Genomic DNA, 55900 nt, shown 5'->3' on the forward strand with positions numbered 1-55900 from the left:
CGCGACACGGCCATGGATGGCCGATCGCGGCGGGCCTACGGAGCAAGGCCTGTGGTGAGGGCATGCCGAGCCAAAGCGAGGCACCGAGGGGTAGGGGCAAAAGCGTTTTGGTTACTTTGCCGCTTTTGCAAAGTGACGCGGCGTAAGGCCGGAACCCTAAGTGGCCGTTGCCGCAGCAACGGATATGTACTCAAGTCAAGAGCCCCCTCACCCTAGCCCTCTCCCGAAGGAGAGGGAACCGATTGGGGGATGCTGAAGATACTCGGCGGCCTGTTTGCTGAGCGACAGCGCGGCGTCGAAGACGGGGCGGCCCCTCCTACAGGATGAACTGCCCCCAAAAAGTTGGACACCCATTCAATTTTGGGGGGCAGATCAGGAGCGGGGTTGGCTTTTAGGGCTGTTTCTCCAGCACCCATTCCTGTTTGCCTGGGTAGAGCTGGGGCATTTCGTCAGGCTTGGCGGAGTCCAGCGCCTGGAAGATTTCAAGCCGGTTGCCGTTTCGCACAAAGATATGCGCGGCGCCGATTTCGTCCTGTTGCAGCCACAGGCTGTCGTATTCGCCACTCATCGACGCGCAGTCGCCCGCCATGCACAGGGCGTAGGCGTTGTTGTTGGGGAGGCCTTTGACTTGACCGTCCGGCATAAAGGTCACGGTATTGCCCTGCCCCAGGCCGCTGATCACACGCCATTGACCGCCCAGATAGGCCGCCTTGAGCGCGTACTCGAAATTCGTGCCCAAAGGGGCATCACTGCTCAGCTTTAGGGGCGTACGCACAAAGGACTGCTGAGGGTCGGCGTCTGAAGCGGCCTGGACCAGCTCTGCACCCTGTACATCAAGCTCAATGGCCGAACTGCCATACACCGCCACTTGCCAGGCGCCCTTGTGGCCAGGCGTCAATTTGCCTTCGACCCACTCAAAGCCGTTGGTGTAGTTGGCTTTGGCGTTTTTGGCGTCGATGTCCCATTCAAGGTTCGGCCCGTTAGCCAGCAAGGCTTCACGCAGGTTGCCGCCCTTGGCAGCTTCATCGATTGCGCCCTGGTTAATCCAGACGCCACTGATATCGCGGGGTGCAGGTTCGCTGGCACAGCCGCCCAGTAATACGGCGAGCAGTGACAAGGCTAGCGCTTTGCGCATAGTGGAATCCTTTTAAAGCGGGGGGAGAAGCGAGGGGGTTGGCGCAGCATGAATGTGCTGCGCCGAGGGTATTACTCGAGTACCAGAATGGCGTCCATCTCGACTTGCGAACCCTTTGGCAGAGCGGCAACGCCGATGGCTGCGCGTGCCGGGTACGGCTGTTCGAAGTACTTGCCCATGATCTCGTTGACCTTGGCGAAGTGGCTCAGGTCGGTCAGGAAGATGTTCAGCTTGACGATGTCTTTGAACGAGCCACCCGCTGCTTCAGCTACCGACTTCAGGTTTTCGAACACCTGAACGGTCTGGGCTTCAAAGCCTTCAACCAGTTCCATGGTTTTTGGGTCCAGCGGGATTTGACCGGACATGTAGACGGTATTGCCAGCTTGGATCGCCTGAGAGTAAGTACCGATCGCTGCAGGTGCCTTATCGCTGGTGATTACAGTCTTGGACATGGGTGACTCCTTGTAATTAGGTGGCTACGCACGCATACGAGTGATGCGGATGACCCCGGTAAGGGCGCGCAGTTTTTTGATCACGCGCGCCAGGTGCACACGGTCGTGCACGCTGACTACCAGTTGGACCACGCTGATTCGACCATCGCGTTCGTCCATGCTGATTTTTTCGATGTTGCCGTCGGCGGCATTGACGCTGCTGGCCAGCAAGGCGATCAGGCCGCGCTGGTGTTCCAGCTCGACGCGCAATTCGACGTTGAATTCGCCGGTAACGTCCTTGGCCCATGATAGCTGGACGCATTTTTCAGGGTTATGACGGATTTCACTGATATTGCGGCAGTTGTCCAGGTGCACGACCATGCCTTTGCCCGCCGACAGGTGGCCGACAATCGGGTCGCCCGGGATCGGCGTACAGCATTTGGCGTAGCTGAGCACCAGGCCTTCTGTGCCGCGAATGGCCAGCGGACCTTCGGGGCTCGGCAGTTGCTCGCCCTCGCCCAGCAGGCGTCGGGCCACGACATACGCCATGCGGTTGCCCAGGCCGATGTCTTCAAGCAGGTCTTCGATGTGTTCCAGGCGATATTCCTGGAGCATGGCCTGAACGCGTTCGGCGGGGATCTTGTCCAGCGCGCTGTTAAAGCCGTTAAGCACTTTGTTCAGCAAACGCTCGCCGAGGCTGATGGACTCGGAACGGCGTTGCAATTTAAGCGCGTGGCGAATGTGCGTGCGCGCCTTGCCGGTGACCACAAAGTTGAGCCAGGCCGGGTTCGGGCGTGCGCCCGGTGCACTGACGATCTCGACCGTGGAGCCGCTTTGCAGTGGCTCGGACAGCGGCGCAAGACGACGGTTGATCCGGCAGGCAATGCAGCTGTTGCCGACGTCGGTGTGTACCGCGTAGGCAAAGTCGACCGCCGTGGAGCCTTTGGGCAGCTCCATGATCCGGCCTTTGGGCGTAAAGACGTAGACCTCGTCCGGGAACAGGTCGATTTTTACGCTTTCGATAAATTCGAGGGAGTTACCGGCGCGCTGCTGCATCTCGAGCACGCCCTTGACCCATTGCCGCGCCCGGGCGTGAGTCCCGGTGTGCTGCTCGTCGCCACTGGATTTGTACAGCCAGTGCGCGGCGATGCCGTTGTTGGCCATTTCTTCCATTTCACGGGTACGGATCTGAATTTCGATCGGTACGCCATGCATGCCAAACAGCGTGGTATGCAGCGATTGATAGCCGTTGGCTTTAGGGATTGCGATGTAGTCCTTGAAGCGGCCCGGCAGCGGTTTGTACAAATTATGTACAGCGCCCAGCACGCGGTAGCAGGTGTCCACTTTGTCGACGATGATGCGGAACGCGTACACGTCCATGATCTCGTTGAACGCCCGACGCTTGCCACGCATCTTTTTATAGATGCCGTAGATGTGCTTTTGCCGCCCGCTCACTTCGCCCTGAATGCCGTCGACGGCCAGACAGTGGCTGAGGGACTCTTCAATCTTGTTGACGATCTCTTTGCGATTACCCCGGGCGCGCTTGACCGCCTGATAAATGCGCGCCGAGCGCATCGGGTACATCGCCTTGAAACCGAGGTCTTCGAATTCGATACGAATGTTGTGCATGCCCAGCCGGTTGGCGATGGGCGCGTAGATTTCCAGGGTTTCCTTGGCAATCCGCCGGCGTTTTTCGCCGGACAACACTTCGAGGGTACGCATGTTGTGCAAGCGGTCCGCCAGCTTGACCAGAATCACGCGAATGTCGCGGGCCATGGCCATGGCCATTTTCTGGAAGTTTTCAGCTTGGGCTTCGGCTTTGGTTTCGAAGTTCATCTGAGTCAGCTTGCTGACGCCATCGACCAGTTCGGCCACGGTTTCACCGAACTGCGCAACCAGCGCTTCTTTGGCAATACCGGTGTCTTCGATCACGTCATGCAGCATGGCCGCCATCAGGCTTTGATGGTCCATATGCATGTCGGCAAGGATGTTTGCCACTGCCAGCGGGTGCGTGACATAAGGCTCGCCGCTACGTCGGCGTTGGCCGTCGTGGGCTTGTTCTGCGTAGAAATACGCTCGTCGGACCAGATTGACCTGGTCCGCACTGAGGTAGGTCGACAAGCTGTCGGCGAGGGCGTCTATGCTCGGCATGAGGGAGCCTCCTGCCAAAACTGTGAACCCTTCGCCGTACTACGTCGACCGGGCATAGGCTTAGTTCGCCTCGTTGGACTCGTCCTCGAACGCTGCAAACAGCGGTTCGTCTTCGACGATTTCAGCGTTGGCGATAAACTCGTAGCTCATCAGGCCTTCTGCGATTTCGCGCAGGGCAACAACGGTAGGCTTGTCGTTTTCCCACTGAACCAGAGGCTCTTTACCACCGGTGGCCAGTTGACGGGCACGCTTGGTAGACAGCATGACCAGCTCAAAGCGGTTATCCACGTGTTCTAGGCAGTCTTCAACGGTTACGCGGGCCATGGTCTTCCTCGTAGCAAATACAATGTGCGCGCTGCCCGGATGGGCGAGCGGACTCGACAGTTTAAAAAATCACCAGCCATTAGGGAAGCGCTGATTTTTCACTCACCCTGCCCAATGTCTCTGTAAGTGCCAATGTAAAGCCCTTGCAGGGGTTTTGGGAAGCGCTGATTAACCGAGCAATTCGGCCAGCAATTTACCGTAGCGCTGCTGTTGGCGCTTTTGCTGGAGACGACTGGCATGAAAAATGGCCTTCAAGTCATCCAGTGCCACGGCAAAGTCGTCGTTGATGATCAGGTAGTCGTAGTCGACGTAGTGGCTCATTTCACTCACGGCTTCGCGCATACGGCCGTCAATAATCTCGGCACTGTCCTGCCCGCGATTGTCCAGGCGATCACGCAGGGCTTGCTGGCTCGGCGGCAGGATAAAGATCGAACGTGCCTGAGGCATCAGTTTGCGAACCTGCTCGGCACCTTGCCAGTCGATTTCCAGAATCAGGTCGTGACCCTCATCCAGCGTCTGCTGCAAGTAGCTTTGCGAGGTGCCATACAGGTTGCCAAACACTTCAGCACGCTCAAGAAAATCACCGTGCTCGATCATTTTCACGAACTCTTCGCGCTCGACGAAGTGATAGTGCACACCGTTCTCTTCGCCGGGGCGCATGGCCCGGGTGGTGTGTGACACCGAGACGCGGATCTGCGGCTCAATGTCGATCAGGGCCTTGACCAGGCTGCTTTTCCCGGCCCCTGAAGGCGCAGAAATAATGTAGAGAGTGCCAGTGCTGTGGGTCATGTCGGGGGAAGCCTTACTCAATATTCTGTACTTGTTCGCGCATCTGCTCGATCAACACTTTGAGGTTGACCGCAGCCTGGGTGCTGCGCGGATCGAATGCCTTGGAACCGAGGGTGTTGGCCTCCCGGTTGAGTTCTTGCATCAGGAAGTCGAGCCGACGGCCGGCAGCACCGCCCGACTTGAGCACGCGCCGCACTTCCAGAATGTGGGTGCTCAGACGGTCCAGCTCTTCTGCGACGTCACTCTTTTGCGCGAGCAAGACCATTTCTTGCTCAAGGCGCTGGGGGTCCAGCTCGGCTTTCATGTCGGCAAAGCGATCAAGCACCTTCTGCCGCTGGGTGGCGAGCATTTGCGGGACCAGCTCACGCAGGGTCTCTACGTCGCTTTCAATGGCGCTCAAACGGTCACTGATCAAGCGCGCCAGCTCGGCGCCTTCGCGCTCACGGCCGTTTTTGAGTTCTTGCAGACCTTGCTTGAACAGCGCCAGCGCCTGATTGTTGAGGGCCTGCGGATCGGCGGCATCGGCCACCAGCACGCCGGGCCAGGCCAGCACTTCGAGAGGATTGAGGGCCGCGGGCTGCTTGATCAGGCTGGCAATGGTCTCGGCAGCGGCCACCAGTTGCGCGGCGCGCTCGCGGTTAACCTGCAGCGGTTTGCCGGTGCTTTCTTCGGTGAAGCGCAAGGTGCACTCCAGCTTGCCCCGGGAAATACCTTGGCGCAGCGCTTCACGCACCGCCCCTTCAAGTTCGCGGAAAGACTCTGGCAAGCGCAGGTGCGGCTCCAGGTAGCGGCTGTTGACCGAACGCAGCTCCCAGCTCAGGGTTCCCTGAGTGCCGGCGCTTTCGACGCGGGCAAAGGCGGTCATGCTGTGCACCATGGAGGTACCTCGCGATCTGATGAGTGAAGCCGGGCGGCTATTAAGGGGGCGGATTGTAGCGCAGTGCAGCGGATGGCCCCAAATGGCGTCTGTCGTAAAGGCGCTACAACACTGGATTGCGTTTTAAATGTGCCCGGATCGGTCACGGCCTTTATAATGCTCGGCAGTTTTCCGTCCCGTACAGGTATCCCACATGAAACGTCCAAGTGGTCGCGCTGCCGATCAGCTCCGCCCGATCCGCATCACCCGCAACTACACCAAACACGCAGAGGGTTCTGTACTGGTCGAGTTCGGTGACACCAAAGTCATCTGCACCGTAAGCGTCGAGAACGGCGTACCGCGCTTCCTTAAAGGTCAGGGCCAAGGCTGGTTGACCGCTGAATACGGCATGTTGCCGCGCGCCACCGGCGAGCGTAACCAGCGTGAAGCCAGCCGTGGCAAGCAAGGCGGTCGCACCCTCGAAATCCAGCGCCTGATCGGCCGTTCGCTGCGCGCCGCGCTGGACATGTCCAAACTGGGCGACATCACCCTGTACGTCGATTGCGACGTGATCCAGGCCGACGGCGGCACCCGCACCGCGTCGATCACCGGCGCCATGGTGGCTCTGGTTGACGCCCTCAAAGTGATCAAAAAGCGTGGCGGCCTCAAAGGCGGCGACCCGATCAAGCAAATGATCGCCGCTGTATCGGTGGGCATGTATCAGGGCGAGCCGGTGCTGGATCTGGACTACCCTGAAGACTCGGCAGCCGAAACCGACTTGAACGTCGTGATGACCAGCACCGGTGGTTTTATTGAGGTTCAGGGCACAGCCGAAGGCGCGCCGTTCCAGCCTGCCGAACTGAACGCCATGCTGGCATTGGCTCAACAAGGCATGACCGAGATCTTCGCACTGCAACAAGCGGCGCTGGCTGACTGATCGCCAAGCCCTTGATGACCGACAGGAGAACGCCATGACAGAGCTCGACCTTTCAAACCCCAAACCGAGCCGCGAAGCTCGCCAATGGGCAATGTTTTGTCACTTTGCGGCGTTTCTGGGGATGTGGTTTCCGTTTGGCAACCTGATTGGGCCGCTGATCATTTGGCAGCTCAAGCGCGAAAGCGATCCCTTTATTGACGAGCAGGGCAAAGAATCGCTGAACTTTCAGATCACCGTGGCGATTGCTTCGGCCATTTGCTACGTGCTGATGTTCGTACTGATTGGCTTCGTCTTGCTCGGCCTGCTGTTCATCGGCGCCGTGGTGCTGGTGGTGATTGCCGGGGTCAAAGCCAATGACGGGGTGGCCTACCGCTACCCTTTCACCTGGCGGCCGATCAAGTAAGCCACAGACTTGCCTCGCGACCTTTTTAGATCAAAAGATCGCGAGGCAAGCTCGCTCCTACGGGTTATCAGGCGCTTGTTACGCCGTAGCGGGCGGCGGGTTCGCTGCGTGAGAGGTTAGGCAACAGCGCATGGCGCGCCGCCTCAAAGGCCGCCCAATCTGCGCTGTCCGGCAAAGACGGTACCGTCACAGCCTCACCTTGGGCCAAGCCCGCCAACGCCGCATCGACCAGCTTCTCGGTGGTCATGACCATCGTCTTCGGCAAAGCATCTACCGACATACCAGCCGCTGCAAAAAACTCGGTCGCCGTCGCACCCGGCAGCACGACGTGCACGTTTACCCCTTTATCACTGAGTTCGTGGCGCAGCGATTCGCTGAAGGCCAGCACGTAGGCTTTGGTTGCGCCATATACGCCATTGAGCAATGTCGGCGCCACGGCGACGACTGAAGCAATGTTGATGATCGTGCCACGGCCCTGTTCGACGAAGTTACCGGCAGCGGCTTTTGCCAGACGCGTCAGCGCCAGCACGTTGAGCAAAATCATCGCGTCCATTGCTTCAGCAGAAGACTCCAGCAATGTGCCCCCCGCCCCCACGCCCGCGTTATTGACCAACAGGCTGATGCGCTTGTCGTCTTGCAAAAGGGCGGCGACACGCGCCAAATCGTCAGGCTGGTTGAGGTCAGCGACCACCACCTGAACATCGCGCCGGGTTTGCGCGGTCAACCGGGCCGCCAGACCTTCCAGCCGCTGCTGGTTGCGGGCCACCAGAATCAGGTCGTAGCCCTGCTGCGCCAAACGATCGGCATACACCGCACCAATCCCCGAGGAAGCGCCCGTAACCAGGGCATAGCCTTTGTGTTCACTCATCACGCTTGCTCCAAAATGGCCGGGTAAGGAGTCGGCCTTGTTGGGGTTCAGGTTATGAGCGTATGGTGATGTCAGCAATGTCATATATCCCACCTTTCAGGACATGCTTATGGTCACCATCGGTATTCTTCTGTCGCCCGGCTTTCAGATGCTTTGCCTGTCCACCAGCACCATCTTTGAGTTTGCCAACCTGCTCAGCGGGCAATCGTTCTATCGCGTGGATTTGATCTCTGAGCAGGGCGGCCTGGTGCCCAGCTCCATGGGTTTTAGCGTCGAGACGCAGGCATTCAAGCAACGCAGTTATGACACGGTGCTGGTGCTGGGCGACAACCAATTGATAGAACCCACACCGGCGCTGATCCCTTTTTTGCAGGACACCCTGATTACATCGCGTCGCCTGGCTTCCGCCTGTACCGGCTCATTTCTGCTGGCAGCCGCAGGTTTGCTGGATGGCCGCAAAGCCACCACGCACTGGTTTCACGCCCACACCTTTCGCGAGGCGTTTCCCAAGGTAAAGCTGGAAGAGGACCGCATTTTCACGGTCGACGGCAAGCTATGGACCAGCGCGGGCATGACCGCCTGCATTGATCTGGCCCTGGCCTTGGTGGAGCAGGATTTGGGCGCAGAAGTAGCGCGCGACGTGGCCAGAAAGCTGGTGGTTTACCATCGCCGCGCTGGCGGGCAGTCGCAGTTTTCCGCGTTATTGGAACTCGAGCCAAAGTCCGACCGCGTGCAAACCGCGCTGACCTACGCCAAGGAGCACCTGCGCGAAGAGCTGTCGGTCGAGCAATTGGCCGAGGTCGCCCACTTGAGCCCTCGCCAGTTCAGTCGCCTGTTTCGCAGTGAAACGGGCCAGTCCCCGGCCAAGGCCATCGAGAACCTGCGCCTTGAGGCGGCCCGTTTGATGCTTGAGTCCGGCGCCCACAGTATCGACAGCGTGGCGCGTGAGAGCGGTTTTGGCGACCCGGAGCGCATGCGTCGAGCCTTTATCCGCGCCTTTGGCCAGCCACCTCAAATGCTCCGTCGGGCGCTGCACTTGCAGGCTTAGCCGCCAAAAAAAATGCCCGTATCGTGGGATACGGGCATTTTTATGACAGCGAAAGAACACTTAGATAGTGAGTGTCCAGTCGTAGTCCACGATCAACGGCGCGTGTTGCGAGAAGCGTGGTTGACGCGGCAAGCGAGCGCTGCGAACAAAGCGGCGCAAACCCGGGGTCAACAACTGGTAGTCGAAACGCCAGCCCAGATTCAGCATCTCGGCCTGTTCGTTGTCCGGCCACCAGCTGTACTGATCGCCTTCACGACTGACTTCACGCAGGGCATCGACATAGCCCATGTTGCCGACAATCTCATCCATCCAGGCCCGTTCAGGCGCCAGGAAACCAGGAGACTGCTGGCTGTCACGCCAGTTTTTAATGTCGAGCTTCTGCTGCGCCACGTACAACGAGCCGCAGTAAATGTACTCACGACGCTTGCGACGCTGCTTATCCAGATAGCGTGCAAAATCGTCCATTAGCTTGAACTTCTGGTTCAAGTCTTCATCGCCATTCTGCCCCGAAGGAAGCAGCAAGGTCGCGATGCTGACCTTATCGAAATCGGCTTGCAGGTAGCGCCCGTAGCGATCGGCCGTCTCGAAGCCAAGCCCAGTGATGACTGCTTTCGGCTGCAACCGCGAGTACAAAGCCACACCGCCTTGGGCAGGGACTTCAGCTTCGCACGCGTACAGAAAGTAGCCATCCAGCTGGTAGGCTGGATCGTCCAGTTCAAAGGCGGAGGCGCGGGTGTCCTGCAGGCAGATAACGTCGGCATTCTGAGCCTGCAGCCAACTGAGCAAACCGCGCTCGACTGCCGCCTGAATGCCATTGACGTTCACACTGATGATCCGCATAAATGGCCCCAAAAATCACGTGCGTGTATGATACACGCCGTCTTACTAATTAGCTAAATCCGTGGTATCTGGGGCCATTTTCATGCAAGCGTATCAGCGCGACTTTATCCGTTTTGCCATTGATCGCGGCGTTTTGCGCTTCGGTGAGTTCACCCTGAAGTCCGGGCGTACCAGCCCCTACTTCTTCAATGCCGGCCTGTTCAACACCGGCTCCGCGCTGGCTCAACTGGGGCGCTTCTATGCCGCCGCCATCGTTGACAGCGGCATTGCTTTCGACGTGCTGTTTGGCCCGGCTTACAAAGGCATCCCTTTGGCCGCGACCACCGCCGTCGCCTTGGCCGAGCACCATGATCGCGACATGCCATGGTGCTTTAACCGCAAAGAAGCCAAGGCCCACGGCGAAGGCGGCAGCCTGGTCGGTTCGCCGCTTGAAGGCAACATCCTGATCATCGACGACGTGATCACGGCCGGCACCGCCATCCGTGAAGTCATGCAAATCATTGACGCCCAAGGCGCCAAAGCGGCGGGCGTACTGATTGCCCTCAACCGCCAGGAGCGCGGCAATGGCGAACTGTCGGCCATTCAGGAAGTCGAGCGCGACTTCGGCATCCCGGTCGTCAGCATCGTGTCGTTGACCCAGGTGCTGCAATTCCTGGCCGAAGACGAAACCTTGAAGCAATACCTGCCAGCCGTTGAAGCCTACCGGGCGCAGTACGGGATCTAAACAGCCCCGCTGTTCCCCACGGGGGAGGCATGACACCTGTCGCGCCTCCCCCGTTTTGTTTGTGCAGATCAACCAGCTTGCGCAGCCAATTCAGCTTCGCGCCGGGCGATGGCGAGTTCCAGCTCCGGGGAGCGCTTGGCCCATTGCTCGGGGGGGAGGGGTTTGGACCATTCGATGATGTCGGGGTGGTCAAAGGTTGGTGGCGGGGAGAGCTTCCAGGTTTGCAGCATGAAGACGATGGGGCCGCCGAAAATGAAGATGCCGATAAATAACCACGCGGCCTTAAAAAACTCACCCTCGCGCAAATGGAGCCAAATACCTTTTGCGTATTCACAGCAAGTGCCCCAGATAATTCCTCGCCCTTTCAAACTGCCACGACTGCCTTCAAAGTCATTCGTTTGCGGTAATGCATGAGGACCAATCTCCATAAAACTCCGCATGCACTCCCACATTGACATTGCCGCTTCATTACCCCCGCAATTAAAACCCCAGTAAAAGTGCTTGTTATCTTCTTCAGCATGAGGGTCTGGATTATCAAAGCCTATAAACAGCATTCCTGAGGTATTTCGACCTGCTTGACTGACTGAAGAACTCTGCGCCGAAGCGGCGGTTACCGTTTCCCAGGGCACAATCCAATACTCGCTATCCTTACGTGGTACGCAGACTTCACGGCGTTGGCGATTAAAGCGAATGGGTAAGGGGGTTGGGCGGTAAAGCATATAAATCAGCATAAGTATTGGAACACCTGTCATATACGCCCCCAACATAAAGTCGTATATATCGCCCGTAAAATAAGCCACAGACAGACACATAACAATCATCGGCCATAAAACCATAACGCCAGATCCAATATTGAAATTTCCAACATCTATAAAAATATCATTTTTACGCCAAACAGCATTCATAACATCCATTGGTTTCTCTCCCGTTGGTATAGGTAAGGGAGCGAAGTAATCCTGTTGCGAAAAAAACCCTTTTTTTCTCGTACCAGCGGCTGGAGCATTCATCGTTTCACTCCAGGCTGCAAGAAAACTGAATATTGCTGGTCGCCCAGTCGATAGCGCTCCGCCTTGTCCAACTCAGGGGTTGGGTCGTCACGCAAGGCAACAACTCCATTCGCAGCACTCAATGTGAATGCGACCCCTCGATCTCCGCCCACAAAATTGAGAGCACCGAGTATTGAGGTCAAGGGTGTTTGGTATCGCAAGCGCAGAGACACTGTGGTAGGGAGCGAGCCAAACAGGTTAGGTACCGTGTTGAAGAGGCTGCTCAAACGTAAACCCTGCCCTTGAGTATGCGGTATCCACTCACAGTGACTGCCCTGAATCCAACTATTGCCTATATCTTGCAACGGCTCCTCATGAGAATACTTACCCTCACCATTTTTTATCCGCTCACGCATCGCTAAGATATCTAATGGATTTCCAATCATTGAGATATCCAGATAAACATTACTCGGCTCGGCCCCAGGCAGATCAATGGTTAGCGTTTTAATCGATCTGCTTACAACACCTGACTGCAAAGAACTCATTACACTGCCTTGCTCTACGGATTCAAAGCTGACACGAGGAATATAAAGAATATTGTATAAGCGGTTTAGCTCATCTCGCTGATCTTTAGATGATATTGGGCTCAAGTCACCAGCTCTAAACTTAGACCAGCAGCAATTATATATAAAGTTTTGCATCGGAGTTTGCTGAAAATACCAAGCAATTAGGTACAACACGCCAAGCACTGCAACCAACAAGTTAAGTGGCCCCATCAATATCAAATACCCTCCAACTGCGGCACTTACTGTGAGCCCTCCAGAAACAGCTTTAAAGGTATAAATCAAACCTAATAGCGCCTGAGTTCCAAAGGCTAGAGCTTGCCCACCAACTACGTATAGACGCATTTCCAGCCAAGGATCTATAGCACCGTGGGAGCTTTCTAATTGTTTCTGTAGAGACTTGAACTCATTAATTGCTGCAAATGCAGAAAGCCCACCAATAAGTCCACCAAAAAGAGTCAATACAGGAACGTTAGACCAAGTATTATTGGCAAGCTTGATTGCAAAAGCTTTTTCCTTAACCCCTCCCCTCACCTGATTATCAATCACCGCAATCAAGGCAGCCCCGGCATATAAATTCGCAGACCACGTATCGTTTACTCGCTGCTGATCCATCCCCTCCAGTACTCCGGCCTGCCCCAGATAATTACTGGCATTCCAGCTATTGAGCAGCAACGCCGTCAGAGCGATCAGGCCTCCGCTGTTTTTAACGGCGGGCGAGTCGACAATTTTTGCAATGTGGCCACGGCCGATGGCTTTACCGGTGGTATTAACCCATTGGGCAAGATCTTCTGCCGCCTTGCCAAACTGCACCAACATTTGGTGCTTACCTTGGGTTATTAACCGCAAACCAATTTGATGCCCCGCTCGGGTGGCACTCATTATCGCCAGCCAAGGCCCTTGTAATGGCTCGCCCGCTTTGCTGCCAAGCAGCAGCAACGACGCGCCCAAGCGCTTTAAAAGGGTGTTCCACAAGCTATTGACGTTACCCGACCTAACACCAAGGTCAGACAGAATATTGATACCTTGTGGCCCCAACGCCTTGCTCAACGCCGCCATCGCATTGGCCTGATTTTCAACTTCTAGCGCAGCCATCAACTCCGTTGCGCGGCTGTTGGTATTGACCGCGCCTTCGAGTGTGGGGCTCCACCCATAAAACAACTGCCTTAACGCCCCGTCATCCGCACTGCGTACATAGTCCGCATATTGCTCAGCGCCAACTGTGCGCAAGCACTGCGCGCTCAGGCAGGCCAATGCCAGTTCATCCAGCCATTGGCGGTGGTCGCTAGCTTGATAATCCACAAACCACGTACCGCTATGGTGACGCGGCAGGTAAGTGCCACGATCGGCATAAAGGGCTTTGTGTCGCTCTTTCAGGTGATCAAAGTGTTTCGGGGCCGTTTCGTCGAGCCATTGGTTCATGGCGGGCAGGTCGATGTATTGTTCGACTTTGTCGCTGGCGTGAGTGTTGTGCGTGTTACTGAGTTTATTAACCTGGTACTCAAGCACCATTTCCATAATTTCGTCATGAAACTTCAGCGGTATAAACCCGCGGATCGGCGCAACCGCAGCCTGTTCGCGAAGATGTATCTCGTGTAGTCGAATATCGGCTTGCTGCTTGGTGAATGGAGATCCATCAGGCACATTGGCGGCATAACGCTCTCTGGCCAGTTGTTCTAACCGAGTACGAGTGTCCAGCAACATCTGCGCCTGCTTACGCGTCAGTTCAATATCCTGTTCCCGATAGCGGTAAACCAACATACCGATCACTTCGTCGGGATCCTCTGTAATCAAACTTCGCACAAACCCGCCAATACTCAGCCGCAGGTTGTTATCGGCCTGCCACTGTTCATGCCGCGACTCGATCAGTTCTTGCTCATGATTGATGTCACGTAAAACACCCAGGTCATCGTCAAGGCAGGCCAATACCGTGAACAACCCGCGTGACTGCGCATGAGCCTGTTCCATCAGGTCTTGCGTGCGGGTGGCAGCCCATTGTTCAGCGCTCCATTCACCCGGTGGCGTGACGTCGTCCGACACAGCCGGGTAGCTCGCCGACACTTTTTCCCGCTCATGCAGCCAATGCATGGCATCGGTGTAGGCCTTGATGTTGTCGGGTGTCGGGTCTGCCATGACCTTCTTGCCCAGTTCGTCCGCACTCTCGCGCAAGGCCGGTTGATGACGTCGGTAATCAATCGCCATCGCCAAGTCATAGGTGCTCGGAATCAACTCGGCCATGACGCTTTTCGATTCACTCAACGGTGCACAATGCGGCGCTTGCAGCGTATTGGCCACTTGTCGCAGGTCGAGTAGACGCATGCGTTTGGCGCGCCGTTGAGGGTCGTGTAGTTCGGCGCAGGCGGCCGGGTTGAGGGGGATTTCGCTGTAGAGCAGCCAGGCGTCTTGTTGCTTGGCCAGCGCCAAGCCACTCAAGGTGCCGGACTGGACGACGGTGTCATCCTCATCCAGACCCTGGCTGAGCAGCAGGTTGTTTTCAGCCACTGCATATCGCTGCAATGGGCCGCGGCCTTGCCACACATAGACAAACCCTGCGCGCAACAGGCGCGCAGCCATCGGGTGGCTTTGGGTCTGTGTGCCGGGCTGGCACGCCGGATGGCTGGCGGGTTCTTCGCTGAGGGCGTAACGCACCGGAACGACAAATAAATGCGGCTGGCTAGCCGGGCACTGTTGAACGGTGCTGTTGATGTCAACGTGTTCGCAGGCACTGGCGGCGCGCCGGGCCTCAGACAGGTTGACCATTGAGGCCAGACGTTTATTAAGGTTCATAGCGCACGCTCTGCAGGCTTCATTTGCGTCATCAATGCGTCCAGTAACTGCTCCAGACGCTGTTCGGGGGCGACTGCTCGCTGGCTCAACACCTGGCGATAGACCGCATGCTCCGGGCCTTCGGGAAACTCATCACCGAAGGCGGCATACAGGCTTGCCCAGGCCATGACTTCGTCATCGGCGCTGTAGCCCTGGCGCGCTGCATTGCGCTGACAACCCAGCGCCCATGCCTGTTGCCCCGGCTCGTCCAACCCCTGCAAACACGGCGCAAAGTAGCGCTGGCCATGCTCAACAAGGCGCTGTGTAAAGTGCTCGCGCCGGGCTTGGCACAGATGCTCCAGCGTCTGTGCACTTAACGTCAGCCACGGCGTCGTCGCGTAGCGGGCGCAGGGTTGATGCGGGTTGTTCTGCTGGATAACCACACCCTCCGGCAGCCTGATGACGCGAACCGGGCCCATCAGTTGATCCCGCTCAGCCTCTGCCAGATCTGCCAGCCACAGGCGGGTAATGCACGGGTCGTAGAAACGGAAAAAAGCCGTGACATTGCCCGCAAGCCGGACATGGATCAGGCTACGCAGGTGCTCTAAAACAAGGGTTTCGTCTGCGTCAGACTCCAGCCAGATACCCGCTCGACCCTGCCAATGCTCAATAAAGGTGTTGGCCAGCGCACTGCCCGGTTCGACGCTAACCAGCACCGGGCCAAAAGAAGCCATCTCGGCATAGCGGGTAGTCAGGTACAGCGAATGCGCAACCGTGATGTTCGCCAACTCAAACAGGCGCGCAAAAATGTTCGGGATCAGATGGCTGTCGAGCAGCAGGTATGCGCGGGTCATGCCTGCCCCTCCTGCAAGGCTTCGCAGGCCAGGCACACGGGCGCCCGTTTCGCACTGGCACTGGCGAAGGCGCGTTTTTGCGACTCAAGCGCCAGCGCCGTCATGGCCTCGACCCCCTCCGTACTGGCCGGCACTGCCGGCATGCCCGGTATCGGCACCCCGCCCGGCAAGATCGGTGAACTGCTGTAAATCCCCACCGGCGTGAGTTGCAGGTGTTGACCACCCGCCATCAGGGTCAGCAGCGGGCCGCCATCGACCACCAGCGTGGCCCCGGCCTTGAAATGCGCGTGCACCCCGGCTTCAACAGCCATAACCATGACCACCCGTGTGTGGCTGGTCATGGCGACGGCCTGGAAGTCATTCCCTTGCACTTGCACTTTGCGATCGCCGCTGACGGTTTGCTGGTCTTCGCCCTTGAGCACTACCACGCTGGCGCCGCTGATGGTTTCTTCGCGCTGGCCATCGATCTGCAAGCGGCTGTCGTTTTCAATGTGTTGCTGCATGTCGCGCTGGGCATGCAGGTAGATTTTTTCGTGGCCCTGGCGGTCTTCAAGGCGCAATTCGTTGTAGCCGCCACCGCCCGGTGTGCTGCGACTGCGCAAGGTGCTTTGGGTTTTATCGGCAGGCAGTTTGAGCGGCGTCGGGGTCATGCTCGACACCAGGCAGCCTGAAATCACCGGCTGATCGACATCGCCCTCCAGGTAGCTGACCAGCACTTCCATGCCGACCCGAGGGATTGTCACCGCGCCATAGCTGTCGCCCGCCCAACTGGAGGCCACGCGCAGCCAGCAACTGCTGGTGTCGTCGCTCGCCCCACTGCGGTCCCAATGGAAGCTGACCTTGACCCTGCCGAACGCGTCGCAGTGGATCTCTTGCCCCGCCGGGCCGGTAACGCGGGCGGTCTGGCTGCCATGGATGCGCGGCTTGGCAAACACCACGGGCGAGCGGTACGTCACGCCCTCAGGGATCGCCACAAAGTGGTTGCGATAGCCTTGGCTAAAGCCCGGCGAATGCAAGAGCGTTGAGCGCCCACCTTGCTCTTCAAGCACCTGCGGCTGCTTGCCTTCATGGTGAACGTGGGTCAGTAGCCACGGCACATTCCAGTCGCTAACAGGGTGCTCGCTGAGGGTTAAAAAGTGACCACTGCTCAAGGTCGGCTGATCACTGTGACCGCTGGCCTGGCGATAATCGCTCTGATGCTGCTCCAGCGCTCGCTGGCTTTGTCGCTCGCCTTGAGCATCGCTAGTAAAGCGACCGGGGTAGGTGTAATGCTCAAGCGGGCGGTGTTTGAGGTCGCTATGGCTGTTGGCCTCCAGCGTGCGGCTGGCAGCTTTAAAGTCGTAATCACGCCGCGCGGTGCTGTTGGTTCGGGTTTGCAAACGCAGATCGAACCCCTGGATCGCCGCCGAGTCGGCCGCCATCCCGCCGCTGGGTATGTAAGACGTTGCCGGTTGCAACGTAGTAAAGGCCGCCTGTCCATCACCGAACTGTAAGTAGTGGGCATCAGACGAATGCTTGAAGTGGTAATGCATGCCCTCTTCAAAACACAGCCTCTGAATGAAATGCAGGTCGGACTCGGCGTATTGCACACAGTACTCGCGAGGTTCGTAGGTCGATTGCAGCGTGAAACCGTACGCATTGCCGAGAATGCCGTGCTCTTCGAGCAAGGTTTCGATGATCTGCTGCACGGTCTGGTTCTGGAAAATGCGCTGATTGGTGCGGTGTTTCAGGTAGGCCAAACGTGGCACCAGCGTCAGGCGATAGTGCGTGAAGCGCTTGCCAGGGCTGCATCGGACGATCTGATAAATCTGCCCGTGGATACCGCGCCCAAGGTCATCAAAGGCCAAAAAAGCCGGGGTGTGCAGCAGCGCTTCAAGGTCCAGATCGGCGCGATCACACACCAGCTCAACGTCAAAGGCAAAGGGCGTGTTGAGCGCTTCGTCACCGCTGAAGGCCAGCACCTCAACAGGATGAGGGCAACGGTTGATGTTCAGCCTGAACGAGTTGTCGCGAGCAAATGCGGGCATCCATGACTCCTCTGACGTGAGGTCAGCGCAAAGGAGTGAACGCTAAAGGATGGGCACAGCGCAGGATGTAGGAGGAGTCTCTACTTACGAGGGAATACGGCCTTCGTTGTCGGAGATCCGTAAATTTGTGTGGGAGCAGGCTTGCTCGCGATCTTTTAAACGGTCAAAAGATCGCGAGGCAAGCTCGCGCCTACAGCGGGAGGGTTGAGGCTTAAGCAGCAGGCTTGCTGTTGCTGATCAACGTGCCCACACCGGTGTCGGTGAAGATTTCCAGCAGTACGGCATTCGGTACACGGCCATCGACAATGTGCGCGGTGGTCACGCCACCTTGCACAGCCTCCAGCGCGCAACGGATCTTCGGCAACATGCCGCCGTAGATGGTGCCGTCTTCGATCAAGCCGTCGACCTGCGCGGTGGTCAGGCCGGTCAGCACATGACCTTCCTTGTCCATCAAGCCGGCAATGTTGGTGAGCAGCATCAGCTTTTCAGCTTTCAGCGCCTCAGCCACTTTGCCTGCCACAAAGTCAGCGTTGATGTTGTACGACTCGCCGTCCGCGCCCACACCAATCGGCGCGATGACCGGGATGAAGTCGCCCTTGGTCAGCATGTTGAGCAAGTCGGTGTTGATCCCGGTGACTTCGCCCACATGACCGAAGTCGATGATTTCAGGCGTGGTCATTTCAGGGGTCTGGCGCTTCACTACCATCTTTTTGGCCTGGATCAGACCGGCATCTTTGCCGGTCAGACCGATAGCGCTGCCGCCATGACGGTTGATCAGGTTGACGATTTCCTTGTTCACATGACCGCCCAGGACCATTTCAACAACGTCCATGGTTTGCGAGTCGGTCACGCGCATGCCGTCGATAAAATGACTCTCGATGGACAAACGCTTGAGCAGATCACCGATTTGCGGGCCGCCACCGTGGACCACGACCGGGTGGATACCCACCGCTTTCATCAGCACGATGTCGCGCGCAAAACCGGTTTTCAGGTCATCGTTTTCCATCGCGTTGCCGCCGTACTTGATGACCAGCGTCTTGCCGACATAGCGGCGAATGTAAGGCAGCGCTTCGGACAAAACCTTGGCGACGTTAGAGGCGGCATCACGTTCGAGGGTCATTCAGGGCTCCGGTAAAACTCAGTCGATCAAAACGGTAGTTGAAGATCAGGTGCCACACGCTTGAGTTGGGCGTGGAAGACATCCTTGATGCGTTGCAGTTCGGCCTCAGTATCAGCCTCAAATCGCAGCACCAGCACCGGCGTGGTGTTGGACGCGCGAACCAGGCCCCAGCCTTGTGGATAGTCGACGCGCACGCCGTCAATCGACGTCAGCTCGGCGGCCTCACCCCATTGGGCGTCATGCAGGGCTTCAATGATGCTGAATTTGCTCTCATCCGTCACATCGATATTGATTTCTGGCGTAGAAATATCGTTCGGGAAGGTCTCAAACAGCTCTTCAGCGGTTTGCTGTTGTTTGCTGAGGATCTCCAGCAGGCGTGCAGCGCTGTAAATGCCGTCATCAAAGCCGAACCAGCGCTCTTTGAAAAAGATATGCCCGCTCATTTCACCGGCCAGCAAGGCGCCGGTCGCTTTCATCTTCTTCTTGATTAACGAATGACCGGTCTTCCACATCAGTGGGCGGCCACCGTATTCCTTGATCAGCGGCGTCAGGCGGCGCGTGCACTTCACATCAAAGATGATCTCGGCGTCCGGGTTGCGCTCCAGAACGTCCTGGGCAAACAGCATCAGCAAGCGGTCCGGGAACACCATGGTGCCGGTGTTGGTCACCACGCCCACGCGGTCGCCGTCGCCGTCGAAAGCCAGGCCCAAGTCGGCGTTGGTTTCTTTAACCTTGGCGATCAGGTCTACCAGGTTTTCAGGCTTGCCCGGGTCCGGGTGGTGGTTCGGGAAGTTGCCGTCCACCTCGCAGAACAACGGGATCACCTCACAGCCCAGCGCCTCCAGCAGTTGCGGCGCGATCACGCCGGCAGCGCCATTGCCGCAATCGACCACGACCTTGAGCTTCTTGGCCAGCTTGATGTCTTTGACAATTTCATCGGCGTAGCGCGACAAAATATCAACGCGCTCGATGCTGCCCTCACCCCACGTCAGGTCGTTGGTTTTCAGGCGCGTGTGCAGCGCCTGAATCTGCTCGTTGGCCAAGGTGTCACCGGCGATCACGATCTTGAAACCGTTGTAGTTCGACGGGTTATGGCTACCGGTGAGCATCACGCCCGACTTGCCCGCCAACACGTTGGCCGCGTAGTACAGCGCAGGTGTGGGCACCAGGCCCACATCGCTGACGTGGCAACCGCTGTCAGCAACGCCCTGGATCAAACGCTCGACCAGCGCCGGGCCAGACAAACGACCGTCACGGCCGATCGACACATGGGGTTCACCTTCGGCCAGGCTCTGGGAGCCAATGGCGCGACCAATCCAGTAGGCGGTTTCAGCGGTCAATGTTTGCGGCACCACACCGCGAATGTCATAGGCGCGGAAAATGGTGTCAGGGAACTTGGGGGCGACCGAAGCAGGGCTGCTCATTACAGGGAAGACTCCATTCTTGAAGAGTGTGGGGAACGCGAATAAGGATTAGAGAGTGCCGGAATGCCCGAAACCGCCAGCGCCACGCTGGCTTTCGTCGAACTCCTCGACCAACTCAAAGTGCGCCTGCACCACCGGCACCAGCACCAGTTGAGCGATACGCTCGCCGATGGTGATGTTGAAGGCGGTTTGACCACGGTTCCAGCACGACACCATCAGCTCGCCCTGATAATCGGAGTCGATCAGACCCACCAGATTGCCCAGCACGATGCCATGTTTGTGGCCCAGGCCCGAGCGCGGCAGGATCAACGCAGCCAGGCCCGCATCGCCGATGTACACCGACAGGCCGGTCGGGATCAGCAGGGTTTGGCCCGGCTCCAGCACGGTGTCTTCTTTGAGCATGGCGCGCAGATCAAGGCCTGCGGAGCCAGGGGTGGCGTATTGCGGCAGCGGGAATTCGGTACCAATGCGTGGATCAAGGATTTTGGCTTGCAAAGCGTGCATTCGAGTTAAACCTGGTTCAGACGTTCGGCGATAAAAGTGATCAGCTGGCGGGCAATCTTGCCCTTGCTGGTCTGGGCAAATACGGTGGCGTGCAGATCGCGGTCAATCACGCTGCAGGCGTTCTCTTCGCTGTTGAAGCCGATGCTGGGGTTAGCCACATCGTTGGCCACAATCAGGTCGAGATTTTTGTCTTTCAGCTTGCGCGCGGCGTAATCGAGCAAGTGCTCGGTCTCTGCGGCAAAGCCGACACTAAAAGGGCGGTCCGGGCGCGTTGCAATGGTGGCCAGAATGTCTGGGTTGCGCACCATTTGCAGCAGCAGGCCGTCGCCTTTCGTAGGGTCTTTCTTGAGTTTTTGCGGGGCAACGACTTCCGGGCGGTAATCTGCAACCGCAGCTGACGCGATAAACACGTCACACGGGATCGCAGCCTCACACGCGGCGAGCATGTCGCGGGCGCTGACAACGTCAATGCGGCTGACGCGATCAGGCGTGGGCAAATGCACGGGGCCGGTGATCAGCGTGACGCGGGCGCCCGCCTCAACCGCCGCTTCGGCCAGGGCAAAGCCCATTTTCCCGGAGCTGTGGTTGGTGATGTAGCGCACCGGGTCTATGTTTTCCTGGGTCGGGCCTGCCGTGATCAGCACGTGCTTGCCGGTCAACGCCAGGTGCTGGAAGCACTCGGCCGCGCAGTGCACCAGGTCATCGGCTTCAAGCATGCGGCCAAAACCCACGTCGCCGCAGGCCTGGCTGCCGGAGGCCGGGCCAAACACCTTGAGGCCACGGCTCTGGAGCAATTGGGTGTTGGCTTGAGTAGCCGGATCGCGCCACATGGCCTGGTTCATGGCCGGGGCGATGGCCACGGTGGCGTCCGTGGCCAGCACCAGCGTGGTCAGCAAATCATTGGCCAGGCCCTGGGCAAGACGGGCGATCAAGTCTGCAGTGGCCGGAGCGATCAGCACCAGGTCGGCCCATTTGGCCAGCTCGATATGGCCCATGGCCGCTTCTGCCGCCGGGTCGAGCAAATCCAGATGAACGGGGTGTCCAGACAAGGCCTGCATGGTCAGCGGGGTGATGAACTCACTGCCGCCGCGCGTCATGACCACGCGCACTTCCGCGCCTTGGTCCAGCAGGCGGCGAACCAGCTCTGCACTCTTGTAAGCAGCAATGCCGCCGCCGACGCCCAAAACAATGCGTTTTCGATACAGCCGCTGCATAGGCCTGCCTTCTAGTTCGATGATGACTGCGCGGAAAATGGCCAAATGCCACGCAAAAATGATGGGCTAAGATAACACAGCGCTTGCTACGGAACAGCGGCGCACCCACACACGGAGGTGTCATGAGTATCAGAAATTGGCCCGCGGCCGAGCGCCCGCGCGAGAAACTTTTGGAGCACGGATCGGCCAGTCTTTCGGATGCCGAGCTACTGGCAATCTTCCTGCGCACCGGGGTTTCGGGCAAAAGTGCTGTCGATTTGGCGCGGCATTTACTCACCGAATTCGGCAGCCTGCGCGCTTTGCTGGAGGCGGATTTGGGGGCGTTCAGTCGCCAGCTCGGGCTCGGCCCCGCCAAGTTCACCCAACTGCAAGCGGTGCTGGAAATGGGCCGCCGCCACTTGGCCGAGCGTCTGCGCCGGGACTCCGCGCTAGAGAGCCCGCAGGCGGTTCGCGACTACTTGAAATCCTTGCTGCGCCACGAGCCCCACGAAGTGTTCGGCTGCCTGTTTATGGACTCCAAACACCGCATGCTGGCCTTTGAAGTGCTGTTCAGAGGGTCGATCGACAGCGCCAGCGTTTACCCGCGCCAAGTGGTCAAACGGGCCCTGGCGCACAACGCGGCAGCCGTTATTTTTTGTCATAACCACCCGTCCGGCAATTCAGAGCCCAGCCAGGCCGACCGCACCCTGACCCAGCGCCTCACTGAGGCGCTGGATCTGATCGAAGTGCGGGTGCTGGATCACTTCATCGTCGGTGAAGGTGAGCCGCTGTCGATGGTCGAACACGGCTGGATGTGACGCTTAAGGCTTCACGCTAACCGTCGAAAAGTCCTGACGTCCAAACGGGCTTACCTGATAACCCTGTACGTCTTTACGGGTTAACGCGTAGGCCGTTGGATGTGCCAGCGGCAGCCACAAAGCCTGCTGCTGAATCTCTGCCTGAGCCTTTTGATACAGCGCGCTGCGCTTGTCTTGATCGCTGATGGTTTTGCCCTGGCTGATCAGTGTGTCGAGGGTTTTGTCGCAATAGCGGGCAAAGTTGGTCCCGGACTTCACCGCTGCACATGAAAACTGCGGCGCCAGGAAGTTGTCCGGGTCACCGTTATCACCCGCCCAGCCCATAAACAGCAAATCGTGCTCGCCCGCCTTGGCGCGACGAATCAGCTCGCCCCACTCGATCACGCGGATATCCGCCTGAACGCCAATTTTCGCCAGATCCGCCTGCAACAACTGCGCACCCAGGCTTGGGTTAGGGTTTAGCACGCTGCTGGTCGGGCGCGTCCAGATCGTGGTTTTAAAGCCGTCCTTGAGGCCCGCTTTGGCCAACAGCTCTTTGGCCTTTTGCGGGTCATGGGCATAACCCGGCAGGTCTTTGGCATAACCCCAGGTATTAGGCGGGTAAATACCGTTGGCCGCCTGCCCGCTGTTTTCGAACACCGCCTTGAGGTACGTGTCCTTATCGAACGCCAAATTGATGGCCTGACGCACTTCTGGCTTGTCCAGCGGCGGGTGCTGACTGTTGATGGCCACGAATGCGGTCATAAAGGCAGGCGTTTGCGCGACGGCCAGGCTGGTGTCCTTGAGGGCCGCATCGACATCCAGCGGTTTTGGCGAGAGGGCGATCTGGCACTCGTTGCGCCGCAGTTTTTGCAGCCGCACGTTGGCATCTGGGGTGATGGCAAAAATCAGTGCGTCAACCGCAGGTTTACCGGCGAAATAGTCCGGGTTGGCCTTGTAGCGCACCACGGCATCCTTCTGGTAACGGCTGAACACAAACGGCCCCGTCCCGATCGGCTGGCTGTTCATCAACTCGGGGGTCCCCGCCTTGAGCAACTTGTCGGCGTACTCAGCCGAATAGATCGACGCAAAGCCCATGCTCAAGGCCGGCAGGAAGGTGGAGTCCGGGTGGCTGAGAGTAAAGCGCACCGTCAGCGGATCCGGGGTCTCAATCTTCTTGATCAACTCGGGCAATTGCAGCGACTGCGCATGCGGGAAGCCGCTCTGCGCCACCTTGTGCCACGGGTTGGCCGGGTCGAGCATGCGCTCGAAGCTGAAACGCACGTCATCGGCGTTCAACTCACGCGTCGGGGTGAAGTAAGGCGTGGTGTGGAACTTGACCCCGGGGTGCAGCTTGAACTCGTACACAAGGCCGTCAGGCGACACTGACCAGCTTTGCGCCAGGCCCGGCACCAACTTGGCCGCTGTGGCGTCATAGTTCACCAGGCTGTTCATCAGCACGTCTGCCGAGGCATTGGTGGTGGTGAGCGAGTTGTACTGCACTACATCGAACCCTTCCGGGCTTGCCTCGGTGCACACACTCAAGGTGGCCGCATGAGCCAACGGGCTCAGGCACAGGGTGAGCAAAAAGGGGGCAGCAGCGAGACGCATATTCTGATTCCTTTGCAAGTCGTTGGCCCATCTGCAAGTGCAGTCTGGAAAACGCCTACCCTAGTGTTCTGATTGCCAAATGACTACTTTTTAATAACACCCAATGCCCGTAGGAGCTGCCGAAGGCTGCGATCTTTTGATCTCCCTTCATGAGAAGACCGCAATATCTTCAACCACGCAGCCTTCGGCAGCGACTACGTTTGTTAAGGCCCGTATCGAGATTGGCCGGCACCTCACCTGAAACCTTTCATCTCGCGACGAGCGGTCGCCACACGTCCGGCATAGGCTTTACCGTGGATTGCAGCTAGAATGCGGCCTTTATTAATCACTAGAAATCACACTGCATGTTGTTGCGCTTTAGTCTTTCTGGTATAAAGCAGCGCTCTTTTCTAGGGGCCCGGTTCCTTCGTTTGTAGGTGTAGCCGGTAAGACCCTTAAAGAAACGCGGCGCCTGGCGCCAAATGACTGAGAGATTAAGCGGCCAACCCATGCCGGGTTGGGCATGTGGTTTTAGAGGGCTGAGGCATGTCGAGAGTCTGTCAAGTTACCGGTAAGGGTCCGGTGACTGGGAATAACATTTCCCACGCAAATAACAAAACCCGTCGTCGTTTCCTGCCGAACCTGCAGCATCACCGCTTCTGGGTTGAAGAAGAGAAACGTTTCGTGCGTCTGCGCGTATCTGCTAAAGGCATGCGTATCATCGACAAGCGTGGCATCACTGTCGTGCTGGCCGAAATCCGTCGCGCTGGCAAGATCTAAGGGAGCTAATCATGCGTGAATTGATCCGTTTGGTGTCGAGCGCTGGTACAGGCCATTTCTACACCACAGATAAGAACAAGCGCACCACTCCGGACAAAATCGAAATCAAAAAATTCGATCCGCGGGTTCGCAAGCACGTTATCTACAAAGAAGCCAAAATCAAGTAATTGGTTTTTCTTCTACAAAAAAGGCCCCTATCTCACGATACGGGCCTTTTTTGTTGCCTACAGAACAGCCAGCGCGGGTTTAACCGCAGATCTGGCTACCCACTCGGTTCTGGCCATCGACCAGCACGCGCAGGCGGTATGCGTTGTACTCTTTGGTGTAACCCTTGCCCGGCTGCTCGATACGAACATCTTTGGCACCGTAGCTGGTGCGCAAAAATTCGATGACCTCAGGTGTCGCCTGAGGTGGAACCAGGTAGTTGATCGCCAGGTTGGTGTTGCACTTGCCGTTTTCACTCGCCATGGCTGGCAAAGACGCGGCGCTCAGAACAACACCCGCCAGCAATACACCTTTTAACGTTGTAAAAGCAGTCATAAATAATCCTTACCTAAAGATCTGTGAGGAGTGAAATCACCCGTCACGGCGTACTCGTTCCGTGAGCCGCCTTCACCTTTAGAGACTGGCTCAGGTTGGCCCGGCAGGCAGGGGCCAGCTGTTTCAAGATCTGTACGCCACGCACAGATTGAAGAGCAATAAAAAACCCTGCCATCAGCGATGAACAGGGCTTTTGATGGCTCTAAACAGGGGGCTCAGGACTTCTGTTCAAACGCTACGTAAAACTTCCGACATGGCTCAAGCACTTCCCACGTGCCTTTGAACCCCGCCGGGATGACAAAACGATCACCCGCCCGCAGGGTCTTGGCGTTACCTTCTCGGTCACGCAATACCGAAACGCCCTGCACAATTTCACAATATTCATGCTCAGTGAAATTGACCTCCCACTGGCCCACGTCGCTTTCCCACATGCCGGCATTTAATTGCCCACAGTCGCTGGCGTAATGGTTATGCAGGATCTGCTCAGGGTTGCCCTTCAAGAGCTTCTCGGGGGCCGGGGTGTAACGCTCGGCTTGGGTATTGGCGGTGTTGAAGTCGACGACGTTTTCAATGCTCATTGATTGATCCCCCCGAAATAACAGCGTGATAGGCGTGAAAGCCTGAAGTCTATGTTTATTAAAACGAACAAGCCATGCTGTTTACGACCTCTCTGTCAAATATATTGAAAGTCCCAGGGACACTGGTTTAGGGTGGCGCATGCCTCGTGCCGATCATTCTGGATGATCGGCCAGCATTCCGGACACGCCACGCTACACTCGCGCTGGCGTAGGTATTTCAATAAAGAGGAGGACACTCGAATGACCACCCTGACGCGTAGTGACTGGGAACAACGTGCCCAACAGCTGAAAATCGAAGGTCGCGCCTTCATCAACGGTGAATACACCGACGCGGTCTCCAAAGAAACGTTCGAGTGCCTCAGCCCGGTCGATGGCCGCTTGCTGGGCAAGGTCGCCAGCTGCGATAGCGCAGACGCCCAACGCGCTGTCGAAAACGCGCGTGCGACCTTCGAATCGGGTGCCTGGTCGCGCCTGGCACCAGCCAAACGTAAAGCCGTGATGATCCGCTTTGCCGGCCTGCTCAAGCAACACGCCGAAGAGCTGGCCCTGCTTGAAACCCTGGACATGGGCAAACCGATCAGCGACTCGCTGAACATCGACGTGCCAGGCGCTGCTAATGCCCTGAGCTGGAGCGGTGAGGCCATCGACAAGATTTACGACGAAGTGGCCGCCACCCCGCACAATCAGCTCGGCCTGGTTACCCGCGAAGCAGTGGGCGTGGTTGGCGCCATCGTGCCGTGGAACTTCCCGCTGATGATGGCCTGCTGGAAACTCGGCCCGGCCCTGTCGACCGGTAACTCGGTGATCCTCAAACCGTCCGAAAAATCCCCGCTGACCGCCATCCGCATCGCTGCGCTGGCCGTTGAAGCCGGTATTCCTGCTGGCGTACTGAACGTGCTGCCGGGCTACGGCCACACCGTCGGCAAGGCGCTGGCCTTGCACAATGACGTCGACACCCTGGTGTTCACCGGCTCGACCAAAATCGCCAAGCAACTGCTGATTTACTCGGGCGAGTCCAACATGAAGCGCGTCTGGCTCGAAGCCGGCGGCAAGAGCCCGAACATCGTCTTTGCCGACGCCCCGGACCTGCACGCTGCGGCCAAGGCGGCGGCCAGCGCCATTGCCTTCAACCAAGGTGAAGTCTGCACCGCAGGTTCGCGCCTGCTGGTCGAGCGTTCGATCAAAGACACCTTCCTGCCGCTGGTTATCGAAGCGCTCAAAGAGTGGAAGCCGGGCAACCCGCTGGACCCATCGACCACCGTGGGCGCGCTGGTCGACACCCAGCAAATGAACACCGTGCTGTCGTACATCCAGTCGGGTCACAGCGAAGGCGCCAAACTGGTCACCGGCGGCAAGCAGATCCTCCAGGAAACCGGCGGCACCTACGTTGAGCCGACCATTTTCGACGGCGTGAGCAACGCGATGAAAATCGCCCAGGAAGAAATCTTCGGCCCAGTCCTGTCGGTGATTGCTTTCGACACCGCCGCCGAAGCCATCCAGATTGCCAACGACACGCCATACGGCCTGGCCGCAGCGGTGTGGACAGCGGACATCTCCAAGGCGCACCTGACCGCCAAAGCCCTGCGCGCTGGCAGCGTGTGGGTCAACCAATACGATGGCGGCGACATGACCGCGCCGTTTGGTGGCTTCAAACAGTCGGGTAACGGTCGCGACAAGTCGCTGCACGCGTTCGACAAGTACACCGAGCTGAAATCCACCTGGATCAAGCTGTAACACAACACGTGTAACACCCTGTGGGAGCGGGCTTGCCCGCGGTACTGGCGCTTCGCTGCGCTGGCATCGCGAGCAAGCCCGCTCTCACGTTGCATTGACCTTTTTTGGGAGCACAGACATGCGTTGGGCGACCTATTTTGCCGTGCTGGCCTCCGTGCTCAGCGTCGGTTTGGCGCTGGGCGTGAGCATGCCGCTGGTGTCGTTCCGGCTCGAAAGCTGGGGCTACGGCGGGTTTGCCATTGGCGTGATGGCCGCCATGCCGGCCATCGGCGTGCTGGTAGGCGCCAGCGTGGCCAGCAAGCTCGCGGCACGCGTGGGCACACCGGCCCTGATGCGTCTGTGCTTATGGGCCGGGGCCCTGTCGATCGGCTTGCTGGCGTTGCTGCCCAGCTACCCGGTGTGGCTGGTGCTGCGCCTGCTGATCGGGGTGGTACTCACGGTCATTTTTATTTTGGGCGAAAGCTGGATCAACCAACTGGTGGTCGAGCAATGGCGCGGCCGCCTGGTCGCGCTGTATGGCTGCGCGTACGCCCTGAGCCAACTGTCCGGGCCGCTGTTGCTGGGCGTGGTGGGTTCAGAGGGCGATTACGGCTTCTGGATCGGCGTGGCCCTGCTGACACTGGCACCTTTGCTGTTGCTGGGCCGCGACGGCGCGCCCGTCACTGAAGCGTATCGAGTGACTTTCAAGGACTTGCTGGAGTTTTGTCGCGGCTTGCCAGCCATTGCCTGGGCCGTGGCGCTGTTTGCCGCCTTTGAGGCGATGATTTTGACGTTGCTGCCGATCTATTGCCTGCGCCAGGGCTTTACTGCCGACATCGCTCTGGCGATGGTCAGCACCGTAGTGGTGGGCGATGCCCTGCTGCAACTGCCGATTGGCGCGCTGGCTGACCGCGTGTCACGGCGCTCGCTGTTTACCGGTTGTGCGGTCCTGCTGATGCTGTCGAGCCTGGCGGTGCCTTTGCTACTCAACACTTTGCTGATCTGGCCGCTGTGGGTGATTTTTGGCGCCAGCGCGGGCGGGCTGTTTACCTTGTCGCTGATCTTGATTGGCGAACGCTACCGCGACGACGCCCTGGTGCGGGCCAACGCCCACGTGGCGCAGTTGTGGGGCATTGGCTGCCTGATCGGGCCGCTGGCCGCAGGCGCTGGCAGCCAATGGATCAGCGGCCACGCCTTGCCGCTGTTTATGGCCGCCGGGGCATTTGGCCTGGTGATATTGGTGCTGCGCCAAGGCGCATTCGGGGCCGAGCAAACCGCCACCTAGCACTACAACATCTTCTCCAGCCCAACCGTCTTGCTGAACCACGCATTTAGCCGGCGCCACCAACTGCCCGGCTCGCGGGTCAGGGTGTGCAACTGGCCATGATCTTCGGTCACCCAGACGATCTGCCCTTTCTCCAGCACCGGCTCATAACTCAACGCGTGCGACATACCTTGCAAGGCCAGGTCGCGCGCCTGGGCGGCCAGTTCCGGGCTGTCCACCAACACGCCGACTTCGGTGTTCCACAAACCCGAGCGCGGGTCGAAATTGAACGAGCCGATAAACGACTTGCGCTGGTCAAAGATCATCGCCTTGCTGTGCAAACTCGAATCTGAACTCAAGCCCGGCTTGAACAGGTGCAACCCGCTGCCGCCCGTGCTCCCCGGCTGACGGCGCAGCTCATACAGCTTGACCCCATGTTCCAGCAACGCCTTGCGATACGGCGCGTAGCCACCGTGCACAATCGGCACGTCCGTGGCCTCCAGCGAGTTGGTCAGCAAACGCACATCAACCCCGGCATCGGCGCGCCCGGTGAGGTACACCAAGCCCGTCTCACCGGGCACAAAATACGCCGAAATCAAAATCAGCTCTTTGTTGACCCCAGAAAGGTCCGGGGCCAATTGGGTGGTCAGCAATAAATGCGGATCCGGCTCGCCCTCCGCCAGCACCTTGCTCGGCGCATCCCACAGCGCCTGGTTCCACGCCCAAATCAACTCGCTGCGCCACACGTCCAGTTGCGGATCGGTTTCGTAAGCGGCGAGCTGCTGATACAGCACCTGATGCGCCGCTTTCGACTGTTTGAGCGAAGCCTCCAGCGCGCCACGGGCCTTGGTCAACTCCACATGGGACAGCCGCGAAGAAACAAAATCGCCAATCGGCTGGCTCAGCGCGCTGTTCCAGTACTGGTCAAAGCTGTGCCCCAACTGCTCAGCCACCGGCCCCACACTGAGCAGGTCGATGTCGGTGAAGTTCAAGTCCGGTTCGGCGTCGAAATATTCGTCGCCCAAATTGCGCCCGCCCACAATCGCCACACTGTTGTCGGCCAGCCACAGCTTGTTGTGCATGCGCCGGTGCTGGCGCGACAGGTTGAACAGCCGCCCCATGGCCCGGGTCACGCCGGTACTGCGGCCCAGTTGCAGCGGGTTGAACAGGCGGATTTGAATGTTGGGATGGGCCGCAAGGGTCGCCAGAATGTCGTCCAGCCCATCGCTGGCAGTGTCATCCAGCAAGATGCGCACGCGCACCCCGCGATCCGCAGCCTTGAGCAATTCGTCGATCAACATGCGCGTACTGAGCCCGTCATGGACGATGTAGTACTGCAAGTCGAGGCTGGTCTGCGCGTTGCGGATCAGCTCGGCGCGTACCCAGAACGCTTCACTGCCCCTGGGCAATAAACGAAACCCCGAGCGGCCTTGATACGCCGCCGCCTGATCCTGAATCGAACGGCCAAAGGCCGAGCCCGACGCCGGTAATGCCTGACTCGGCTCACGGTTGACTTGCACAGTACTACACCCTCCCAGCCACAACGCGAACAGCAATATGCACAGTGATTTCAACGTGTGGTGCCCCATTAATGCTCGGCGTGATTCGAGGCTTGCGCCAACAGCGCGCTGGCAGCTTCACCGACTTTACGCACCGCTTCTTCGATCTGGAGCGTCGGTTTGGCAGCGTAGTTCATTCGTAAACAATGACGGTACTTGCCGGACGCCGAAAAAATACTGCCCACGGCAATCTGTACGCCTTGCGCCAGCAACGCGCGGTTGAGGCGCAAACTGTCAAAACCGTCTGGCAGCTCCAGCCAGAGCAAAAAGCTGCCCTGAGGTCGGCTGGCGCGGGTGCCCGGCGGAAAATAGCGGCTGACCCAACCGAGCATCAAGTCGCGATTACGCTGGTATTGCGTGCGCATCTTGCGCAAATGGGGCTCGAAATGGCCATTCTTCAAGAACTCGGCCACGGCCAGTTGCGGGTGCGGTGCCGTTGAGCCGGTGTTGATGTATTTCATGTGCAGCACCCGCTCCAGATACCGCCCCGGCGCGACCCAGCCCACGCGCAGGCCGGGGGCCAGGGTCTTGGAAAACGAACTGCACAAAAGCACGCGGCCATCATCGTCGAACGACTTCACAGTACGCGGGCGCGGGTAGGTGTAGGCCAGTTCGCCGTACACATCGTCCTCGATAATGGCCACGTCAAAGCGCTGCGCCAAGGCCACCAGCGCCCGCTTGCGCGCCTCGGGCATGATGTAGCCCAGCGGGTTGTTGCAACTGGGGGTGACCTGAATCGCCTTGATCGGCCACTGCTCCAGCGCCAGTTCCAGCGCTTCGAGGCTGATGCCGGTGAGCGGGTCGGTGGGGATCTCCAGCGCTTTCATGCCCAGCCCCTTGAGGGTTTGCATGGCGCCGTGAAAGCTCGGCGAGTCGACCGCGACAATATCGCCCGGCTCACACACCGCCCGAATGCTGCACGACAGGGCTTCATGGCAACCGGTGGTGATCACCAGGTCCTGTGCGCCCAGCTGGCAGCCTGAATCGAGCAGCAAACGCGCGATTTGCTCACGCAGGGCCAGCACGCCGTAGACGTTGTCGTAATGCAGGCCGGGCAAGTCGAGGCGCCGACTGATTTGCGCAAGGCTGCGCAGCAGCGGCTTGATGGTCGGCGTGTACACGTCCGGCATGCCGCGTCCCAGCTGTATGACGTCTTTTTGCGGCACCGAACGCACCAGTTCCAGCACCTGCTCCCACTGGGAAATCTCCACCGGACGCTGCGCCGGTTTGCCCATGCCCGGCAAGGCGGGCAACTCGCGCTCCATCGGCACAAAATAGCCCGACTTGGGGCGCGGCGACGCCAGTGCCTGGTCCTCCAACACGCGATACGCCTGCTGCACCGTGCTCAGGCTGACACCGTGCTCGACGCTCAAGGCCCGCACCGACGGCAGGCGGTCGCCGGGTCGGTAAAAGCCCTGCTTGATGCGTGTGCCCAGCAACTCGGCGAGGTTGATGTAAAGGGTCATGGCGGGGCTCTTGAAAGGAGGACCAGTACAGATAGGGTAAAAACCAAGGATTCAGCGCTTAAAAGCCCGCATCTGTATGCAGTTAATAGCTGAATGCTGAATCTGTCATGGTTTTCGGCGCAAGGCCATCATGCTGACTCAATGCAATGGAGTCAAAAGGAGCTGCGCGATGAATGCCTTTAGCGATGGACACCCAAGACCTAACAGCCAGCCCACGCACCTGGGGCGCTGGAGTCTGTTCTGGCATCGCTCCCGCACCCGCCGCGCCTTGCGCAAGCTGGACGCGCAGCAACTGCAAGACGTGGGCTTGAGTGCCGAAGTGGCCAGACACGAATGCCGCAAACCGTTTTGGCGCTCTTGACACAATCCCTGTAGGAGCGAGCTTGCCTCGCGATCTTTTAAAGATCAGAAGATCGCGAGGCAAGCTCGCTCCTACAGCAATCAGGCGAGTTCTTTGAGCCGGTGCCAGAGCATGCCCAGCGCCAGCAACGGCGAGCGCAGGTATTTGCCGCCCGGGAAGGTGATGTGCGGGACCTGATTAAACAGATCAAACCCGGTGCTGTGCTGGCCGCTGATGGCTTCGGCCAGCAACTTGCCCGCCAGGTGCGTGGCGTTCACCCCGTGACCGGAGTACGCCTGGGCGTAATACACATTGGGTTGATCCGGCAGGCGGCCAATCTGCGGCAAACGGTTGGCGCCAATCCCGATCATGCCGCCCCACTGGTAATCAATCTTCACGTCTTTAAGGTGCGGAAACACGTCCAGCATTTTGGGCCGCATGTAAGCACCAATGTCCTGCGGGTCGCGGCCCGAGTAATGGCAGGCACCGCCGAACAGCAAGCGGCGATCCGCCGACAGCCGGTAGTAATCCAGCGCCACGCGCTGATCGCACACCGCCATGTTTTGCGGCAGCAAGGCGTGGGCCTGCGCTTGGGTCAACGGCTCTGTGGCAATGATGTAGCTGCCCGCCGGCAGAACTTTCCCGCTGAGGTGCGGGTTCAAACCCTGAAGGTAAGCGTTGCAGCCCAACACCAGGGTTTTGGCCCGGACCGAGCCTTGTGCGGTGTGCACACGCACTTCGGGGCCGTAATCGATACGGGTGACGGCCGAGTTTTCGAACAGTTTTGCGCCCAATTGCGCCGCAGCAGCGGCCTCACCCAAGGCCAGGTTAAGCGGGTGCAGGTGGCCCGAGCCCATGTCGATAAACCCGCCCACATAGCGATCCGAGCCCACCACGGTGTGCACTTCGTTGGCTTGCAGCAGGCGGGTTTCGTGGCGATAGCCCAAGTCGCGGAGTTCTTGCGCCTCCTCGGCAAAGCCTTCGAGGTCGCGGGGCTTGTTGGCCAAGTCGCAGTAACCCCAGGTCAGGTCGCAGGCGATATTAAATCGCTCGACGCGCTGGCGGACGATCTCAACCGCCTCCAGCCCCATGAGCTTCATTTGCCGCACGCCGTCTTTGCCGATCACCCCTTCAAACTGGTCGAGGCCATGTCCGACACCGCGAATCAGTTGCCCGCCGTTACGCCCGCTGGCACCCCAACCGATTTTATGGGCTTCAAGCAGGACTACGCTCATGCCGCGCTCGGCCAGTTCCAGCGCCGTGTTCAGCCCGGAAAACCCGCCACCGACCACGCACACATCGGCCACCACGTCACCTTGCAACACCGGATGGTCAGGCTGCGGCAAGCTGCTGGCGGCGTAATAAGAGGCGGTGTGCTGGCTGCGCTGAACGGGGGCGCTCATGTGCGTAATCCTGATTGTTTATGTTTGGAAAATTTTACGGAGCATAAGCCGTGCCAATCGCGAGGGGCAAGACCGGCCGTACGGTGCTGTCTAGGCCGCTGCTTTTCAGGCAGACTCTGCGGCCTTTTCACGTGCAATGGGCAATAAATGAGCTGCAACAGTCATAAAATCCGCTTTCTCAGGCAGCAAATTCCGTCGTTTGAATGCGTGCCGGGTTGCCATGACTGCTGTGGGCCTGTGACCACGTCATCGGAAGAAATGGCCCGTTTGCCGCGCAAGACCGCAGCCGAGCAAGAAGCCGCCCTGAATGAGCTGAACTGTGTGCACCTGGGGCCGAACGGCTGCACGGTGTATGACGAACGCCCGCTTATTTGTCGTCTGTTCGGCACCACGCCGACGCTGCCCTGCCCCAATGGCCGCCGCCCGCTGGAGATGATTCACCCCAGCGCGGAGAAGCTCGTGCATGAGTACATTGCCAGCACCCGGCAGGTGCTGGTTTAACGCACCGTTATTGGGCCAGGCTAGAAGTGCTTTGCCCTACAGCCAAGCCGGCGCGAATCGCAGCCAACGCGGCCAGGTAGTAGGTTTTGCCGTCAGGCGACTCCGCGAACGTCACAAACTCTTCCAGCTCCGGGTCCGACAAGTCGCGGTACACGTACAACAACGTGTTATCCAGCTCCCCTGCGATCTGCTCCATCAGCCGCTGGCGCTGGCCGTTGAGCGCGCCTTGTACCTGTGTGCTGCCCAGCAGGCCAGGAATCATCGCACTCAGGCTGTCTGCCGCCACACCGGCAATGGCCAGCGTGACCTCAGCCCCTGCCTCGCTCGCTGGCAAGGCATTGGACAAATGGTTAATCAGCAACTGACGCGTGGCGCTCGCCTCAACCCGCGGCAAGCCTTGCGCGTGCTTGGCCAACTGATCACGGCGGGTGGCCAACAATTCAGCGGCCACAATTTTACGGCCCAGCTCTGTCTGGAAAAAAGCCAGGGCTGGATCAGGATTCGGCAGCTTCTCGCGCATCTGCCCTTTGGCGCGCTGGTCCATCGCCTGCGCGGCAAAACGCTGGCTGCTGTTGTTGACCAGCGCCTGGTAAACCGCAGGCGGCAAGTTGTTGCGGTAGCGCTCTTGAGCGGCATTTAGGGCGTCAGTGAAATGCGCGCGTTGCTCAGGCCAACCGGCAACGGTGAATAGATCATCGAGGTGGTCTGCCCATGCGGGTAACGAACAACACATCATTAACAGTAAAAACAAGCGGCGCATGAAGGACTCCTGTCAGCTAGGCGCTATTGTCCGGGGCCAGCGTAGGACTTGTCGAGAATTCGTCTCGCCCCAGAGGCTTTAAATGACCAGATGAAATATTTCTGCGTGGCCAGCTAGACGGAGCTGTCAGATTTTCGGGCGTCTCGATATTATGCGCGCCATGCAAATACCCTCTGATCACCCGCTGTTGCTACGCATCGTCGACGACCTGTACGCGCAGGGATGGTCACAGCAAAACATTTTTATGCCCGAGGCTTTGACCCTCGAACTGGCGGCTGAGTGCCATAAACGTGCAACTGAGGGCGAATTGACCCCGGCGGCCGTTGGCCGTGGCCCGGCGCAAGAGGTTCGCGAGGGTATCCGCGGCGACCATATTCAATGGCTGGAGCAGGGAGAGGCTTTAGCCTGCGACAAGTACTTAGGGTTAATGGAAAGCCTGCGAATCGCCATGAATCGCAGGCTTTTTTTGGGCCTGGAGGACTTTGAAAGTCACTTCGCGCTCTACCCGCCCGGTGCGTTTTACCTCAAGCACCTGGACCGCTTTCGCGACGACGACCGGCGCATGGTGTCGGCGGTGCTCTACCTCAATCAGTCCTGGCTGCCTGAGCACGGCGGGCACTTGCGCATGTACCTTGAGGACAGAGGCGATTACGACGTGTTGCCGACCGGTGGCTGCCTGGTGGTGTTCCTGTCAGGCGAGATCCCCCATGAAGTGCTGCCCGCTACCCGTGACCGGCTGTCATTGACCGGCTGGTTCCGGCGTCGCGCCACCGAGGTGTTGCTATGAGCGCCAAAGTGCTGGTCAGCCGCTGCCTGCTGGGCCATCGCGTGCGCTATGACGGCGGCGCCAGCGGCCCCTATGACCTGTTGGCGAAATGGCAGGACGAAGGCCGCGTGATCGCGCTGTGCCCGGAAGTCGCCGGTGGCTTGCCCACCCCGCGTGCGGCAGCCGAAATTCCGGGCGGGCAAGGTGTTGAAGTCCTCAGCGGCCGCGCGCCGGTCATCACCGCCGACGGCGAGGACGTGACCGCAGCCTTTGTGTCCGGCGCCCAGCAGGCGCTGGAGTTGGTCAAACAGCATGGCATTCGCATTGCTATCCTCAAGGCCAACAGCCCGTCGTGTGGCAATCGACTGACCTACGACGGCAGCTTCAGCGGCACTAAGGTGGCAGGCCAGGGCGTGACCGCTGCCCTGCTCAGCGCTGCCGGAGTTCAGGTGTTCAATGAGCTGGAACTGGCCGAAGCTGCGCACGCGTTGGCCGACATTTCCTGATGGTGTAGTCGCTGCCGAAGGATGCGAAGGTTTGCAGCGTTTTTGAGAAACGGGTTGCTTCGCAACCCTTCGCAGCCTGCGACAGCGTCTACAGTTTTACGGTGTGTGCGTGTAACATCCGGTGCCACTTTGCCCAGGGGATTTATATGAGCGACAAGCAGAAACCACAACCCACTGCCTCTACCGCCAACACTTCACCCGCCGAAAGTGCCGATGCGGCCTTGCACCACATCGTGGATGGTTTTTTACACTTCCATCACGAGATCTTTCCTGAGCAGGAAGCCTTCTTCAAAAAGCTCGCCACGGCACAAAGCCCGCGCGCGATGTTTATTGCCTGCGCCGACTCGCGCATCGTCCCGGAACTGATCACTCAAAGTGCACCGGGCGATCTGTTTGTGACGCGTAACGTGGGCAACGTCGTTCCGCCTTATGGCCAGATGAACGGTGGCGTTTCCACCGCCATTGAGTACGCGGTGCTGGCACTGGGCGTGCAGCACATCATCATTTGCGGGCATTCGGATTGCGGCGCGATGCGCGCTGTACTCAACCCGGCCTCGCTGAAAAAGATGCCGACGGTAAAAGCCTGGCTGCATCACGTAGAAGTGGCGAAAACCATGGTGCAGGACAACTGCAACTGCGCCAACGAGTCCGAAAGCATGCACGTGCTGACGGAAGAAAACGTGATCGCCCAACTGCAACACTTGCGCACCCACCCGTCCGTGGCGTCGCGCATGGCCAGCGGGCATTTGTTCATTCATGGCTGGGTCTACGACATCGAGACCAGCGCGATCAAGGCTTACGACGCCGACACCGGCACCTTCCGCCCGCTGGACGGGACCAACCCGATCCCGAGCGCAACGCCTAAAGCCCGGTTTTAACCCCGGACGGCAGGAGCGAGCGAGCCTCGAGATCTTTTGCTCATTAAAAGATCACGAGGCCAGCGGGGGATTACAACGCCAGGCCGACGCCCAATTGCTTGGACAGGCACGGCCAACGCTTCCACGCAGCCCCCGTGTCCGGGCTGGTGAGCTTGTCGCGATAGGCTTCAACCGACTCCAGCGCAAAGCTTTCGTCATCGAGCAGTTCATCCACCGCGTGGTGCACAGCCTCATCGAGCTGGTTGGCAAACGCCTCACCGACCAATTGGTGCGCGATCAGATTGGCCACGGTCATGTCCAGCGGGATCAACGGCTGGTGAAAGTGCTTGATGTAGAGATCGTTGACCTCTTCAACCAACCGATGCGCCAAGTACGCTTCGTCGAGCAAGCCCTCTAGCCCTTCATGACCGTCCAGCAGTGATGGGGGCTGAACAAAAAACTGCTCGGCAATTTTCAGCACAGGCTCGATCTGTGATTCGATACCCGCCTCGCGAGCGACCGCATGGGCTGCATCGAGCAAGTCCGGCACCTGGTCGATATAGGCGCTGACAAAACGGGTCATCACCGCGTTCCGATCGGATTCAGGTAGCTGAATCGCCGAATGCAGGTCGGGAAGGCGGGTCGTCAAATGCTGGGTGAGCAGGCCACTTTTGGCATCAAGTTCTTGGGCACGCGAGATCTGCGCGCGAATATCGGCGGTGTTCATGGGAACTCCAAGGGGGGCGCTGAATCAGGGAAGTGCTTTAAAAGACGCTCACTGCAAAAGAGGGCCTTTTTTTCAGGGGGCGTATTGTCGGTCATTTTTTAATCGGGCAGTGAGTGCCATTTGTCGCGGGGGTCAGGTTTTCATTTTGGGCGCGCATCTTAACCGATCAGTGTTGTACCGTGGCAATGCGCCACAGGCTGTTAACCCGACCTTCACGTACGCTGTCTTCTCGCGTTGTTTATCGACCACTACGTTGTGATGAACCTATGACTAAAACCCAAAGAAACGTCTTTATCCTGGTCGCGCTGCTGGCGTTGATCATGGGGGTGATCTTCAACAGCCTGATGTCGCGCAGCAGTCAGGGCAACAACACGGCGCTGACCGAGGCCGGGATTATCCTGCTGCCACAAAGTCGCCATCTGCCGGCCATCACCCTGACCAACCAGGACGGTCAGCCGGTGCTCATCAATGAGCTGAAGGACAAGTGGAGCCTGCTATTTTTTGGCTATACCTACTGCCCGGACATCTGCCCGACTACGCTTTCCCAGTTGCGCCAGATCAAAAGCGAGCTGCCAAAAGCGGTCCAGGACAAGCTGCAAGTGGTGCTGGTGAGTGTCGACCCGAACCGGGACACCCCGCAGCAGCTCAAAAAATACCTGAGCTACTTCGACCCGCAATTTGTTGGCCTGACGCCGGGATCAACCGAGCAACTGCAAACATTGGCGAACGCCGTGAGCATTCCGTTTATCCCGCCAGATACCAGCAAGCCGAACTACACCGTGGATCACAGCGGTAACCTGGCACTGATCGGGCCGGACGGCACTCAGCGTGGTTTTATCCGCGCGCCGTTCAACACCCAAAAGATGGTCGCCCAGTTGCCGGGGCTGGTAGAGAGGAAGTAAGGGTTTAGTACACACATCGGTGGGAGCGGGCTTGCTCGCGATGGGATCACCAAGGTGTGTCATCAGGATTCAATGGTATGAATCGCGAGCAAGCCCGCTCCCACAAGGGGATCGGGTTTGCCCGGATCATCGGTATCAGAACGCCGGCAGGATGGCGCCTTTGTACTTCTCAAGAATGAAGGCTTTCACTTCTGGTGTGTGCAGGGCAGCGACCAGCTTTTTCATGTCTTCAGAGTCTTTGTCGTCCGGGCGTGCAACCAGGATGTTCACGTAAGGCGAGTCGCTGCCTTCAATGACCAGTGCGTCTTTTTCCGGGTCCAGCTTGGCTTCCAGCGCGTAGTTGGTGTTGATCAGCGCCAGATCAACCTGAGTCAGCACGCGTGGAATCGTCGCTGCTTCCAGCTCGCGGAATTTCAGGTTTTTCTTGTTTTCAACGATGTCTTTTGGCGTCGACAGGATGTTTTTCGAATCCTTGAGCTTGATCAACCCCGCCTTGTCCAGCAGCAACAGCGCACGGCCGCCGTTGGTGGCATCGTTCGGGATCACCACGGTGGCGCCATCTTTAAGCTCATCAAGATTTTTGAGTTTGCTGGAGTAAGCACCCAGCGGCTCAAGGTGCACGGCCGCTACGCTGACAAGGTCAGTGCCTTTGGATTTGTTGAACTCATCCAGGTAAGGCTGGTGCTGGAAGAAGTTGGCGTCCAGACGCTTTTCCGCCACTTGTACGTTGGGTTGAACGTAGTCAGTGAACACTTTGACCTTGAGGTTCACGCCCTCTTTAGCCAAAGCCGGCTTAACGAACTCCAGGATCTCAGCGTGAGGGACCGGAGTCGCCGCCACCGACAGATCACCTGCGTGGGCAGAAAATGCCGCTACAGCGGCCACAGCAGCAAATAACTTCTTCATTCAACAGCTCCTTGTGAACACCTGACTCCAGGTATCTGCCAGCACAGCGCTGGCTATTATGTGTTTAAAGCGAGGCCTTACTTGCGCGAGAAGTGCACCACCAGCCGATCACCGACGGTTTGCAGAATCTGCACCAGAATCAACAACAGCACCACCGTGACAATCATCACGTCAGTCTGGAAACGTTGGTAGCCGAAACGAATCGCCAGATCCCCGAGGCCGCCCGCACCCACCACACCCGCCATGGCGGTGTAGGACACCAGCGTAATCGCGGTCACGGTAATCGCTGCAAAAATGCCCGGACGGGCTTCTGGCAGCAAGGCGCTGGTAATGATCTGACGGGTGCTGGCGCCCATCGACTGGGTGGCTTCGATGATGCCACGGTCAACTTCACGCAAGGCCGTTTCTACCAGGCGGGCGAAGAACGGGGTTGCACCGACCACCAAAGGCGGAATCGCACCCGCGACGCCCAGCGAGGTGCCGGTAATCAACACGGTGAACGGGATCATTACGATCAACAGGATGATGAACGGCAACGAACGCAAAATGTTCACCAGCAGCGACAGCAGGGCGTACACGGTTTTTTGTTCAAACAGTTGGCGCGGGCTGCACAGAAACAGCAGCACGCCCAGCGGCAGGCCCAGCAGAATGGTGAACAGCAGCGAACCGCCGAGCATCATCAGGGTATCGCCGGTGGCCAGCCAGATTTCGAACCAATCGATATTGGTGAAAAAGCTCAGTAGAGAGTCCATTAACGCAGTACCTCCATATGGACGTCAGCCGCGGTAAAGCGGGCGAAAGCGGCGTCCATGTCGCCACCGGTGATGGCGAGGGTCAGTTGCCCGTAGGGGGTGTCTTTTATGCGGTCGATCCGACCCGCCAGGATGCTGTAGTCCACACCCGTTTCGCGGGCGATGGTGCCCAGCAGCGGCGCGTAGGTGGCCTGGCCCTGGAACGTCAGGCGCACAATGCGCCCCGGCACATGAGCGAAATCATCGCGCTGCTCGCCTTCGTCGATCTGCTCGTCTTCCTGCACAAAACGCTTGGTGGTCGGGTGCTTGGGGTGCAAGAACACCTCGGCCACCGGGCCTTGTTCGACGATCACGCCAGCGTCCATCACGGCTACTTCGTCACACACACGGCGGATCACATCCATCTCGTGGGTGATCAGCACGATGGTCAGCTTCAGCTCGCGGTTAATTTCGGCCAGCAATTGCAGCACCGACGCCGTGGTTTGCGGGTCGAGCGCGCTGGTGGCTTCGTCACACAGCAAGACTTTTGGCTTGGTGGACAAGGCACGGGCAATGCCCACGCGTTGTTTTTGACCGCCTGACAGCTGCGCCGGGTATTTCTTGGCGTGGTCTGACAGGCCAACGCGCGCCAGCAACTCGGTCACCCGTTGGTCGATTTCACTGCGCGACAATTCACCCGCCAGCGTCAGCGGCATCGCCACGTTGTCAGCCACGGTCTTGGACGCCAGCAGGTTGAAGTGCTGGAAGATCATCCCGACTTGCTGACGGAAACGCCGCAGGCCATTGGCATCCATGGCAGTCACGTCTTCGTTGTCGACGATGATCTGCCCGCCGCTCGGTGTTTCGAGGCGGTTGATCAGGCGCAGCAATGTACTTTTACCCGCGCCGGAATGGCCAATCAGGCCAAATACCTGACCGCTCTCAACACGCAAACTCGTGGAGTGCAGGGCGGGAATGTCCTTACCGGCGACCCGGTAAGTTTTATGAACGTTATGAAACTCAATCACGTAGCGAACCTTGTGGGGCGCGTAAATAGAAGATCAGCGGTTAGCCGGGCGCGCATTTTAGCCTGTCCTTATAGAGGTTCTTAGCATTTATTTGAGCGAAGACCTTTGATTTGGCGATAAGACGACTGATGGTCAGAAATAAGGAACGACCACAACAGGCGCCAGTCAGTACTAACAGCACCTCACATCCCGCAACGGGATATATGTCCAAGAAGCCCAGCCCGTGGGGCTTTCATCAACAAGGAGCTTAGTCTGATGAGTAGCAAAAAACCGTCTTCACCCAAGAGCCAGATGGCCGGCACCGACACCTTGGATCGTGGCAACACGAACGTCAAATTGGAAAACCTCGAAGCCTTCCGCGACGATGCGACCCAACAGGCGCTGAGAACCAATCAAGGCGTGAAGATTGCGGACAACCAAAACACCCTCAAAGCAGGCGCGCGTGGCCCGTCACTGCTGGAAGACTTCATCATGCGTGAAAAAATCACGCATTTTGACCACGAGCGAATCCCGGAGCGCATCGTGCACGCGCGTGGCACCGGCGCCCACGGCTATTTCCAGACCTATAAAGCCCACAGCGCCCTGACCAAAGCCGGTTTTCTGCAAGATCCAGATAAAAAAACGCCGGTATTCGTGCGCTTTTCGACCGTCCAGGGCCCCCGCGGCTCGGGCGATACCGTGCGTGACGTGCGAGGTTTCGCAGTCAAGTTCTTTACCGATGAAGGCAACTTTGACCTGGTCGGCAACAACATGCCGGTGTTCTTTATTCAGGACGCGATCAAGTTTCCTGACTTCGTGCACGCGGTCAAACCTGAACCCCACAATGAAATGCCCACCGGCGGTTCGGCGCATGACACCTTCTGGGATTTTGTCTCGCTGGTGCCGGAGTCTGCGCACATGGTCATCTGGGCCATGTCTGACCGGGCGATCCCAAAAAGCCTGCGCAGCATGCAAGGCTTTGGCGTACACACCTTCCGTTTCATCAACGCCGAGGGGAAATCACATTTTGTTAAATTCCACTGGCGCCCTAGCGTAGGGACTTGCTCTCTGGTGTGGGACGAAGCGCAAAAGCTCGCCGGTAAAGACACCGATTACCATCGGCGCGATCTGTGGGAGTCGATTGAAACCGGCGATTATCCGGAATGGGAATTCGGCGTACAGATCATTGCTGAGGAAGACGAACACACATTCGACTTCGACATTCTTGATCCGACCAAGCTGATCCCCGAAGAACAGGTGCCGATTACACCGCTGGGCAAAATGGTCCTTAATCGCAACCCTGATAACTTTTTTGCGGAAACCGAACAGGTGGCGTTCTGCCCTGGGCATATCGTGCCGGGCATCGACTTCTCTAACGACCCGCTGCTGCAAGGCCGTCTGTTTTCGTACACCGACACGCAAATCAGCCGCTTGGGCGGGCCGAATTTCCACGAGATTCCGATCAACCGCCCTGTCTGCCCTTTTTCCAACAACCAGCGCGACGCTCAGCACCGCAGCACGATCAACAAGGGCCGTGCGTCTTATGAGCCCAATTCCATTGATGGCGGCTGGCCGAAAGAAACCCCGCCCGCCGCGCAAGACGGGGGCTTTGAGTCGTACCCGGAGCGCATCGATGCCAACAAAATACGTCAGCGCAGCGACTCGTTCAGCGATCACTTTTCCCAAGCCCGGCTGTTTTTCAACAGCATGAGCAAACATGAACAAGAGCACATCATCGCGGCCTACAGCTTTGAATTGGGCAAGGTTGAGCGCGAGCACATCCGCGCACGCCAGGTGGATGAGATCCTGGCCAACATCGACCTTGAGTTGGCGCGGCGCGTCGCAGAAAACCTGGGGCTGCCCGCACCGAAGGCGGGCACTGTGCCTGCGCGCAAAACCAGCGTCAGCGCTTCGCCCGCGCTGAGTCAGGCCAACTTGCTGCCGGGCAATATCAAAACCCGCAAAGTGGCCGTGCTGGCCGCCAACGGTGTCGAGGGCAAAGCCATTGAAGCGCTGAAAAAGGCACTGACCGCGCAAGGCGCCCACGCTAAATTGCTGGGGCCGACGTCTGCACCGGTCAAAACAGCAGAAGGCAAGCTGCTGGACGTGGACGGTTCGATGGAAGGTTTGCCGTCAGTGGCCTTTGACGCCGTGTTTGTGCCGGGAGGCGCAGAGTCGATCAAGGCACTGAGTGGCGACGGGGTGGCGTTGCATTACCTGCTGGAAGCCTACAAGCACCTCAAGCCCATCGCTGTGCACGGCGACGCCAGACAACTGCTGGATGTGCTGCATTTACAGGTGGATGACGGGTTGTTGGCGATCAAGGACGCTCAGGACCTGAAGGCGTTTTTTGCAGCCATTGCGCAGCATCGCGTCTGGGCACGGGAACCGAAGGTCAAGGCTATTCCGGCTTAAGGGATAGACGCCTGGCTGTTGCCCAAACGCTATTAGCGCTTGGGCAACAGCCACGCTCTTTATTCGGGCTTGGTGGGTGTCAGCACCACTTGCGCAGGCACATGGCGGATGATCTGACGCTCAAGGCTCAGGTCAAAGCCGGGGTCGAGCTTTTTCACGCGTTTGCTGATCAACGTGGCCAGCCACGGGTAATCAGCGGTGCGTGGAACCTGCAGGCTGACAGCGCACTGATAATTGACAATGTCTTGTGCGATCAAATCCAGTTGATGGCGAAGTTTGCCAATATCGGTGATGTTCAAGGTAACGGTGGTGAACGGCGCCGCCGGGTCAATGACCTTGGCCGCTGGCCGCGCTTCTGCCGCCTTGAGCGCGGCTTCGGCTTTATCCAGCTCGGCCTTGCGCGCCTGGGTGATGGCGCTGTTGACGCCACCGGTCAGGGCCGGGGCTTTAGGCATTAAGGCCCGCGCACGGCTCAAAGCCGTCGCAGCGGCGTTGACATCGCCCTTTTGCAGCACGATCTGGCTGCGTTGCAGGTAAGCCTCAGCCAATTGGCGCTGGTACTGCACCAACTGCGGGTCATCCGGGGTTTGGGCCTGCAAGGCGGCCAACTGATCTTCGGCGGTCGCGAGTTCGCTGCTGGCCAGGTTTTGCTCCAGCTGTGCGATGGCTCCGGCACGCGCTTGCTCGACCTGATTGACGGCCGGTGGCGTGCTTTGGCAGGCGCCCAGCAGCAAGGAAAATGCGGCCAGGAGCACATAACGTGAGTTAAACAGCTTCATTCCTGCGGCTCTCTAAGTGCGCAAAAAACGAGCAAGTCTACACCCCTCGACGGGGCAGAACAAAACTCAGCAGAAACAGCGCGGCAGCACACACCACAATGGAGGGCCCGGCAGGCGTGTCTTTGAACCACGACAGGGCCAGGCCACCACACACTGCCAGCATTCCCAGCAACGTCGCGCCAAACGCCATTTGCTCCGGAGAGCGGGCATGCCGTTGGGCGGCAGCAGCAGGGATAATCAGCAACGAGGTAATCAGTAGCACACCGACAATCTTCATCGCTACCGCGATCACCACCGCAATCAACAACATCAGGGCCATGCGCAGCGTTGCGACGGGTAAACCCTCAACCGTCGCCAGCTCTTCGTGCACGGTAATGGCCAGTAAAGGCCGCCACAGCGCCACCAGCAACGCCAGCACCACCGCGCTGCCGCCCATGATCCACATCAAGTCAGTCGGGCTGATCGCCAGCAGGTCACCAAACAGGTAAGCCATCAGGTCGATCCGCACCTCATGCATGAAGCTTAGTACCACCAGCCCAAGGGACAAGGTGCTGGGAGCGAGAATTCCGAGCAGTGTGTCGGAAGCCAGTGGCTGACGCTGCTGCAACGTCACCAGCAACACCGCCAGCAACAGGCAGCCAACGGTCACGGCAATCGCCGGGCTCACATCCAGCAAAAAGCCCAGCGCCACGCCCAGCAAGGCGGCATGGGACAAGGTATCGCCGAAATAGGCCATGCGACGCCACACCACAAACGAGCCCAAAGGACCCGCCACCACCGCCAAAGACAAACCTGCCAGCAGGGCGTAAAGCAGAAAATCAGCCATGCTTGCAGCCTTCTCCATGAACGTGGGCATGCGCCGGGGCGGCGCCTTCAGTGACCACCGAGCCATGCAAGTCATGGGCGTGGTCGTGATGGTGGTGATAAATCGCCAGGCTTTGTGCGTTTTTGCCGAACAGCTCGACGAAGGCCGGGTCGCCACTCACCTGCTCCGGGTGGCCCGAACAGCACACGTGGCGGTTGAGGCACACCACCTGATCGGTGGTGCTCATGACCAGATGCAAATCGTGGGACACCATCAGCACGCCGCAGCCATGACGGTCGCGCAGGCGGGTGATCAAGCTGTAAAGCTCGGCCTGCCCGGCGACGTCGACGCCCTGCACCGGCTCGTCGAGCACCAGCAACTCGGGTTTGCGCAGCAGCGCACGGGCCAGCAGCACACGCTGCATTTCGCCCCCCGAGACGCTTTGCACCGGGCTGTCGATGACCTTTTCGGCGCCGACCTCTTTCAAGGCGGCAAGGGCCTGGGCGCGGTCCACACCCGGCACCAGGCGCAAAAAGCGCAGCACCGAGAGCGGCAACGTAGGGTCAACGTGCAGTTTTTGCGGCATGTAGCCGATGCGCAGCTTGGGTTTGCGCCAGACACTGCCGCTGGTGGGCTTGAGCAGGCCCAGCACCGCTTTGACCAGCGTGGTTTTACCGGCGCCGTTGGGGCCGATCAGGGTCACGATCTGGCCCGGCTCAACGCTCAACTCGATCATGTCGAGCACGTTTTGCCCGGCAAAGGTCACGCAGACCCCTTCAAGACGTATCAGCGCAGCGCTCATCAAGCCTCCCGGCAACCCGAACACAAACCGAGCACTTCGACGGTTTGCCCTTCGACAGTAAAGCCGACATCGCGTGCGCTGCTGATAATCGCGTCACTGATGGTTTTTTGTTCAAGCTCGATAGCCGCGTGGCACGTGCGGCAGATCAGGAACTGGCCTTGATGCGCGTGCTCGGGGTGGCTGCAGCCGATAAAGGCGTTGAGCGACGAAATACGGTGCACCAGGCCATTTTCCAGGAGGAAGTCCAGCGCGCGGTACACGGTGGGCGGCGCAGCGCGGCGGCCATCTTGCTCGCTGAGCACGGCCAGGATGTCGTACGCGCCCAGCGGCTTGTGGCTCTGCCACACCAGTTCCAGCACTCGCCGACGCAACGCCGTCAGGCGCAGGCCCTTTTGCGCGCACAGAACGTCCGCTTCAGAGAGCGCGCTGTGGACGCAATGAGAGTGGTCGTGGGGACGGCTGGCAAGCGGTGCAATAGACATGGGCGGCGACGATTTCCGAGAGAGACGTTATTATGTTACCCGTTTCAGCCGCCATGAGTGCCCATCGTGTCCCGTATTTTTGCGATTTTTATTGCTTTGTCTGCCAGTTTGTTGGTGATTAACCCGGCGCAGGCCGAGGTCAATGTACTGACCAGCATCAAACCGTTGCAGCTGATTGCCGCGGCTGTGCAGGACGGCGTGGGCAAGCCAGAGGTGCTCTTGCCGCCCAATGCGTCGCCGCATAACTATGCGTTGCGCCCTTCCGACGTACGGCGTGTTCAGTCGGCTGACTTGCTGTACTGGATCGGCCCGGACATGGAAGGCTTTATGCCTCGCGTGATCAAAACCCGCACCCTGCCCTCAGTGGCCGTGCAAAATTTGCCGGGTTTGAAGCTGCGCCATTTCTCCCAGGACAGCCATTCCCATGACGAAGGTGATGCGGCGGAGCATGATCACGACCACCGCCCTGGCACCCTCGACGCGCACTTGTGGCTGGCGCCGGACAACGCCCGGGTGATTGCAGCCAAAATGGCCGCCGACCTGAGCGAAAAAGACCCGGCCCATGCGCCGCAATACCAAAGCAACCTCAAGGCCTTCAATGAGCGTCTGGATGCGCTGGATGCACGCCTGAAAACGCGCATGGCCGCGATTGCGGACAAACCGTTCTTTGTTTTCCATGAAGGCTACGACTACTTCGAAAGCGCCTACGGCCTGAAGCACACCGGTGTGTTCAGCGTGGCGTCTGAAGTGCAGCCGGGTGCCCAGCACGTGGCAGCCATGCGCCAGCGTTTGCAAGAAGTGGGTAAGACCTGCGTCTTCAGCGACCCGCCGCTGCGCCCGCGCCTGGCCGACACCCTGACCGCTGGCTTGCCGGTCAAACTGGCCGAACTGGACCCGCTGGGCGGCTTCACCCCGGCCACCGCGCAGGGTTATGAGCAACTGCTGGAAAAACTCGGCAACGACCTGGCAGGCTGCCTGAACAGCCTGTAACCCCACCCCGACCTGTAGGAGCAGCCGGTCGACGCTCGATTGCCTCGCGATCTTTTAAAGATCAAAAGATCGCGAGGCAAGCTCGCTCCTACAGGGGGTTAGCGGGTTACAACGCGAACGGCAGCGGGACGGTCACGGTTTGGCGCAAGGCCAAACGGCGTTCGAACTCTTGCGGGTCGTGGATCAACACGTCCTGACCCGCAAACGAGTGGGCCGCAATCAAACGTGACAACCAAAAGCGCACACAGGCCACACGCAACATCGTCGGCCACAACTCGGCTTCGCTGGCCGTGAACGGGCGCAACGCGGCATACGCACCGAGCAATGCACGGGCACGCGGAGCGTCGAGCTGGCCGTCTTCGTCAGCACACCAGTCGTTCAGGGCAATGGCCACGTCGTAGAGCATCGGCCCCGAGCAGGCGTTGTAAAAGTCGATCAGCCCAGTCAGGTGCGTCCCTTCGAACATCGCGTTATCGCGAAACAGGTCGCCATGCAGGTTGGCCCTTGGCAAGGCCAAAATCTGCGCCTTGCGTTCGGTAATCTCAGCCAGCGCCTTTTGCAGCAAATCGGCCGCATCTGGCGACAAATCAGCCATCAATGCGGGCCCTTCCGCCAGCATCCAGTCCAGGCCGCGGTCGGTTTTGCGTTCCAGCACGTTGTCACGCGTGGCCACATGCAAATGGCCCAACAGCTCGCCCACTTGGGCGCAATGTTGCGCGTTAGCCTCGCGAATGTGCTTGCCGGCCAGGCGCGGTTGCAGCAGCGCCGGCTTGCCTTTGAGCTCGCGCAAGGCCTCGCCGTCTTTGGTGCGCAGGGCAAAAGGCACCGGCAGGTCAGCGTCGTGGAGCACGTCCAGCAGCTCGATAAAGAACGGCATTTCTTTGATCGGGCCACGCTCAACCAGGGTCAGAACAAATTCGCCCTGCTCCAGGCTGATGAAATAGTTGGTGTTTTCGCTACCCGCGGCAATCCCCTGGAAATCGAGCAAACGGCCGAGATCATAAGGCGCAAGAAAAGTCTCCAGCTCCGGGCGAGTCAGTGGGGTGAATACAGACATGGTTTAAATTGCCAGTGCGGGCGCCGCGTGGGCGGCGCCAATTAAAGTTAAGACGCTATTTCCATTCGAAGATTTTCCACGAAGGAATCAGCATATCCGGCTGGTCGGAACGGATGAAGTTGGCATCAGTACCATCAGCGCGTACCAAAAAGTACGGCGGCGCTCCTTTTGGGGTCACCTTGATGGCATAAAGGAACCCGTTTTGACGGTATTCCTGAATGGTTTTATCGCCTTCCGTGCGAATGGTTACTTCTGGGTCACCGGTGGGTGCACTATCAGCCGCAAAGGTTACCAGCGGTGAGAATGCAAACAAGCCGGTCAACAACAGGCGATTAAGTGTGCGCATGATAACCTTGTCCCTTTGTCGTCATTGGTCCGGACATTCTAGCGCCGGACTCGCCGAAAAGGTTGATCCTGCTCATGAGCCAAGCACCCCTCGTCCTGGTGGACGGTTCTTCATATTTGTACCGCGCCTTCCACGCGCTTCCGCCGCTGACTACGTCCAAAGGCTTGCCGACCGGCGCCGTAAAGGGCGTGCTAAACATGTTGAAGAGTCTGCGCAAGCAGTACCCGGACAGCCCGTTTGCCGTGGTTTTCGATGCCAAGGGCGGGACATTTCGCGATGACATGTACGCCGAATACAAGGCCAATCGCCCGAGCATGCCCGATGACATGCGGGTCCAGATCGAGCCCTTGCACGCCAGCGTGATCGCTCTGGGCTTCCCGTTGCTGTGCGTCGAAGGCGTTGAAGCGGACGACGTGATCGGCACCCTGGCCCGCAGCAGCGCCGCCGCAGACCGACCAGTGGTCATCTCCACCGGCGATAAAGACATGGCGCAGCTGGTGGATGGCCACATCACCCTGGTCAACACCATGACCGGCAGCACGCTGGACGTTGAGGGCGTCAAAGAGAAGTTCGGCGTCTCGCCCGAGCAGATCATCGACTACCTGGCGTTGATGGGCGATTCGTCCGACAACATCCCGGGCGTTCCGGGCATCGGCCCGAAAACCGCGTCGGGCTTGCTGGTGGGCGTCAACGGCGGCCTGGTCGAGCTGTACGAGCACCTCGACATCGTGCCGACCCTGCCGATTCGCGGCGCAAAAAACCTGCCCGCGAAACTCGAAGAACACCGTGAAATGGCGTTTTTGTCGTATCAGCTGGCCACGATCAAGATCGACGTGCCGCTGGACATCGGCCTTGACGACCTGCACCTCAAAGCGCCCGATTGCGACAAGCTGATCGAGTTGTACACCGAACTGGAATTCAAAAGCTGGATCGCCGAAGTCGAGCGCGACGCCAAGCGCGCGGGCCAGGTGATCACCCACGAAGCCCCTGCGGCGCCGACCGAAGAGCTGCAATACGAAACCATCCTTGATCAAGCCCGTTTCGACGTGTGGCTGAAAAAGCTCAACGACGCCCAACTGATTGCCTTTGACACCGAAACCACCGGGCTGGACGCGCAGCAAGCGCAACTGGTGGGTGTGTCGTTTGCGGTCAAGCCGGGCGAAGCGGCCTACATCCCGTTGACCCACTCCTACATGGGCGTGCCGGATCAACTGGACCGCGATACCGTACTGCGCGCACTCAAGCCGCTGCTCGAAGACCCGAACAAGGCCAAGGTCGGCCAACACGCCAAGTTCGACATCAACATCCTGGCCAACTGCGCCATTGGCGGTGATCAAGCCAACGGCATCGCCGTGCAAGGCGTAGCCTTCGATACCATGCTGGAGTCCTACGTGCTCGACTCCACGGCCACCCGCCATGACATGGACAGCCTGGCGCTGAAATACCTGGGCCACACCACGACCAGTTTTCAGGATATTGCCGGCAAAGGCGTCAAACAGCTGACATTTGACCAGATCTCGCTGGAACTGGCCGGACCGTATGCCGCAGAAGATGCTGACGTGACCCTGCGCCTGCACCACGTGCTGCATGAAAAACTGCAAGCGATCCCGAGCCTGAACAGCGTGCTGACCGACATTGAAATGCCGCTGGTGCCGGTTCTGGCCCGCATTGAGCGCCAAGGCGCGCTGGTGGACGCCAAGCTGCTGGGCGTGCAGAGCGTTGAGCTGGGCGACAAGATGGTGGCGCTTGAACGTGAGGCGTTCGAGATTGCCGGGGAAGAATTCAACCTCGGCTCTCCTAAGCAATTGGGCGTGATCCTGTACGAAAAACTCGGCCTGCCGATCATCAGCAAAACTGCCAAAGGCCAGCCATCGACGGCCGAAGCGGTGCTGGCGGAGCTTGCCGAGCAAGACTTCCCGCTGCCCAAGGTGCTGATGCAGTACCGTTCGATGAGCAAGCTGAAAAGCACGTACACCGACCGTCTGCCCGAGCAGATAAACCCGCGTACCGGGCGTATTCACACCTCGTATCACCAGGCGGTAACGGCCACCGGGCGTTTGTCGTCCAGCGACCCGAACCTGCAGAACATCCCGATTCGTACAGCCGAAGGCCGCCGGATCCGTCAGGCGTTCGTCGCACCCAAAGGCTACAAACTGCTGGCGGCGGACTATTCGCAGATTGAGCTGCGGATCATGGCCCACCTGGCCAAGGACGAAGGGCTGCTGCACGCCTTCCGCAACAACCTGGACGTGCACAGTGCCACGGCGGCCGAGGTGTTTGGCGTCGACCTGAGCGATGTCACCACCGACCAGCGCCGCAGCGCCAAGGCGATCAACTTCGGTTTGATCTACGGCATGAGCGCCTTTGGTCTGGCCAAGCAGATCGGTGTCGACCGCAAACAGTCGCAGGCCTATATCGACCGCTACTTTGCGCGCTATCCGGGCGTGCTGGAGTACATGGAGCGCACGCGCACCCAGGCGGCCGAGCAAAGTTATGTCGAGACGATTTTTGGTCGTCGCCTGTACCTGCCCGAGATCAACGCGAAAAACCCGGCGTTGCGCAAAGGCGCTGAACGCACCGCGATCAACGCCCCGATGCAGGGCACTGCGGCGGACATCATCAAGAAAGCCATGGTGGCCGTGGATAACTGGCTGACGGCCTCCGGCCTCGACGCCCGCGTGATCTTGCAGGTACACGACGAACTGGTGCTGGAAGTGCGTGAAGACCTGGTGGACCAGGTGCGCGACGAGATCCGACTGCACATGAGCGAAGCGGCCACGCTGGCGGTCCCGTTGGTGGTGGAAGTGGGCGTTGGCGACAACTGGGACGAGGCGCACTGACCTAAACCTGTAGTCGCTGCCCAAGCATGAGGCTGCGAGTCTCCCCGGGGCTACCCAAGTGGCGGTCCTGCGGCCCGCATCGCGGCCTTCGTTCCTCGTCAGCGACTACTGTTTGGCAAAATTTTCAGGGGCTCAGGAACTAAACCCGCTTAACACAACTCAGATTATTTGAATGGCTGGTGAAGCCCTTCAATGCTCCTAATGTTGTGTTAAGTGTTGGCAGATTCTGGACCCCGCCCCTAGCGGTCCAGTACTTGAACCCCGAACTTCCCTCCCCCATACGAAGTCCGGGGTTTTTTTTGCCTGCCATTTTTACTCGGCGCTTTCTTCTTCGCCTTTGTTCGGCAGTTCCAGCCAATTAGCCAGCACGGTGTACGCCTCTTCCAGACCCATGCGCTTTGGCGAGGAGAACAGCTGGATGGTCACGCTGTCGCCCCACTTCTTGCGGATCTCTGACTGAATTTTAAGCAGCGTGTTTTTAGCAGCGCCGTACGTCAGTTTGTCGGCTTTGGTCAGCAAAATATGCATCGGCATGCCGCTGGAAACGGTCCAGTCGAGCATCAACAGGTCGAAATCGGTCATTGGATGACGAACATCCATCATCAAAACCACGCCTTTGAGGCTTTCGCGGCTGCCGAAATACGCCTCAAGGTGACGCTGCCAGTGCATTTTCAACGGGATGGGCACTTTCGCGTAGCCGTAACCCGGCAAGTCGACCAGGCGACGGTCTTCGTCCAGCTTGAAGAAGTTCAGCAGCTGCGTACGGCCCGGGGTTTTCGAGGTTCGCGCCAGGCTGGCGTGGGTCAACGTGTTGAGCGCACTGGACTTGCCGGCGTTGGAACGCCCGGCAAAGGCGACTTCAAAGCCTTCGTCATCGGGGCATTGATCAACCTTGGCAGCGCTGAGCATGAAGGTAGCCTGTTGGCACAGACCGAGAATGGGGTTCTTGAGTTGCATGGGATTTCCGATGTGAGCGGCGTCAGGAATGGACGCGGCGTGCGTGTCGTTTCCGTTTCAGTGGCGCCAGTATATAATGCCGCAGATTTTGTGTGTGCTTTGTCCCGGCGTAGGACGAAGAACAAGAGCCAGGGTGCGCATTAGAACGCATCACGCTCCCAACCCTGAAAAAATCGTTTAAACGAATTGGCTGCTGCCGGTGCTTTGATGCCGCCTGACAGCGTTCAGGCTACACAGGATCCGGAAGCCGTGTACAACCGCGTTTGTATTGCCTGCCATGAAGGTCAGCGATTCATAACACCGAAACCGGGTGTAAAGGCCGAGGGTAAGTTAAGCAGACGTTGGTGCAACACGTGCCCCAGGGTGAAAAGGCGATGCCGCCGCGTGGTGTGTGCACGGACTGCAGTGTCGAGGATTACCAGCCAATCATCCAGTGGATGAATGAGTAAGCCCGGCCATAACTCTTAACCCTTAGCCGTAGTTGGATTAGCTGATGAACAAATTTTTCGTGAGTCTGCTGTTGACCATGGGCGTTAGTGGTATCGCCCAGGCCGCAGGTACCACCGTTGTGGGTGATGCTGCCGCAGGTCAGGCAAAAACCGCTGTCTGTGGCGCGTGTCACGGTCCCGACGGCAATAGCATGGCCCCCAACTTCCCCAAACTGGCCGGGCAAGGTGATCGCTACCTGCTCAAGCAACTGCATGAAATCAAGGACGGCAAACGCCAGGTCCTTGAAATGACCGGCCAGCTTACCAACCTGAACGATCAGGACCTCGCGGACATCGCCGCCTACTACGCCAGCCAAAAAAGCTCTGTCGGCGCCGCTGACCCGGCCCTGGTTGCTCGCGGAGAAGAACTGTTCCGTGGCGGCGACCTGCAAAAAGGCCTGCCCGCCTGCACCGGCTGCCATGCACCGGACGGCCAGGGCAACGCACCTGCCGGCTTCCCCCATGTGGGCGGCCAACACGCCAGTTACATCGAGAAACAGCTCACTGACTTCCGCGAAGGTGATCGTACCAACGACGGTGATTCGATGATCATGCGCGCCATTGCGGGCAAGCTGAGCAACAAGGACATCAAGGCGTTGGCCAGCTACATTCAAGGTCTGCACTGATTGGTGTAGGCAGGATGCAGCCAACCCGCAATGCATTTATTGACGTTAACGGTCGTTTAATCTTTGAATGTAAGCGTGTCAGGGCAGCCCAGGCTGCCCTTTTTCCTGCTATCTGCCGCTACACTACCGAACTCAAGCCAGAACAGACCTGTCTCAAAACAGGCCACGTCAGGCGACCTTATTTGTCCAGGAGTAAAGCATGCGTAATCTGATTCTCAGCGCCGTTCTCGTCAGCGCCTCCCTGTTTGGCATGACTGCTCAAGCTGCCGATGTCCCGCTTGAAGCCGGCAAGACCTACGTTGAGTTGGCGAATCCCGTTCCGGTTGCAGAGCCTGGCAAAATCGAAGTGGTTGAACTGTTCTGGTACGGCTGCCCGCACTGCTATGCGTTTGAGCCCACCATCAATCCGTGGGCGGCAAAGCTGCCGGCTGACGTGCATTTCGTGCGTATCCCGGCCATGTTTGGCGGCCCATGGGACGCACACGGCCAGCTGTTCCTGACCCTGGACGCCATGGGCGTAGAGAACAAAGTACACGCAGCGATCTTCAATGCCATCCAGAAGGAAGGCAAACGTCTGACCGACAAAAACGACATGGCTGATTTCGTGGCCACTCAGGGCGTCGATAAAGACAAATTCCTGCAAACCTTCGACTCTTTCGCCATCAAAGGCAAAATCGCCCAAGCTAAAGAACTGGCCAAGAAGTACGAGGTTTCTGGCGTCCCGACCCTGATCGTCAACGGTAAGTACCGCTTCGACCTCGGCACCGCAGGCGGCCCGGAACAAGCGCTGAACGTGGCAGACCAACTGATCGCCAAAGAGCGTGCAGCTGAGAAAGCGGCGCCACAAGCGGCCAAAAACTAAGCGGCGCCCTCTCCCGTGCGGCGCTGGAAGAGCGAACGAATCGTTGGCCTGCACGAACCGCAGGTCAACGAAGATCATGTGCCGGGCAGTGGCCTGGCGGATGATCGACGCTTGCGTTTGCTCAGCTTCAATATCCAGGTCGGTAACAGCACCCACAGTTACCGCCATTACCTGACCCGCAGCTGGCAGCACCTGCTGCCACACAAAGGGCGGGCAGGTAACCTGGAGAAAATAGGCGACCTGTTGAGCGACTTCGATCTGGTCGCGCTGCAGGAAGCCGATGGCGGCAGCCATCGCTCCGGCTACATCAATCAGGTCAAATACCTGGCCCAACAGGGCGAATTCCCCTACTGGTATCAACAACTCAATCGCAACCTGGGTCGCCTGGCGCAGCACAGCAATGGCGTGCTCAGCCGTTTGCGCCCCTCTGCCATTGAAGATCACCCTTTGCCAGGCCCCGCAGGGCGTGGCGCCATTTTAGTGCGCTTTGGGGACGGCCCCGATGCGCTGATCGTCGTCGTGATGCACCTGGCGCTGGGCACTAAAACCCGCACCCGGCAGCTGGCGTACGTTCGCGAACTGATTAGCGGCTACCAGCACCAAGTGCTGATGGGCGACATGAACACGCACGCCAGTGACTTGCTCGACACCTCGCCGCTGCGCGATCTCGGCTTGCTGGCGCCGCAAATGCAGGCCACCTTCCCCAGTTGGCGGCCGCAACGTTGCCTCGATCATATTTTGCTCAGCCCAAGCCTCACCCTTGAACGCGTGCAGGTGCTCGACCAGCCTATTTCCGACCACTTGCCGGTGGCAGT

54 protein-coding genes and 2 pseudogenes (1 of these 56 cut by a window edge) are annotated in these 55900 nt (G+C 58.8%); 22 read left to right on the forward strand and 34 right to left on the reverse strand.

Going from position 1 to position 55900, the window contains the following annotated elements; genetic code table 11:
* Positions 1–391: 391 nt before the first annotated feature.
* From TU84_RS20655 to TU84_RS20680, 6 genes are all read right to left on the reverse strand, one after another.
* Positions 392–1135 carry a hypothetical protein gene (locus TU84_RS20655; protein ID WP_048372382.1) on the reverse strand — a complete coding sequence of 248 codons (744 nt, stop codon included), beginning with the start codon at positions 1133–1135 and terminating at the stop codon, positions 392–394.
* Positions 1136–1206: 71 nt separating this feature from the next.
* Entirely contained in the window at positions 1207–1587 is a 381-nt protein-coding gene (locus tag TU84_RS20660; protein WP_048372384.1) for a RidA family protein, read from the reverse strand.
* A 24-nt stretch (positions 1588–1611) separates the two neighbouring features.
* Positions 1612–3717 (reverse strand): bifunctional GTP diphosphokinase/guanosine-3',5'-bis pyrophosphate 3'-pyrophosphohydrolase, encoded by a 2106-nt coding sequence (spoT, locus tag TU84_RS20665; protein WP_048372386.1) that lies wholly within the window; start codon positions 3715–3717, stop codon positions 1612–1614.
* Positions 3718–3777: 60 nt separating this feature from the next.
* Positions 3778–4041: a DNA-directed RNA polymerase subunit omega gene (gene rpoZ, locus TU84_RS20670; RefSeq protein ID WP_016782707.1), complete on the reverse strand. Its 264-nt coding sequence runs from the start codon at positions 4039–4041 to the stop codon at positions 3778–3780.
* A gap of 168 nt (positions 4042–4209) precedes the next feature.
* Entirely contained in the window at positions 4210–4830 is a 621-nt protein-coding gene (gene gmk / locus TU84_RS20675) for a guanylate kinase (RefSeq protein WP_048372389.1), read from the reverse strand.
* 13 nt (positions 4831–4843) lie between these two features.
* Positions 4844–5707, reverse strand: coding sequence for a YicC/YloC family endoribonuclease (locus TU84_RS20680; protein ID WP_048372390.1), 864 nt, complete (start codon positions 5705–5707; stop codon positions 4844–4846).
* Between the two features lie 193 nt (positions 5708–5900).
* On the opposite strand from TU84_RS20680, the gene rph reads away from it, so the two are divergent.
* Together rph and TU84_RS20690 are read left to right on the forward strand one after the other, a co-directional pair.
* The gene (rph, locus tag TU84_RS20685; protein WP_048372393.1) at positions 5901–6623 is read left to right on the forward strand and encodes a ribonuclease PH; all 723 of its coding nucleotides are present in this window, start codon (positions 5901–5903) and stop codon (positions 6621–6623) included.
* Between the two features lie 34 nt (positions 6624–6657).
* Positions 6658–7026, forward strand: a complete 369-nt coding sequence (locus TU84_RS20690) for a DUF4870 domain-containing protein (RefSeq protein WP_048372394.1) — start codon at positions 6658–6660, stop codon at positions 7024–7026.
* Between the two features lie 67 nt (positions 7027–7093).
* Here TU84_RS20690 and TU84_RS20695 read toward each other — a convergent pair whose 3' ends face one another.
* The gene (locus TU84_RS20695) at positions 7094–7894 is read right to left on the reverse strand and encodes an SDR family NAD(P)-dependent oxidoreductase (RefSeq protein ID WP_048372396.1); all 801 of its coding nucleotides are present in this window, start codon (positions 7892–7894) and stop codon (positions 7094–7096) included.
* 109 nt (positions 7895–8003) lie between these two features.
* Between TU84_RS20695 and TU84_RS20700 the strand changes: the two genes are divergently transcribed.
* Entirely contained in the window at positions 8004–8942 is a 939-nt protein-coding gene (locus tag TU84_RS20700; protein WP_048372397.1) for a GlxA family transcriptional regulator, read from the forward strand.
* Between the two features lie 60 nt (positions 8943–9002).
* Here the strand turns inward: TU84_RS20700 and TU84_RS20705 are convergent, their stop codons facing one another.
* Positions 9003–9782 (reverse strand): exodeoxyribonuclease III, encoded by a 780-nt coding sequence (locus TU84_RS20705; RefSeq protein ID WP_048372400.1) that lies wholly within the window; start codon positions 9780–9782, stop codon positions 9003–9005.
* Positions 9783–9864: 82 nt separating this feature from the next.
* Between TU84_RS20705 and pyrE the strand changes: the two genes are divergently transcribed.
* The gene (gene pyrE / locus TU84_RS20710; RefSeq protein WP_048372401.1) at positions 9865–10506 is read left to right on the forward strand and encodes an orotate phosphoribosyltransferase; all 642 of its coding nucleotides are present in this window, start codon (positions 9865–9867) and stop codon (positions 10504–10506) included.
* 68 nt (positions 10507–10574) lie between these two features.
* Here pyrE and TU84_RS20715 read toward each other — a convergent pair whose 3' ends face one another.
* The 8 genes and pseudogenes from TU84_RS20715 to coaBC all read right to left on the reverse strand — a co-directional run bounded on the left by TU84_RS20715 (position 10575) and on the right by coaBC (position 21964).
* Positions 10575–11513 (reverse strand): DUF6708 domain-containing protein, encoded by a 939-nt coding sequence (locus tag TU84_RS20715; RefSeq protein WP_048372403.1) that lies wholly within the window; start codon positions 11511–11513, stop codon positions 10575–10577.
* The gene (locus TU84_RS20720; RefSeq protein ID WP_048372405.1) at positions 11510–14842 is read right to left on the reverse strand and encodes a toxin VasX; all 3333 of its coding nucleotides are present in this window, start codon (positions 14840–14842) and stop codon (positions 11510–11512) included. The genes TU84_RS20715 and TU84_RS20720 overlap by 4 nt, the downstream gene beginning before the upstream one ends.
* Positions 14839–15675, reverse strand: coding sequence for a DUF4123 domain-containing protein (locus TU84_RS20725; RefSeq protein ID WP_048372406.1), 837 nt, complete (start codon positions 15673–15675; stop codon positions 14839–14841). The genes TU84_RS20720 and TU84_RS20725 overlap by 4 nt, the downstream gene beginning before the upstream one ends.
* Positions 15672–17702: a type VI secretion system Vgr family protein gene (locus tag TU84_RS20730; protein WP_048372407.1), complete on the reverse strand. Its 2031-nt coding sequence runs from the start codon at positions 17700–17702 to the stop codon at positions 15672–15674. The genes TU84_RS20725 and TU84_RS20730 overlap by 4 nt, the downstream gene beginning before the upstream one ends.
* Before the next feature lie 211 nt (positions 17703–17913).
* Positions 17914–18822, reverse strand: a complete 909-nt coding sequence (gene argB, locus TU84_RS20735) for an acetylglutamate kinase (RefSeq protein WP_048372409.1) — start codon at positions 18820–18822, stop codon at positions 17914–17916.
* A 26-nt stretch (positions 18823–18848) separates the two neighbouring features.
* Positions 18849–20225 (reverse strand): annotated as a pseudogene (locus TU84_RS20740) (phosphomannomutase/phosphoglucomutase); the annotation flags it as partial.
* 69 nt (positions 20226–20294) lie between these two features.
* A complete protein-coding gene (dut, locus tag TU84_RS20745) occupies positions 20295–20750 on the reverse strand; it encodes a dUTP diphosphatase (protein ID WP_048372413.1) in 456 nt (151 codons plus the stop codon).
* Positions 20751–20755: 5 nt separating this feature from the next.
* The gene (coaBC, locus tag TU84_RS20750; RefSeq protein ID WP_048372415.1) at positions 20756–21964 is read right to left on the reverse strand and encodes a bifunctional phosphopantothenoylcysteine decarboxylase/phosphopantothenate--cysteine ligase CoaBC; all 1209 of its coding nucleotides are present in this window, start codon (positions 21962–21964) and stop codon (positions 20756–20758) included.
* A gap of 122 nt (positions 21965–22086) precedes the next feature.
* On the opposite strand from coaBC, the gene radC reads away from it, so the two are divergent.
* On the forward strand, positions 22087–22761 hold the full coding sequence (gene radC / locus TU84_RS20755) for a RadC family protein (RefSeq protein WP_048372417.1): 675 nt from the start codon (positions 22087–22089) through the stop codon (positions 22759–22761).
* A gap of 3 nt (positions 22762–22764) precedes the next feature.
* Here the strand turns inward: radC and TU84_RS20760 are convergent, their stop codons facing one another.
* The gene (locus TU84_RS20760; protein ID WP_048372419.1) at positions 22765–24351 is read right to left on the reverse strand and encodes an ABC transporter substrate-binding protein; all 1587 of its coding nucleotides are present in this window, start codon (positions 24349–24351) and stop codon (positions 22765–22767) included.
* A 525-nt stretch (positions 24352–24876) separates the two neighbouring features.
* Here TU84_RS20760 and rpmB point away from each other — a divergent pair.
* Positions 24877–25110: a 50S ribosomal protein L28 gene (gene rpmB / locus TU84_RS20765; protein WP_019410280.1), complete on the forward strand. Its 234-nt coding sequence runs from the start codon at positions 24877–24879 to the stop codon at positions 25108–25110.
* 11 nt (positions 25111–25121) lie between these two features.
* On the forward strand, positions 25122–25277 hold the full coding sequence (rpmG, locus tag TU84_RS20770) for a 50S ribosomal protein L33 (RefSeq protein ID WP_003437824.1): 156 nt from the start codon (positions 25122–25124) through the stop codon (positions 25275–25277).
* A gap of 79 nt (positions 25278–25356) precedes the next feature.
* Here the strand turns inward: rpmG and TU84_RS20775 are convergent, their stop codons facing one another.
* Both TU84_RS20775 and TU84_RS20780 read right to left on the reverse strand, forming a co-directional pair.
* A complete protein-coding gene (locus TU84_RS20775) occupies positions 25357–25650 on the reverse strand; it encodes an I78 family peptidase inhibitor (protein ID WP_048372424.1) in 294 nt (97 codons plus the stop codon).
* A gap of 215 nt (positions 25651–25865) precedes the next feature.
* Positions 25866–26228: a cupin domain-containing protein gene (locus TU84_RS20780; RefSeq protein ID WP_048372427.1), complete on the reverse strand. Its 363-nt coding sequence runs from the start codon at positions 26226–26228 to the stop codon at positions 25866–25868.
* 240 nt (positions 26229–26468) lie between these two features.
* Between TU84_RS20780 and TU84_RS20785 the strand changes: the two genes are divergently transcribed.
* Positions 26469–27962, forward strand: a complete 1494-nt coding sequence (locus TU84_RS20785) for an aldehyde dehydrogenase (RefSeq protein ID WP_048372429.1) — start codon at positions 26469–26471, stop codon at positions 27960–27962.
* Positions 27963–28080: 118 nt separating this feature from the next.
* Positions 28081–29226, forward strand: a complete 1146-nt coding sequence (locus tag TU84_RS20790; protein ID WP_048372432.1) for an MFS transporter — start codon at positions 28081–28083, stop codon at positions 29224–29226.
* Positions 29227–29228: 2 nt separating this feature from the next.
* On the opposite strand, the gene TU84_RS20795 is transcribed toward TU84_RS20790, so the two are convergent.
* Together TU84_RS20795 and TU84_RS20800 are read right to left on the reverse strand one after the other, a co-directional pair.
* On the reverse strand, positions 29229–30794 hold the full coding sequence (locus TU84_RS20795) for a phospholipase D family protein (protein WP_048372434.1): 1566 nt from the start codon (positions 30792–30794) through the stop codon (positions 29229–29231).
* The gene (locus tag TU84_RS20800) at positions 30794–32230 is read right to left on the reverse strand and encodes an aminotransferase-like domain-containing protein (RefSeq protein ID WP_048372436.1); all 1437 of its coding nucleotides are present in this window, start codon (positions 32228–32230) and stop codon (positions 30794–30796) included. Before TU84_RS20800 ends, TU84_RS20795 begins: the two co-directional genes overlap by 1 nt.
* 169 nt (positions 32231–32399) lie before the next feature.
* Here TU84_RS20800 and TU84_RS20805 point away from each other — a divergent pair, with 169 nt between their 5' ends.
* Positions 32400–32591, forward strand: coding sequence for a DUF1127 domain-containing protein (locus TU84_RS20805; RefSeq protein WP_048372438.1), 192 nt, complete (start codon positions 32400–32402; stop codon positions 32589–32591).
* An 80-nt stretch (positions 32592–32671) separates the two neighbouring features.
* Here TU84_RS20805 and TU84_RS20810 read toward each other — a convergent pair whose 3' ends face one another.
* On the reverse strand, positions 32672–33973 hold the full coding sequence (locus TU84_RS20810) for an NAD(P)/FAD-dependent oxidoreductase (protein WP_048372440.1): 1302 nt from the start codon (positions 33971–33973) through the stop codon (positions 32672–32674).
* Positions 33974–34120: 147 nt separating this feature from the next.
* Between TU84_RS20810 and TU84_RS20815 the strand changes: the two genes are divergently transcribed.
* Complete coding sequence (locus TU84_RS20815) at positions 34121–34474, forward strand: YkgJ family cysteine cluster protein (protein ID WP_048372442.1); 354 nt, start codon at positions 34121–34123, stop codon at positions 34472–34474.
* Between the two features lie 7 nt (positions 34475–34481).
* On the opposite strand, the gene TU84_RS20820 is transcribed toward TU84_RS20815, so the two are convergent.
* Positions 34482–35234 (reverse strand): DUF2059 domain-containing protein, encoded by a 753-nt coding sequence (locus TU84_RS20820; protein ID WP_048372444.1) that lies wholly within the window; start codon positions 35232–35234, stop codon positions 34482–34484.
* A gap of 151 nt (positions 35235–35385) precedes the next feature.
* Between TU84_RS20820 and TU84_RS20825 the strand changes: the two genes are divergently transcribed.
* The 3 genes from TU84_RS20825 (at position 35386) to TU84_RS20835 (ending at position 37384) form a co-directional block, all read left to right on the forward strand.
* Positions 35386–36021: a 2OG-Fe(II) oxygenase gene (locus TU84_RS20825; RefSeq protein WP_048372446.1), complete on the forward strand. Its 636-nt coding sequence runs from the start codon at positions 35386–35388 to the stop codon at positions 36019–36021.
* On the forward strand, positions 36018–36506 hold the full coding sequence (locus tag TU84_RS20830) for a 2-thiouracil desulfurase family protein (RefSeq protein WP_048372449.1): 489 nt from the start codon (positions 36018–36020) through the stop codon (positions 36504–36506). The genes TU84_RS20825 and TU84_RS20830 overlap by 4 nt, the downstream gene beginning before the upstream one ends.
* Before the next feature lie 146 nt (positions 36507–36652).
* Positions 36653–37384 (forward strand): carbonic anhydrase, encoded by a 732-nt coding sequence (locus TU84_RS20835; protein WP_048372451.1) that lies wholly within the window; start codon positions 36653–36655, stop codon positions 37382–37384.
* A gap of 70 nt (positions 37385–37454) precedes the next feature.
* On the opposite strand, the gene TU84_RS20840 is transcribed toward TU84_RS20835, so the two are convergent.
* Positions 37455–38090 carry a hypothetical protein gene (locus TU84_RS20840; protein WP_048372453.1) on the reverse strand — a complete coding sequence of 212 codons (636 nt, stop codon included), beginning with the start codon at positions 38088–38090 and terminating at the stop codon, positions 37455–37457.
* 266 nt (positions 38091–38356) lie between these two features.
* Between TU84_RS20840 and TU84_RS20845 the strand changes: the two genes are divergently transcribed.
* Complete coding sequence (locus TU84_RS20845) at positions 38357–38992, forward strand: SCO family protein (protein ID WP_048372454.1); 636 nt, start codon at positions 38357–38359, stop codon at positions 38990–38992.
* 135 nt (positions 38993–39127) lie between these two features.
* Here TU84_RS20845 and TU84_RS20850 read toward each other — a convergent pair whose 3' ends face one another.
* The 3 genes from TU84_RS20850 to TU84_RS20860 all read right to left on the reverse strand — a co-directional run bounded on the left by TU84_RS20850 (position 39128) and on the right by TU84_RS20860 (position 41657).
* Positions 39128–39898, reverse strand: a complete 771-nt coding sequence (locus TU84_RS20850) for a MetQ/NlpA family ABC transporter substrate-binding protein (RefSeq protein ID WP_048372456.1) — start codon at positions 39896–39898, stop codon at positions 39128–39130.
* 77 nt (positions 39899–39975) lie between these two features.
* Positions 39976–40650, reverse strand: coding sequence for a methionine ABC transporter permease (locus tag TU84_RS20855; protein ID WP_048372458.1), 675 nt, complete (start codon positions 40648–40650; stop codon positions 39976–39978).
* Positions 40650–41657 carry a methionine ABC transporter ATP-binding protein gene (locus tag TU84_RS20860; RefSeq protein ID WP_048372460.1) on the reverse strand — a complete coding sequence of 336 codons (1008 nt, stop codon included), beginning with the start codon at positions 41655–41657 and terminating at the stop codon, positions 40650–40652. The genes TU84_RS20855 and TU84_RS20860 overlap by 1 nt, the downstream gene beginning before the upstream one ends.
* 201 nt (positions 41658–41858) lie before the next feature.
* Between TU84_RS20860 and katE the strand changes: the two genes are divergently transcribed.
* On the forward strand, positions 41859–44051 hold the full coding sequence (katE, locus tag TU84_RS20865; protein WP_082148781.1) for a catalase HPII: 2193 nt from the start codon (positions 41859–41861) through the stop codon (positions 44049–44051).
* Between the two features lie 59 nt (positions 44052–44110).
* Here the strand turns inward: katE and TU84_RS20870 are convergent, their stop codons facing one another.
* From TU84_RS20870 to TU84_RS20885, 4 genes are read right to left on the reverse strand one after another with little or no spacing between them, the layout of a single operon-like run.
* Complete coding sequence (locus TU84_RS20870) at positions 44111–44830, reverse strand: PA5502 family lipoprotein (protein WP_048372463.1); 720 nt, start codon at positions 44828–44830, stop codon at positions 44111–44113.
* A gap of 37 nt (positions 44831–44867) precedes the next feature.
* Positions 44868–45656, reverse strand: coding sequence for a zinc ABC transporter permease subunit ZnuB (gene znuB / locus TU84_RS20875; protein ID WP_048372465.1), 789 nt, complete (start codon positions 45654–45656; stop codon positions 44868–44870).
* The gene (gene znuC, locus TU84_RS20880) at positions 45649–46437 is read right to left on the reverse strand and encodes a zinc ABC transporter ATP-binding protein ZnuC (protein WP_048372467.1); all 789 of its coding nucleotides are present in this window, start codon (positions 46435–46437) and stop codon (positions 45649–45651) included. The genes znuB and znuC overlap by 8 nt, the downstream gene beginning before the upstream one ends.
* Positions 46437–46919 carry a Fur family transcriptional regulator gene (locus TU84_RS20885; RefSeq protein WP_048372469.1) on the reverse strand — a complete coding sequence of 161 codons (483 nt, stop codon included), beginning with the start codon at positions 46917–46919 and terminating at the stop codon, positions 46437–46439. Before TU84_RS20885 ends, znuC begins: the two co-directional genes overlap by 1 nt.
* Positions 46920–46985: 66 nt before the next feature.
* On the opposite strand from TU84_RS20885, the gene znuA reads away from it, so the two are divergent.
* On the forward strand, positions 46986–47909 hold the full coding sequence (gene znuA / locus TU84_RS20890) for a zinc ABC transporter substrate-binding protein ZnuA (RefSeq protein WP_048372471.1): 924 nt from the start codon (positions 46986–46988) through the stop codon (positions 47907–47909).
* A 106-nt stretch (positions 47910–48015) separates the two neighbouring features.
* On the opposite strand, the gene TU84_RS20895 is transcribed toward znuA, so the two are convergent.
* Together TU84_RS20895 and TU84_RS20900 are read right to left on the reverse strand one after the other, a co-directional pair.
* Positions 48016–48966, reverse strand: coding sequence for a homoserine kinase (locus TU84_RS20895; RefSeq protein WP_048372473.1), 951 nt, complete (start codon positions 48964–48966; stop codon positions 48016–48018).
* A gap of 55 nt (positions 48967–49021) precedes the next feature.
* Entirely contained in the window at positions 49022–49312 is a 291-nt protein-coding gene (locus TU84_RS20900) for a DUF2782 domain-containing protein (RefSeq protein WP_048372475.1), read from the reverse strand.
* Positions 49313–49386: 74 nt separating this feature from the next.
* Here TU84_RS20900 and polA point away from each other — a divergent pair, with 74 nt between their 5' ends.
* Entirely contained in the window at positions 49387–52152 is a 2766-nt protein-coding gene (gene polA / locus TU84_RS20905; RefSeq protein ID WP_048372476.1) for a DNA polymerase I, read from the forward strand.
* Positions 52153–52464: 312 nt separating this feature from the next.
* On the opposite strand, the gene yihA is transcribed toward polA, so the two are convergent.
* Positions 52465–53109 (reverse strand): ribosome biogenesis GTP-binding protein YihA/YsxC, encoded by a 645-nt coding sequence (gene yihA / locus TU84_RS20910; protein ID WP_048372477.1) that lies wholly within the window; start codon positions 53107–53109, stop codon positions 52465–52467.
* Positions 53110–53316: 207 nt separating this feature from the next.
* Between yihA and TU84_RS26535 the strand changes: the two are divergent.
* The 4 genes and pseudogenes from TU84_RS26535 to TU84_RS20925 form a co-directional block, all read left to right on the forward strand.
* Positions 53317–53577 (forward strand): annotated as a pseudogene (locus TU84_RS26535) (c-type cytochrome).
* A gap of 25 nt (positions 53578–53602) precedes the next feature.
* Positions 53603–54223, forward strand: coding sequence for a c-type cytochrome (locus TU84_RS20915; RefSeq protein ID WP_048372478.1), 621 nt, complete (start codon positions 53603–53605; stop codon positions 54221–54223).
* A gap of 199 nt (positions 54224–54422) precedes the next feature.
* Entirely contained in the window at positions 54423–55085 is a 663-nt protein-coding gene (locus TU84_RS20920; protein WP_048372480.1) for a thiol:disulfide interchange protein DsbA/DsbL, read from the forward strand.
* Between the two features lie 15 nt (positions 55086–55100).
* A protein-coding gene (locus TU84_RS20925; RefSeq protein ID WP_048372482.1) for an endonuclease/exonuclease/phosphatase family protein crosses the window boundary here: on the forward strand, positions 55101–55900 show its 5' portion. 76 nt of this gene lie beyond the right edge of the window; only the first 800 of its 876 coding nucleotides appear in the window; its start codon is at positions 55101–55103; the stop codon falls past the right edge of the window.

Origin of the sequence: Pseudomonas helleri (genome assembly GCF_001043025.1) — a bacterium.
GTDB lineage: Bacteria > Pseudomonadota > Gammaproteobacteria > Pseudomonadales > Pseudomonadaceae > Aquipseudomonas > Aquipseudomonas helleri.

What these genes read in the sequence shown, in the direction of transcription:
- TU84_RS20920 (WP_048372480.1), top strand. Translation starts at nt 54,423, where the DNA reads ATGCGTAATCTGATTCTCAGCGCCGTTCTCGTCAGCGCCTCCCTGTTT.
- TU84_RS20830 (WP_048372449.1), top strand. Translation starts at nt 36,018, where the DNA reads ATGAGCGCCAAAGTGCTGGTCAGCCGCTGCCTGCTGGGCCATCGCGTG.
- radC (WP_048372417.1), top strand. Translation starts at nt 22,087, where the DNA reads ATGAGTATCAGAAATTGGCCCGCGGCCGAGCGCCCGCGCGAGAAACTT.
- TU84_RS20870 (WP_048372463.1), bottom strand. Translation starts at nt 44,830, where the DNA reads ATGAAGCTGTTTAACTCACGTTATGTGCTCCTGGCCGCATTTTCCTTG.
- coaBC (WP_048372415.1), bottom strand. Translation starts at nt 21,964, where the DNA reads ATGCAGCGGCTGTATCGAAAACGCATTGTTTTGGGCGTCGGCGGCGGC.
- polA (WP_048372476.1), top strand. Translation starts at nt 49,387, where the DNA reads ATGAGCCAAGCACCCCTCGTCCTGGTGGACGGTTCTTCATATTTGTAC.
- TU84_RS20790 (WP_048372432.1), top strand. Translation starts at nt 28,081, where the DNA reads ATGCGTTGGGCGACCTATTTTGCCGTGCTGGCCTCCGTGCTCAGCGTC.
- yihA (WP_048372477.1), bottom strand. Translation starts at nt 53,109, where the DNA reads ATGCAACTCAAGAACCCCATTCTCGGTCTGTGCCAACAGGCTACCTTC.
- TU84_RS20900 (WP_048372475.1), bottom strand. Translation starts at nt 49,312, where the DNA reads ATGCGCACACTTAATCGCCTGTTGTTGACCGGCTTGTTTGCATTCTCA.
- TU84_RS20855 (WP_048372458.1), bottom strand. Translation starts at nt 40,650, where the DNA reads ATGGACTCTCTACTGAGCTTTTTCACCAATATCGATTGGTTCGAAATC.
- TU84_RS20820 (WP_048372444.1), bottom strand. Translation starts at nt 35,234, where the DNA reads ATGCGCCGCTTGTTTTTACTGTTAATGATGTGTTGTTCGTTACCCGCA.
- TU84_RS20775 (WP_048372424.1), bottom strand. Translation starts at nt 25,650, where the DNA reads ATGACTGCTTTTACAACGTTAAAAGGTGTATTGCTGGCGGGTGTTGTT.
- TU84_RS20840 (WP_048372453.1), bottom strand. Translation starts at nt 38,090, where the DNA reads ATGAACACCGCCGATATTCGCGCGCAGATCTCGCGTGCCCAAGAACTT.
- TU84_RS20895 (WP_048372473.1), bottom strand. Translation starts at nt 48,966, where the DNA reads ATGTCTGTATTCACCCCACTGACTCGCCCGGAGCTGGAGACTTTTCTT.
- TU84_RS20795 (WP_048372434.1), bottom strand. Translation starts at nt 30,794, where the DNA reads ATGGGGCACCACACGTTGAAATCACTGTGCATATTGCTGTTCGCGTTG.
- TU84_RS20705 (WP_048372400.1), bottom strand. Translation starts at nt 9,782, where the DNA reads ATGCGGATCATCAGTGTGAACGTCAATGGCATTCAGGCGGCAGTCGAG.
- argB (WP_048372409.1), bottom strand. Translation starts at nt 18,822, where the DNA reads ATGACCCTCGAACGTGATGCCGCCTCTAACGTCGCCAAGGTTTTGTCC.
- TU84_RS20800 (WP_048372436.1), bottom strand. Translation starts at nt 32,230, where the DNA reads ATGACCCTTTACATCAACCTCGCCGAGTTGCTGGGCACACGCATCAAG.
- TU84_RS20720 (WP_048372405.1), bottom strand. Translation starts at nt 14,842, where the DNA reads ATGAACCTTAATAAACGTCTGGCCTCAATGGTCAACCTGTCTGAGGCC.
- TU84_RS20680 (WP_048372390.1), bottom strand. Translation starts at nt 5,707, where the DNA reads ATGGTGCACAGCATGACCGCCTTTGCCCGCGTCGAAAGCGCCGGCACT.
- TU84_RS20660 (WP_048372384.1), bottom strand. Translation starts at nt 1,587, where the DNA reads ATGTCCAAGACTGTAATCACCAGCGATAAGGCACCTGCAGCGATCGGT.
- rpoZ (WP_016782707.1), bottom strand. Translation starts at nt 4,041, where the DNA reads ATGGCCCGCGTAACCGTTGAAGACTGCCTAGAACACGTGGATAACCGC.
- TU84_RS20850 (WP_048372456.1), bottom strand. Translation starts at nt 39,898, where the DNA reads ATGAAGAAGTTATTTGCTGCTGTGGCCGCTGTAGCGGCATTTTCTGCC.
- rpmB (WP_019410280.1), top strand. Translation starts at nt 24,877, where the DNA reads ATGTCGAGAGTCTGTCAAGTTACCGGTAAGGGTCCGGTGACTGGGAAT.
- dut (WP_048372413.1), bottom strand. Translation starts at nt 20,750, where the DNA reads ATGCACGCTTTGCAAGCCAAAATCCTTGATCCACGCATTGGTACCGAA.
- TU84_RS20780 (WP_048372427.1), bottom strand. Translation starts at nt 26,228, where the DNA reads ATGAGCATTGAAAACGTCGTCGACTTCAACACCGCCAATACCCAAGCC.
- gmk (WP_048372389.1), bottom strand. Translation starts at nt 4,830, where the DNA reads ATGACCCACAGCACTGGCACTCTCTACATTATTTCTGCGCCTTCAGGG.
- TU84_RS20715 (WP_048372403.1), bottom strand. Translation starts at nt 11,513, where the DNA reads ATGAATGCTCCAGCCGCTGGTACGAGAAAAAAAGGGTTTTTTTCGCAA.
- TU84_RS20845 (WP_048372454.1), top strand. Translation starts at nt 38,357, where the DNA reads ATGACTAAAACCCAAAGAAACGTCTTTATCCTGGTCGCGCTGCTGGCG.
- znuB (WP_048372465.1), bottom strand. Translation starts at nt 45,656, where the DNA reads ATGGCTGATTTTCTGCTTTACGCCCTGCTGGCAGGTTTGTCTTTGGCG.
- TU84_RS20835 (WP_048372451.1), top strand. Translation starts at nt 36,653, where the DNA reads ATGAGCGACAAGCAGAAACCACAACCCACTGCCTCTACCGCCAACACT.
- TU84_RS20785 (WP_048372429.1), top strand. Translation starts at nt 26,469, where the DNA reads ATGACCACCCTGACGCGTAGTGACTGGGAACAACGTGCCCAACAGCTG.
- TU84_RS20810 (WP_048372440.1), bottom strand. Translation starts at nt 33,973, where the DNA reads ATGAGCGCCCCCGTTCAGCGCAGCCAGCACACCGCCTCTTATTACGCC.
- TU84_RS20730 (WP_048372407.1), bottom strand. Translation starts at nt 17,702, where the DNA reads ATGCCCGCATTTGCTCGCGACAACTCGTTCAGGCTGAACATCAACCGT.
- TU84_RS20805 (WP_048372438.1), top strand. Translation starts at nt 32,400, where the DNA reads ATGAATGCCTTTAGCGATGGACACCCAAGACCTAACAGCCAGCCCACG.
- TU84_RS20725 (WP_048372406.1), bottom strand. Translation starts at nt 15,675, where the DNA reads ATGACCCGCGCATACCTGCTGCTCGACAGCCATCTGATCCCGAACATT.
- TU84_RS20815 (WP_048372442.1), top strand. Translation starts at nt 34,121, where the DNA reads ATGAGCTGCAACAGTCATAAAATCCGCTTTCTCAGGCAGCAAATTCCG.
- TU84_RS20695 (WP_048372396.1), bottom strand. Translation starts at nt 7,894, where the DNA reads ATGAGTGAACACAAAGGCTATGCCCTGGTTACGGGCGCTTCCTCGGGG.
- TU84_RS20885 (WP_048372469.1), bottom strand. Translation starts at nt 46,919, where the DNA reads ATGTCTATTGCACCGCTTGCCAGCCGTCCCCACGACCACTCTCATTGC.
- pyrE (WP_048372401.1), top strand. Translation starts at nt 9,865, where the DNA reads ATGCAAGCGTATCAGCGCGACTTTATCCGTTTTGCCATTGATCGCGGC.
- TU84_RS20690 (WP_048372394.1), top strand. Translation starts at nt 6,658, where the DNA reads ATGACAGAGCTCGACCTTTCAAACCCCAAACCGAGCCGCGAAGCTCGC.
- TU84_RS20915 (WP_048372478.1), top strand. Translation starts at nt 53,603, where the DNA reads ATGAACAAATTTTTCGTGAGTCTGCTGTTGACCATGGGCGTTAGTGGT.
- rpmG (WP_003437824.1), top strand. Translation starts at nt 25,122, where the DNA reads ATGCGTGAATTGATCCGTTTGGTGTCGAGCGCTGGTACAGGCCATTTC.
- znuC (WP_048372467.1), bottom strand. Translation starts at nt 46,437, where the DNA reads ATGAGCGCTGCGCTGATACGTCTTGAAGGGGTCTGCGTGACCTTTGCC.
- rph (WP_048372393.1), top strand. Translation starts at nt 5,901, where the DNA reads ATGAAACGTCCAAGTGGTCGCGCTGCCGATCAGCTCCGCCCGATCCGC.
- TU84_RS20655 (WP_048372382.1), bottom strand. Translation starts at nt 1,135, where the DNA reads ATGCGCAAAGCGCTAGCCTTGTCACTGCTCGCCGTATTACTGGGCGGC.
- spoT (WP_048372386.1), bottom strand. Translation starts at nt 3,717, where the DNA reads ATGCCGAGCATAGACGCCCTCGCCGACAGCTTGTCGACCTACCTCAGT.
- TU84_RS20700 (WP_048372397.1), top strand. Translation starts at nt 8,004, where the DNA reads ATGGTCACCATCGGTATTCTTCTGTCGCCCGGCTTTCAGATGCTTTGC.
- TU84_RS20825 (WP_048372446.1), top strand. Translation starts at nt 35,386, where the DNA reads ATGCGCGCCATGCAAATACCCTCTGATCACCCGCTGTTGCTACGCATC.
- TU84_RS20760 (WP_048372419.1), bottom strand. Translation starts at nt 24,351, where the DNA reads ATGCGTCTCGCTGCTGCCCCCTTTTTGCTCACCCTGTGCCTGAGCCCG.